The sequence below is a fragment of the Prosthecobacter sp. genome, from assembly GCF_044236155.1.
Lineage (GTDB): Bacteria > Verrucomicrobiota > Verrucomicrobiia > Verrucomicrobiales > Verrucomicrobiaceae > Prosthecobacter.
In genome coordinates this window covers 171,061-228,731 of sequence record NZ_JBIIHA010000006.1, presented here as the reverse complement: position 1 = coordinate 228,731, position 57,671 = coordinate 171,061, and the positions used below count along the sequence as shown (strand labels likewise).

Below are 57,671 nucleotides of genomic sequence, written 5' to 3'. Positions count from 1 at the left end.
GTGAGCGCGTTTTTCGGCTCCGTGAGCACCCGCATGAGTTCCTGCTCGGTCAGCGCCTCCAGCGGGCAGATGACCGGCAGGCGGCCGATGAACTCGGGGATCAATCCGAAGGAAAGCAGGTCTTCAGGCTCGACACTGGAGCGCACCCCGGAGGATTCCGCGGACTTTTGGTCGCTCACCGTGGCGAATCCCATCGTTTTCCTGCCGAGACGGCGCTCGATGATTTTTTCGAGGCCCACAAAAGCGCCGCCGCAGATGAAAAGGATGTTCTCCGTGTTCACCTGGATGTACTCCTGCTGCGGATGCTTGCGCCCGCCCTGCGGCGGCACGTTGCACACGGTGCCCTCAATGATTTTGAGCAGCGCCTGCTGCACGCCTTCACCGGACACATCCCGGGTGATGCTGACGTTCTCGGTCTTGCGGCCGATCTTGTCGATCTCATCGATGTAAACGATGCCCATCTCGGCACGAGCCACATCGTAATCTGCGGCCTGCAGGAGACGCAGGATGATGTTTTCCACATCCTCGCCGACGTATCCAGCCTCCGTGAGCGTGGTGGCGTCGGCGATGCTGAAGGGCACATTGAGGATCTTCGCAAGCGTCTTCGCCAGAAGCGTCTTGCCACAGCCGGTGGGACCGATGAGCAGGACGTTGCTCTTTTCGATCTCGACATCGTGCGGGTCCGGCAGCGCGGCGGTGATTTTTTTCTGCGGACCACCGTTGCGGGCGGCCTGCTGCTGGCTGTGCAGGATGCGTTTGTAATGATTGTGCACTGCGACGCTGAGCACCTTCTTCGCCTGCGGCTGGCCGATGACATGCTGGTCGAGCAATGCGGCGATGTCCGCAGGACGGGGCACAAGCAGCGAGGCGCCACCGCCGTCGGCCTCCTGAGCGGACTCCTTGTCGAGGATGTTTTTGCAGACGTGGATGCAGTTGTCGCAAATGTACACACCGGGCCCGGCGATGAGCTTTTTCACCTCCGCATGGCTTTTGCCGCAGAAGGAGCAGAGGGTGACGTTGGAGCCGCGAGCCATGGATTTTTGGAGGTGTTTGAATCTCGCACGGAGGCGTGCCGTGCGTCAAGATGCCGCTTCGAGGGAACGCAAAACAACTTTCCCTCTGTCATCACGACCATATTGGGCGACGATCCGCTCCCCTGAGGGCTGTTTCCGGCTCAAAACACCCTCCCCAGCCTCCCATTCGTCATGGTTCATCCGATCGAGGCGCTCAAAACCGGTGATGCCGAGACCGTGGATGACCGCTCCGGGCGGCACTTTGCCGTGATCCATGAACCACGCGGGCGGCACCACGCGCTTCAGCGCCTCAAAATGCTCCTGCCGCAGTTCATTCCGCCAAAAAGAACGCAGCGCAGGCAGATGCAGCAGTCCACGCTCCGGCGGAGCGGAAACAAGCTCGAAATCTCCGCCACAAAGCCAGGAATGCTCCGCTGCAAGATTGAAAACGAGCCTGAACGCATCCCTGCTGACGACCGGCGGCGAGATCGGCATCCAGCGCTGCAAAAATGCGCCCAAATCACCTGCTACGCGCCCCTTCGCGACGCGCGCGCTCAACACTTCACGCGCCGCGGCCCAGCGCACGACGCGATAACCCGCGGACTCGATCGCGGCGCGCAAGGAAGCTGGCAGGTGGTCAGGGTTCATTTCAGGAATGCCCTAGACGCGGAATACGCCGGATTCAAAACGAGAGATTGCACCGGCATCATGATGAAGGACATTTTCCGCCGATGTTCCGCTGTCCACAACGTTCCGGCCTGTCCGCCGCCTCAGCTCGGGGCGCGCGCGGTTTTTCGCTGCTGGAGATGCTGGTCGTAATCTCCGTCATTGCCATCATGTGCGGTTTGATCATCGCAAGTTATGGCGGCGGGCACCGCAAAGCCATGCGGCGCATGGTGGATCAACGCAACGCCCAGGAGATCGTCTCGCTCGGCGTCTACGCCACGGTGGCTGGCGCTGATTTCGTGGTGGTGAATGACAAGCATGCCACCGTGACCAACCTCATCAACGGCACGACAGGCCGTCATGGCATCTGGAAGGGCAAAATCTTCCGCCTGGGCGGCATTGACGCGCACCGCCTGCCGGACGCGCTTGCCTTTGTGAAGTTCGAGGCCGGACTGCTGCTCTACGATCCGGCCGGCGGCCAGCTTTGAGCCGCCTCAGTCCGCCTTCACCTCGAGATGCAGCGTGGCGGGCTGCTTTAGCGCCTCCGCCTCGTTCTTTGCTCCTGCTTCATCGGGAAAAACGACCACGATCTCCCGGATGCCGCCCTGCTCGAGGTCTTTCTGCTCCTTGAGCACCCACGCATGCACAAACTTCGCCACCGAGAGCCGAGCCGCCTCGCGCACGCTCCTGATTTTGCCCGGCGTCGCGGCGCGTTTTTCGAGCAGGGCCGTCAGCCCCTTCTCCAGCTCGGACAGGTTCTCCGCCGCGTTGAAACGCAGCCAGCCTGCCGCGGATTTTTTCTCCATCGTCTCGGTGCGGATCGCCGGCGGCAGCGAAGGCCGGATCGCCGGCGCGATCACCATGCAACGCCCGTCACGCACGCTCAGGCTCCAGTCGTCCGACAGCTTCAAATGATAACGATACACCACCATCGCCCGGATTTCCGACTCCGTGGTGCCGAGATACACCACGTCAAACAGCGTCTTCGAGTCAAACTTCGTCACCGTCTCCTCTGACTCCAGGGTCGCCAGTTCCAGCACGTCCCCGTTCGTCGAGACGATGCGCCGCACGTTCTCGCGGAACACCTCCGTGATGCTGCTCTTCTGAAAATGCTCCGCCAGCCACTTCAACCCGAAACCCGCGTCCACCACCTTCCACACCACGATCCCGCCGATGATCACCACGGCCAGCAGCGTCAACGCCAGCGTTCCAAAACACCCCGGTCTGGGACGCGGGGCGGGAGTGGGGGCGGTGTTCGATTCAGCCATGCGGAGGAAACAGTTGCGACCCGAGACTGCCATAGCACCCAGCTTTGCCAAGTCGGAAACCCGACCGCGTGCCGTCAAGCGCTCGGTTTGCCCAAGAATTCATGCCGGACATGAAATGGACACATCCATCCAACGGCAAGTCAGCACGGTCGAGGATCGTTAGTGGCACATGAACCGCCCCATCAGAATCCTTGGCCTCTCGCTCATTTGGCTTTGCAACACGGCCAGGGGGCAAGTTCTCCCCGGCAGCCAACCGTTGGAACCGAATCCCGATTTCTCCGCCACGATGGTCGCGGGCATCGACAAGATGGCGCTGCGGCTGATCGAGCAGTCGAAGACGGGCCGAAAACCGACGCGTGAGAAACTGAAGGCGGCCATCGGCATCGTGGATGAGCGCCTGCCCGTCAGTGCGCTCGAATTCATCGGTGACACGGCCTCCCCTGCCCTGCTGCTCGAAACGGAGCAGTGCCGTGTTTTTCGCGTGCGCTGGCCAGTCTTAGATGGCGTGCATGGAGAGGGCATTTATGTGCAGCCGAAGTCGAAGCCGCATGCCCGCGTGATCTACCTGCCGGATGCCGACGGCACGCCGGAGAAGCTGGTGGACGAGTGGCTGCTCACGACGGGCTGTGAGGTCGTCATCCCCGCGCTGATAAGCCGCGATTCGGAACACAGCACGAACGACAAGTTCAACGTGAAGACCAACATCCCGCACCGCGAGTGGGTATATCGCCAAAGCTACGAACTGGGCCGCCACATCATCGGTTACGAGGTGCAGAAGGCGCTCTCAATCGTCGATTGGTTCAAAGCGCAGCCGGAGCAGGTGCCGGTGCTCATCGCCGGAATCGGAGAGGGCGGCATGCAGGCCCTGCACGCCGCCGCCATCGACGAACGCATCGACTGCGTGTACTCGATGGGCTATTTCGCGCCGCGTGAAGGCGTGTGGCAGGAGCCGATCGAGCGGAATGTCTTCGGCCTGCTTCGTGATTTCGGCGACGCGGAGGTGGCCAGCCTCATCGCTCCGCGTCCACTGGCGCTGCAGCACCTCTTTTATCCGAACCATGTTGTTTCGATGGAGGCAGCGAAGGGCGTGCGCGCCATCGCCGCGCCTGGAAAACTCTCTGCGCCCGATTTGGAGGCGTGGAAGAGTGAGATCGCCCGCGCAAAGTCGATCTCGCCCGCCAGCCTCATCCTCGCGGCCACGCAGGAGACCAACAACGAGCAGATCATCCGCCACCTGCTGCCAAAGAAGACTGCCGATGCTGCCCTGAAGTCACTGAAGATCACCGGAGCCACCATCACGATCAAACCGGACCCCACGCGACAGAAGCGCCTCGTGCGTGAGCTGGAGGCCTTCACGCAACGTTTGCTCTTCAGCACCGAGATGGAGCGCAAGGCGCAGTTTTGGGACAAGCTGCCTCTCCAATCGCTGCCGGGATACGAGGCCCACACCGCGAAAGAGCGCGACCGCTTCTGGAACGAGGTCATCGGCCGCCTGCCAGACCCGAACCAGCCGATGAACGCCAGGAGCCGCTTCGTGCGCGAGACGGACACGGTGCGCATTTATGAAGTCACGCTCGATGTGTGGGAGGATGTCTTCGCCTGGGGCTGGCTGTGCCTGCCGAAGGATCTCAAAGAAGGAGAGAAACGTGCCGTGGTCGTCTGCCAGCATGGTTTGGAGGGCATTCCTGAAGACACGATCACCACAGATGCCACGCAGCGAGCCTTTGGTGCCTACCAGGCCTTCACACTGCGGCTCGCGGAGCAGGGATTCATCACCTTCGCGCCGCACAATCCGTATCGCGGCATGCACGCCTTCCGCACGCTCCAGCGAAAGCTCAATCCGCTCGGCCTCACGCTTTACAGCGTCATCAACGGGCAGCACCAGCGCATTCTCGAATGGCTGAAGGCGCAGCCCTTCACGCAGCCAGACAAGATCGCCTTCTACGGCCTCAGCTACGGCGGCAAGTCAGCCATGCGCACACCAGCCGTGCTCAAGGACTACTGCCTGAGCATCTGCAGTGGGGATTTCAATGAATGGGTGCGCAAATGCGTGAGCACCGACATGCCGATGAACTACACCCACACCCACGAGTACGAGATCTGGGAGTGGAACATGGGCCGCACCTTCAACTACGCCGAGATGGCCGCGCTGATCGCGCCGCGCCCCTTCATGGTCGAGCGCGGCCACAACGACGGCGTGGGCCTCGACGAATGGGTGAACTACGAGTTCGCCAAGGTCCGCCGCCTCTACAACAAGCTGGGCATCGGCGAACGCACTACCATCGAGCATTTCGACGCCGGGCACATGATCCACGGCGTGGGGACGTATGAGTTTCTGAAGACGAAGCTCGGAATCACCAAGTAACGTCCTGTCGGAAGGTCACGCGGACAGAACGCTGACGTCATCTGCCGCCGGCACATCCTCGTCCGCAAAAGAGCCTTGCTGATTCTGCTCGATGATCACCGGCGTGTGAGGCTCGCCCCCTTTTTCCTTCTTTTTCAGGCGCTTGGCTTCTTTGGCGGCTTTTTTGGCCAGATCGCGTTTCCGTTTCTCGAATGAATAATTGGGAGTTGCCATGGAATGGGGGTTCGTTGAAGGGCTGCGGCCAGCAGCAACACGTGGGATGATGACATGTCCGCCCTGGCGAACGGGCAGTCACGGAGAACGTAATCCATGGCCTCTCCAAGGAGGCGGCGAACACAGAAAATGACCTGTGTGGCGACCATAGCGCGAGACTCCCCCTTTGCCTCATTTTTATCTCTCCGCCGACCCTGGCCTGACCGCCGGAGGCGCAAAGCCCGCGGAAACAGCCGCGGAGTTGCATTCACCGCGTCGTCCGCTAGTCTCGCGACGTAACCCCACCGCGCCATGCAAACACCCAAAATCACCGCCTACCTGAAAACCTACTGTGGCTGGAGCGAAGGCGTCCGCGCCATCTTCCGCAAATACGGACTCGATTACGAGGAGAAGGACATCATCAAGAACCCCGCCTTCCGCTGGGAGATGGAGCAGAAGAGCGGCCAGCCGCTGTCCCCCTGCGTCGAAATCAATGGCACCATGCTCGCCGACATCAGCGGTGACGAAGTGGAGGCCTGGATGACCCAGAACGGCCTGCTCGAAAAGAGCGATGCCGCTGCCGACGCGCCGACAAACTCCGCCTGCACCGACGCCCAGCACGCCGCCATGGCCGCCGGCCAGATCGGCAGTCTGAAGTTCGTGGGCTGATCCCTTCGATCATGAATTCCCGCCTCATCCTCGCCGCGCTGGCCTTTACGCTGGCCTCGTGCAACTCGATCTACTACGCAGCCTGGGAGAAACTGGGCTACGAGAAGCGAGACCTGCTGAAGAGCGCCGTCAAAGCCGCGCGTGGCGAGCAGAAGGAAGCGGGAGAGGAATTCAAGGACGCGCTGACGCAGCTTCAAAAACTCACCGGTTATCGCGGCGGCAACCTCGAGAGCGCCTACAACCGCTTCAAAGGCGAATACGAGGACTGCGAGGCCCAGGCGACGGCGGTGCGTGATCAAATCCGCGAGGTGGACACCGTGGCTCGCGATCTTTTCCGCGAGTGGGAAAAGGAAATCCGCCAGTATGAGAACGCCTCCCTAGCCGCCGACAGCCGCCGCAAGCTGGCGGACACCCGCAGCCGTTTCGAGCAGCTCTCGAGCTCTCTGCATGCCGCCGAGGCCACCATGGACCCGGTGCTGCGCCAGTTCCGCGACCAAGTGCTGTATTTGAAGCATAATCTCAACGCCGCGGCCATCGGCTCGCTGCGTGGGAAGGCGGACAACATCCAAGGCGACATCCAGCGCCTGCTGGAGCAGATGAACCGCTCCATCGCCGAGGCGGACCGATTCATCCAGACGCTTTAACCGTACGACGGACACTCTTGTCCGTCGGGTGTGGCGGCAGCTTTCCGAATCGACGGATGAGAGCGCCCGTCGTCCTCCAAACCTTTGCTTCATAGACGGTGATTTCATGCTTGCCGTATGAAAGACGGTTTCATAGCCTCAGCGTTCTTTCCCACCCAAACCATGAAATTGAAAAACACCCTCACGTTCGCACTCGGCCTGCTGGCCGTGCCTGCGCTCTCCGCCGATCCGACCACCATCCAGCCCGGCGGCAAGCTGCCCGGCAATCCTGCCGTCGCTCTTGTGAAAGTGGCGGGCGACCTGGTCGATCCCGTCGCCGTCGCCGGAGCGCCGGATGGCAGCGGCCGCTTGTTCGTCTGCGAGCGCCCCGGCGTCATCCAGATCATCAAGGACGGTAAAAAGAACAGGAAGCCCTTCCTCGACATCAAGGACAAGACCATCAGTTCCTTCCTCGAGCTCGGCCTCTACAGCGTGGCCTTCCACCCGAAGTTCAAAGAGAACGGCCGCATCTTCTTCTGCTACGCCGACATGTGGTTCAACGGCGCCTCCATGATCTGCGAGGTCAAGGCGAAGAAGAACAAGCCCGACGAGGCCGACATGGACACCATCAAGGTGCTCATGCAGCTCGACTTCCCCTACTGCAACCATCACGGCGGCCAGATCGCCTTTGGCCCTGACGGTTATCTTTACATCGGCAGCGGCGACGGCGGCTGGGAAGGCGATGTGATCAGCACCGGCCAGGACCTGCACACGCACATGGGCAAGATGCTCCGCATCGACGTGGACAACACCACCCCCGACCGCAACTACAGCATCCCGAAGGACAACCCCTTCATCACCCTGCCGCAGCAAATGACCCTCTTCGGCGTCACGGAACTGGCCTTCTCCAAGATTCATCCGAAGGCCCGGCCGGAAATCTGGGCCTACGGTCTGCGCAATCCGTGGACCTTCAGCTTTGACGCGAAGACCGGCGACCTCTGGATCGCCGACATCGGCCAGAACCACTGGGAAGAGATCAACATGCAGCCCGCCGGCAGCAAAGGCGGCGAGAACTACGGCTGGAAATTCATGTGCGGCAGTCATGTCTTCCCTCAGGTTGAGAAAAAGAATCCTGACGGCACCTCCACCACCGTGGACGGCGACGGCACCGCCCGCGTGGGCATTCTGCCCGTGGCCGAATACAGCCACGTCGATCAGGGCAACTGCGTGATCAACATCGGTGTCAGCCGCAGCAAGGCCAATGCAAGCCTCGAAGGCATCTACTTCTGCGCCGACTGGGGCAGCGGCAAGGTCTGGGGTATCGCCAAGGACGGCGGCAAATGGCAGATGCAGGAACTGCTCGACCTCGACACCCCGCTGCGCCCCACCGGCAGCGGCTTTGATGCCGAGGGCAATCTCTACCTCACCCACGCCACCGCGAACTACGGCGGCCCCGTCGATCCCTACACCAGCGAGCGCGGCGCGCTCTGGAAGCTGGTGCCCGCCGACAAAGTGCCCGCCGGCGCTGAAACGGCCCCGCTTCAGAAGAAGTAATCACGCTTTCATCAGCGCGTGACCCGATGAGCAGCCATGAACTGGCTGCTCATTTGTTTTTACGCCGTGTCAGAAACACCACCAGCCTCCTTTCGCATTTGGCATTGCCATTCGACTCCCGAACTCCCAAAATCCACTCGCATGAAAATCACATCGCTCGCCCTCTCGACTCTACTTCTCATCACCGCCACCGTTCAGGCGCAGACAGCGGCTCCGGCGAAACCCGCCGCTCCTGCGGTGAAACTGCCCCCTCAGCCACCGGACGTGCCGGCGCAGAAATTTGGCCCCGATGGCAAAGTGAACCCAGGGTTTGCCGCCTCGCATGAAAAATTCGTCGCCATCGCGAAGGAGGGGAAGGCGCAGCTTGTCTTCCTCGGCGACTCGATCACCGCAGGCTGGGCCGGGGCTGGCAAGGAGGTGTGGGCGAAGGCCTTCAGCGCCTACTCACCCGCGAACTTCGGCATCGGCGGCGACCGCACGCAACATGTGCTCTGGCGCATCCAGAACGGCGAGCTCGACGGCAGCATCAAGCCCAAGGCATGCGTCCTGATGATCGGCACGAATAATTCAGCCACAGATACGGCCGAGGGCATCGCCAAAGGTGTCACCGCCATCGTCGAAACCATCCGCGCCAAGCAGCCGCAGGCGAAAATCCTGCTCCTGGCCGTCTTCCCGCGTGGCAGCAAGCCGGACGGCCAGCTCAATCCACAGAATGACAAGCTCAAGCAGGTCAACGCGATCATCTCAAAGCTCGATGACGGCAAAAACATCTTCTACCTCGACATCGGCCCCAAATTCCCGCTCATCGACGGCAAGCTGGACAAGGCCGTGATGCCCGACTTCCTGCACCTCTCCCCCGCCGGTTACCAAATCTGGGCCGACGCGATCTCGCCGAAAGTGGCGGAGTTGATGAAGTAAAGCGGCATGCACTCACCGCGTCCTCCAGCCCGTGCCGTGCTCAGCGCAGTCATGGCTTTCGGGTTGTGGGGCGTCCTGCCGGTGTATTGGAAGCAGATCGGCCATCTCGGCAGCGATGTGGCGCTGGCGCAGCGCGTGGTGTGGACGATGGCAACGGTCCTGCCGCTGCTCATGCTGCGCGGCGAGTGGGCGGGCTTTCTGAAATCGCTGCGAGACTTCACGCTGGTCAAAGCGCATGCGTGGTCGGCATTTCTGCTCGCCATCAACTGGGGTGTGTTTGTGTGGGCCGCGCAGCACGGGCGTATCATTGATTGCAGCCTTGGTTACTTCATCAATCCGCTGCTGAACGTGCTCATCGGCAGCCGCCTGCTGGGCGAGCGGCTTTCCACGCTGCAAAAGCTCAGCATCGCCTCCGCCGCGTGCGGTGTGGCGACGCAGATCGTGTTGGTGGGCCGTTTTCCATGGATTGGCTTGTTGCTGGCGGGCAGTTTCGCGCTCTACGGCCTCGCACGACGTCAATCGCCGCTCGGATCGCTGCCGGGACTCGGGATGGAAACGATGGTCGGCATTCCAGTGGCGGCCGTGTTTTTACTCTGGTGCCAGCAAGGCGGCGTTTCCATCTGGGGAACGGCCTCTTCACGAGATTTGGCGCTGATCATCGGTCTCGGCGTCATCACGACCATTCCGCTGCTCGGCTTCGCGCACGGCGCGCGGCAGCTTCCCTTCGCGTTGCTGGGCGTTTTGCAGTTCCTCGCGCCCACAGGACAGTTCCTCGTCGGCGCGCTGATGTATCATGAACCGGTCAGCACCGCGGCCCTGGCCTCCTTTGCCCTGATCTGGGCTGGCGTGGCGCTTTTCTGCGGTGATTTGTGGCTCAAACGATGACTTGGCAGCAGGCTTGATCGCTTTTATCTCGCCCACATGCCCCAGCCTGTTCTGCTTTCCGACGTTGGCAAAGTTCTCATCGATTTCGACTTCAGCATCGCCGCCCGACGGCTGGCGGAGAAGTGCGAACATCCGGCAGAGACGGTGATGACGCTGTTCGACGACATCAAGCTGCCGTATGAGGACGGACGCATGGATGACGCGACGTTTGTGCGCGAGGCGATCGCGGCGACGGGCTTTCGCGGCACGGCGGCGGAGTTTGAGGCGATCTGGTGCGAGATTTTCACGCAGAACGAGCCGATGCACACCACGCTGGACGCGCTGTCAGGAAAGCTGCCGATGTTCCTGCTCTCAAACACGAGCGGCATTCACAAGGACTACTTTTTGCGGACTTTCCCCATCTTCCGCCACTTTTCTGGCGGCGTTTACTCGTATTCGGCGGGCTGCTCGAAACCGGGCGAGGAAATCTTCCAAAAAACCATCGCGCAGCTCGACCTGGACCCGACGCGCACGTTTTACATCGACGATCTTGCAGCAAACATCGCCACAGCGACGCGGCTGGGTTTTCGGACGTTTCACTACAGCTTTGCGAAGCACCCGCAGATGCAGGCGGAACTGGACGAGTGGCTGGCCGCTCAGGGCATTGGTTGACGGGGGCGTTTCTCTGTCATAACCAGTACGTGTCGGCAATCGTATCACCTCAAGTGGCATGAAAGCCGCGCTTGTTTGAACCCATGAAATGCGACGTATGCGAGAAGGAGGCCACGGTCTTCCTCACCCAGATCATCAACGGTCAGATGACCACGGTGAATCTGTGCGAGGAGTGCTCGAAGGCCAAGGGCGTGACCGAGGAGACCGGCTTCGGTCTCGCGGAGGCGTTTCTCACGCCGTCGCACCGCTCCGAGGAGTCGATGGAAGTCGTGTGCAACGCATGCGGCTTCACCGCGTCGCAGCTTAAAAAAATCGGCCGCATGGGCTGCCCGGAATGCTACACGGCCTTCCGTGAAGGATTGGACGGCCTTCTGCGCAACATGCACAAGGGCACGCGCCATGTGGGCAAGAGACCGGGCAAGAGCGCGGCCGCGCCACAGTTGCTCCCGCGCCAGCGCGCCTCCGTCGTTCGCGAGGAGCCGCCGCCCGTGCCGGCGGCACCGCCCGCCACGCCGCCAGTGGATATGAACAAACTGCGCGCCGCCCTCGACCTGGCGGTGAAGGAGGAGCGTTACGAGGACGCCGCGAAGTTGAAGGCGGAAATCGAGCGCCTCCAGCCCAAGACCCCGAGCAAATGAGGAGAGGTTTTGAGCAGGAGCCGTCCTTGCATGGCATTCAACGCGTATCCATGTTGTCACGTCGAACTTTCGCACCCGCATGATGCGCTTTGCCACATTGATCAAAAATCCCGCCGACTGGATGAAGGGCGCCGGCCCGCACTCCGAGATCGTCATGACCTCGCGGGTACGTCTGGCGCGCAATCTGCGTGGATTCCCCTTCCCCGGCTTCAGCCAGGAGCGCCAGCGCATTGATTTGCTCGAACAAGTGCGTCCGGCCGTCGAAAACCTGCCCGAGATGCGAGACGGCTACAGCGAGGACTACACCGACCTGAGCAAAATCAGAAAGCAGGTGCTCGTGGAGCGCCATCTCGTCAGCCGCGAGCACGCGGCGCGCTCCTCTGGCTGCGCTGTGGTGGTGGATCGGAAGCAGAGCATCTCCATCATGATCAATGAGGAGGACCACTTCCGCATCCAGGGCATCCGCCCCGGCCTGAATCTGCAAAGCGCGTATGATCTCGTGGACCGGGTGGACACGGAACTGTCAGACTCGCTGCCCTTCGCCTTCGACACAAAACTCGGTTACCTCACCGCCTGCCCGACGAATCTCGGCACCGGCATGCGCGCCTCGGTGATGCTGCATCTGCCGGCGCTCGTGCTCACGGAGCAGATCAACCCGGTCATCAAGGCCGTCGGCAAGATCGGCCTCGCCGTGCGCGGACTTTACGGCGAGGGCACCGAGGCGCTCGGCAATCTCTTCCAGATTTCGAATCAGCACACGCTGGGCGAGGCAGAGCCCGAGATCATCGCGCAGATCGAAAAAGTCATCGAGGGCGTCGTGCGCAGCGAGCAAAACGCCCGCGCCAAGCTCAAGGAGGACCACCAGACAATGCTGCATGACCAGGTGGGCCGTGCCTTCGCCATCCTGCGCTACGCGCACATCCTGTCCTCGAAAGAGGCTTTGAACCTGCTTTCCATGCTCCGCCTCGGCGCGGATCTCGATCTCGTCGGCAACTGCGACCGCAGCCTGCTCGACATGCTTCTTTTGGAAATCCAGCCCGCGCATTTGCAGCTCGCCGCGGCCCGCGAACTCGCCCCCGACGAGCGCGACAGCATGCGGGCTGAAATCACCCGCGCCCGGTTGCAATCCATCGACGGCCCGGGTAATTCTCCCTCATCTCAAACCACCACCGGAGGCCCGCCCTCCACACCTGAATCATGAATAATTTCACCCCACGCGCCCAGCAGGTCCTGGCACTCGCCCGCAAGGAGGCGGACCGTTTCAACCACAACTACGTCGGCACCGAGCATCTGCTCCTCGGGCTCATCAAGCTCGGCCAGGGAGTCGCCGTGAATGTTTTGACCAAGCTCGGACTCGATCTCGAGACCGTGCGCATGCAGGTGGAGCAGCAGGTCGGCTCCGGCCCGGAGACGAAGATGGTCGGCAACATCCCATACACGCCGCGTGTGAAGAAGGTGCTCGCGCTGGCCTCCAAAGAAGCGAAAGCGCTCAACCATAGCTACGTCGGCACCGAGCACATCCTGCTCGGCCTGCTGCGCGAGGGAGAAGGCGTCGCCGCGCAGGTGCTGCGCAACCTTGACGTGAACCTCGACAAGGCACGCAGCGAGATTTTGAAGGAACTCGACCCCAACTTCACCTCGCAAAACGAGGAGGAAGAAGAGGAAAGCGAGCCCGTGAGCCCGAGCGGCAACACACCGGCAGGCGGCGACAAGAAAAAGAACGAAAAGACACCCGCGCTGAAGGCCTTTGGCCGCGATCTTACCGAACTCGCGCAAAAAGGAGAGATGGACCCGGTCATCGGTCGTGCGGACGAGATCGCCCGCGTGATCCAGATTCTCTGCCGCCGCACGAAGAACAACCCGGTTCTCATCGGCGAGGCCGGTGTCGGCAAGACCGCCATCGTCGAAGGACTGGCGCAGGAAATCGCCGCCGGAAACGTTCCCGAAATCCTGCGGGACAAGCGTGTCATCACCCTTGACCTCGCCCTGATGGTCGCGGGCACAAAATATCGCGGCCAGTTTGAGGAGCGCATCAAGGCGGTCATGGATGAGATCCGCCGCACGAAGAACGTCATCCTCTTCATCGACGAGCTGCACACCATCGTCGGAGCCGGCGGCGCCGAGGGCGCGATGGACGCGAGCAACATCATCAAGCCCGCGCTCAGCCGTGGCGAGCTGCAATGCGTCGGCGCGACCACGCTCAACGAATATCGCAAGTACATCGAGAAGGACGCCGCGCTGGAGCGCCGCTTCCAGAGCGTGAAGGTCGAGGAGCCCTCCGTGGAGGACGCGATCAAGATTCTCTTTGGCCTGCGTGGCAAATACGAGCTGCATCACAAGGCGAAGTATGCCGACGACGCCCTGCGCTCCGCTGTGAACCTCAGCTCGCGCTACCTGCCCTCCCGCTTCCTGCCGGACAAGGCCATCGACATCATGGACGAGGCCGGATCGAAGGCCCGCATCGCCGCGATGACACGTCCGGCCGAGCTCAAGGCCATCGAGGCAGAGATCGAGGAGATCCGCCTTGAGAAAGAAGGCTCCATCAAGGAGCAGGACTTCGAAAAAGCCGCGAACCTCCGCGACCGTGAGAAAAACGCGAAAAAACGCTACGATGACGTGCTGGAGCACTGGCGCTCCACCAGCCACGAGCGCATCGTCGATGTCACCGAGGAGGACATCATGTCCGTCGTTTCCAAATGGACCGGCGTGCCGCTCCAGCGCATGGAGCAGGCCGAGGCCGAGAAGTTGCTGAAGATGGAAGCCGAGCTGAAGGGCAAGGTTATCGGCCAGGACGAGGCCGTGATCGCGATCTCGAAGGCGCTGCGCCGCTCCCGCGCCGACTTGAAGGATCCGCGTCGTCCGATCGGCTCATTCCTTTTCCTCGGTCCCACCGGCGTCGGCAAGACCTTCCTCGCGAAGAACCTCGCCGAGTTCATGTTCGGCACCGCCGAGGCGCTGATCCAGATCGACATGTCCGAATACATGGAGAAGCACACGGCCAGCCGCCTGATCGGCGCGCCTCCGGGATATGTCGGTTACGAGGAAGGCGGCCAGCTTTCCGAGGCCGTGCGCCGTCGTCCGTATTCCGTCATCCTTTTCGACGAAGTCGAGAAGGCGCACCCTGATGTGATGCACCTGCTGCTGCAGATTCTTGAGGAAGGCCAGGTCACCGACAACTTCGGCCGCAAGATCGACTTCCGGAACACCATCGTCATCCTCACCTCGAACGTCGGCGCCGAGCAGATCAAACGCCAGACCAGCCTTGGCTTCATGGCCATGCAGCAGGACACCGCCGACAACGAAGGCATCAAGGGCAAGATTCACGAGGCCGCGAAGAAGTTCTTCAAACCGGAGTTCCTCAACCGTCTCGACGACATCGTCATCTTCCGCATGCTGGAGAAAACCCAGCTCAACACCATCGTCGATCTCGAGGTCTCCAAGGTCGTCACCCGCCTCAAGAAAAAGAACATCCACATCACGCTCGACGACAGCGCCCGCGAGTTCCTCATGAAAGAGGGCTACGATCCGCAGTATGGCGCGCGTCCGATGAGACGTGCCGTGGAAAAGCACATCGAGGACCCGCTGGCAGAGCACCTCCTGCGCGGAGACGTGCGCGAAGGCGACAACGTGAAGGTCTCCTTCGATGAGGAGCATAAGCGCCTCAAATTTGCCGCCGAGAAGGAGGAAGCAGCTCCGGTGTCCGCGGCCGCCGACTCATCCGCCGCCTGATCGGCGGCGGAGCAGTCCCCTCTCTCCCTGGCGGGAGAGGGCGGGGATGAGGAGCCTTTGAGAACATCGTCCGCACGAAATTCATGATCCGCGCCTTCCTCCTGCTCACACTCCTCGGCAGCCTCGGCTGGTGGCTTGATCGGGAGCATCACGCGGGACGATTTCAAAAGGTGGACGAGCTGTTTCTCGACTTTCTCGTCGCCAACTCGCGTGATCGTTTTGAACAGACCGCCGCGAAAGCCGCCGAAACGCCTGTCGTGCTGGTGAAGATGCGTGCCGCCGACCGGAAGGAATACGCCGGCTGGCCGCCGCGCCCGCTCGACTGGCAGATGGTTTTCAAAGGGCTGCATGCCTTCGAGCCATCCGTCATCGTCATACCCGAGGCGCTGAACTGGGGCAAACCACCGCCTGAATTCACCCGCGAGGCCGCCGAGGCGCTGCTGCCGTTTCCCAGCATCGTCATGGGCATTGAGGCGCAACTCGCACCGGACGCGGACTCGCCCGCCTTTTTGGGCGGATTCGATGAAGCGCTGCCACGCTTTCAAAAAGTCGCCGGTGAACTCAATAAAGTGCCCGCGCTCGGCGCTTTGATCGTCGCTCCTGATGAAATGCTGCGCCGCCAGGCCGAGGTTGGAGTCACCATCACACGGAAGGACAAGGATCACACGTTGCTGCCCTACGCCGTGCAGGAAGGCGGGCGCCTCCGCCCCACCGTCCTCGCGCAGACGCTCGCACGCGCTTCAGGCACTCCTTACCTCGCCCATCGCCTGCTTCTCGGCTCGGGAGCAGGCGCGTATCTCGCGAACGGCGGCTTCGTCCCCCTGCTTTCCGGTGGCGAGATGATCATCGACACGAAGCAAGCCGTTCCAGAGGTCGATGCGCTTAATCTGATGACCTCCGATCTCGCCGGAGCCGTCACAGACGCTGACAAACAAAACCTCGGTCGCGGCAAGGTCGTCATCATCGGCACGGACGACGACGCCGGCGGCGGAATCGCCCGTCTGCACGCGCAGGCGCTCGCCAGCGTGCTCGTGATGCCGCGCATCCAGATTCTCCCGGCCTATGCGCAGTGGATTGTGTGGACGCTGGCGGCAGGCGCGGGCTTCTGGCTCGTGTTTCGTGTTCCGAAGAAGAACGCGCTCACTCGCGGCCTCGGCCTCATCTTTGCCGCGCTCGTCATTGGCTTTCTTGCCTTCCAGTCCGCGCTCCTCTGGTGCCCGCCGACGCTTCCCGCGGCCCTGCTGGCGGCCTCGACTCTCTTCGCGCGCATCGCCGGGGCCGTGAGGGGTTAAACACTCCTTGCGCAAGGGCCTCAAGCCCCTAGTGTCGGCCTCCTTTTTCCAATTCGCATGCGTTTCCGCAATTTGACGCGCCGCCGTGAGATCGGCGCCAACTCCTACCTCCTCGAAACCGGGGACAATCGTGTCGTGATGGACTCCGGCATGCACCCGAAGGGAGTGGGCTTTGACGCGCTGCCGGACTTCGGTCCGCTGCCACATGATTCCGCCGACGCCATCCTCATCACGCATGCGCATCACGATCACATCGGCTCACTGCCCGTGCTGCAGCGCAAACAGCCGCACACCCCAGTACTGATGACCGAGGTCACCGGCGAGCTTTCCTCCGCCATGCTGCACAACTCGGTCAACGTCATGACCAAGCAGCGCGAGGAGGACAGCGTCACGGAGTATCCGCTCTTCACGCACCGCGAGCTCGACCAAATCCGCGCGAACTGGATCTACCGCGACATCGACCGCTCCTTCACCATCCCGGACACCGAGCTGGAGGCCACAATGTTCGACGCCGGCCACATCCTCGGCTCCACCGGCATCCTGATCCGTGAAGGCTCGAACACGCTCTTCTACACCGGCGATGTGAATTTTGAAAACCAGACCATTTGCCGCGCGGCCGACTTCCCCACCAGCGGCATCGACGTGCTCATCATCGAGACCACGCGTGGCGATCATGCCCGCCCTGAAGGTTATTCCCGCAAAGGCGAAAAGGAACGCCTCGCCGCATTGATCCGCGACACGCACGAGGCTGGTGGCGCGCTCCTCATCCCCGTCTTTGCCCTCGGCAAGACGCAGGAGGTCATGCTCATGCTGCACGAACTGCATCAGGAGGACCTCATTCCAGAGATGCCGCTCTACATTGGCGGCCTCAGCACCAAGATCACCGTGCTTTACGACCACTACGCCTCCCGCAGCCGCCGCAGCTATCCCGGCTTCCGTCTCTTGGAAGACGTGGACATGCTCGTGCCACGTAAAAACCCTCGCAAGCGGCAGGAGATCGTCTCCAGCCCGCGCACCCTCTACGCTCTCTCGAGCGGCATGATGACCGAGCACACGGCCAGCAACCAGTTCGCGTGGAAGTTCCTCGACAACCCGCGCAACGCCATCGCCTTCGTCGGCTACACCGATCCCGAGTCCCCCGGCTACAAGATCCGCAATGCGAAGGAAGGCGACATGATCAAACTCGCCCGCGACCTGCCCGCCGTGCCTCTCCGCGCCCGCGTGGAGAGCTTCGACCTCAGCGCCCACGCCACGCGTGAGCAGATCGCTGATTACGCCGAGAAGGTGAAGCCGAAGAAAATGCTGCTCGTCCACGGCGAGGAGTCCGCGCAGCAGTGGTTCATGCGCCGTTTCGCCGAGACCCTCCCAGAAACCGAGCTCATCCGCCCCGACGTCCATCAACCGATCGACCTCTGGTAACATTCGTCATTCCTCATTCGGATTTCGCCATTCCCACCCATGCGCCTCCTCGCCATCGTCGCCATGTCCGCGAACCGCGTCATCGGACGTGAAGGCAAACTTCCATGGCATTACCCTGAGGATTTGAAGTTCTTCAAGAGCACCACGCTCGGCCATCCCATCCTCATGGGCCGCGCCACCTTCGATTCCATCAGCAAACCGTTGCCCGGACGCCAGAACATCGTTCTCAGCCGCACCATGCAGCCCCGCGAGGGCGTCACCGTCATTCGCGACATCGCCGAGCTGCCCAAAGTCTGCGGCAATGCCGATACCGTCTTCGTTATCGGCGGCGCACGTGTTTTTGAAGACCTCCTCCCGCGCTGCGACGGCCTTTACCTGACTTATATCACCAAGGATTACGAAGGCGATGTCCTCCTGCCTCCTTTTGAGCACCTCTTTCATCTCGCTGAAGTGCTTGAAACCTCCGGCGACCTCGAATTCCGCCGCTACGAACGTGTCACGGCCTGATCCCGCCGCCTTACAAGCTGCTTACAACTCATTTACGCCCGTCTGACTCATGCTTTCCAGATTGTGGAAAGATATCATCAGACATCGAGCCGGTGACGGTTCAGTCGAAACTTTCAAAGAGGTGTTCCTTCTGGCTGTTGGACCTTCAAACTGCAAGCGGGGCGGACCGGGTGGTTCGCCCCGCTTCTTTTTGCCCGGCGTCGGCAGGTTTCCGATGCCGAAATGCTTGATTTCCCGGCACATGTCCCGAAGATGACCGGCCGACCAACCATCGACGATGAAGTTCGCCATTTTCGGAGACATCCACGCAAACCTGGAAGCCCTGCAGACCGTTCTGTGGGACGCTCAGGAGCAGGGGTGTGCCAATTACGTTTGTCTTGGTGATATCGTCGGTTACGCGGCCAATCCGGCTGAGTGCCTGCAAACCGTGCGTGACATGGGCTGCCCCGTCGTCCGAGGAAACCACGACGAGGGCGCCGCCAGCGAGAGCGGGCTGGAGGAGCTCAACCCGCTGGCCCAGAACGCCTTGCTTTGGACTCGCCAACAGCTCAGTGAGGAGCAGCGCCAATGGCTCCGCGATCTGAAGCTCGTCCGCCAGGTGCGCGACTTCACCATCGTCCATGCCACGCTCGATTCCCCCGGCAACTGGGGCTACGTGACCAACCGCTTTGATGCGATGGCCAGCTTCAGCTACCAGTTCACCCAGGTGTGCTTTTACGGCCACACCCATGTTCCCCGCATCTTTGAAAAAGACGACGCGGTCAGGGCCGCGAGGGGTACGGACATCACGCTCCAGCGTGGCGTGAAGTACTTCGTCAATGTTGGCAGCGTCGGCCAGCCGCGCGATGGCGACTGGCGCGCCGCATATGCCATTTACGACGTGCAGGCGCAGACCATCTCCATCCGCCGCCTGGAATACGACATCGAGACCGCCCAGCGGAAAATCCGCGAGGCCGGCCTGCCTTCGCTCCTCGCCGACCGACTCGCCTTGGGCAAATGAGCGCCGCTACGCGCCAGCTTCCAAGCCTGCGCGACTTCAAATCCGCGCTCATCGTCAAACCAAGCTCTTTGGGTGACATCGTGCACACCCTGCCCGCCGTGAAGGCGATTCACGACGCGCATCCGCATCTCAAAATACGCTGGCTCGCCAACACCGAATGGACACCGTTGCTGCAAGGCAGCCCGCTCATCGACGAGGTGATCCCTTTCCCGCGCAAAACGTTCCGCGGCCTCGCCGGACTGCTGCGTTTCTGGAACTGGCGGCGCGGCTGGATGCTATTGCCACGCGAGGAACCGGAGATCGTTCTCGATTTCCAAGGACTGCTTCGCAGCGGCCTCGTCAGCAGTTGGCGTGGCTCACAAACCATCATCGGACTGTCCGACGCCCGAGAAGGCGCGCACTGGTTTTACCAGCACACTGTGGCTGTCGATGCCGGAGCGCATGCGGTGGACCGCTATCTGGAGCTGCCCAGCGCCCTGGGCATCCAAATCGAGCCGGAAGACATCACATTTGAGCTTCCCGCAGGCAATCCGCCCGCCGGCTGGCCGGAATCGTTCACGAATTTCATCGCTGTACATCCTTGGTCGCGTGGTGAGGGGAAATCGCTCTCGAATGCCGCGCTGCAGGCGCTTTGCGATGCGCTCGCACCACATCCGGTCGTGCTCGTCGGCATGACCGAAGACAAAACCCGTCCCACCGGCGGCCACATTCATGACTGGAGCCACCAGACCTCGCTTCCCGAGCTCATTTGGATCATGCGCCGCGCGAAATACTGCATCAGCGTGGACAGCGGGCCCATGCACATCTCCGCCGCCGTCAATCCACACACCCTCGGCATCCACACCTGGAGTGATCCGCGCAAAGTTGGCCCTTATCCGCGTGAAGTTCACGTTTGGAAGGCCGGACGCATCGCGAGGCGAGGAGATTTTTCAGCCGACGAATGCCAGACGGAAGCCCTCATGTCCGATCAAGCCGCCAAGAGCATCGGTGAATGGGTTTGCGGCGTCATTTGAGCCGTAAAGGGCCGCCACTGCGCACCTCGGTGAGCTGGCCTTCGCGGATGACTGCGCCGCCGTTCACGATGACATCGGTGAATCCTTCGGCGTAGTGATGCGGATCATCGAAGGTGGACGGATCGTTCACCTTGGCAGGATCAAAGATCACGATGTCCGCAAAGGCACCGGCCTTGATCATGCCACGATCCTTGAGTTGGAACGTCTGCGCAGGCAGCGAGGTCATCCGCCGCACCGCTTCTTCGAGAGACAGCAGTTTCAATTCACGCACATAGCGCCCCAGCACGCGGGCGTTGTCTCCGTAGCTGCGGGGATGCGGCACATCTTCGCCAGGACGACGCGGCCCGCCGTCGCTGGCGATCATGGTGAGCGGGTGCTGCATGAAGGTCTGAACATCCTTCTCGTCCATGCCATGGAAGATCGCGCTGGCACCGCCGCGTGCCTCGATGTCGAGGACGAGTTCGATTTGTTCGTCGAGCGTGTCAGACCCGCGCACGATCTTCGCGGCCTCGGCCACGGATTTGCCGTTGAGCGCCGGATCGGCTTTGAATTTCGCGATCACGGCATAGCCATAGTCCTTGCGGCCCTGGCGTTCGCGGATTTCGGCCATTTTGGCCAGGATGTCGGCTTTTTGCTTCGGATCGGCCAGCTTCGCGAGGTAGTCCTCGCGTGTTCCTTCGAGGGCGCTGTCGGGAATCAACTGCCGCAGGCCCGTGCTGGAGGCGGTGTAGGCATATTGATCGTGCGTGATCTTCAAACCTTCCGCGCGCGCCTTGTCGAGCACGGCGAGCAGTTCACCCGCCTTGCCCCAGGCGGTGGGACCGGAGAGTTTGATATGGGAAACCTCGCCCCGGCAGCCGGACTCCCGCAGCACGCGCATGAATTCATCGAGCGCGTCGAAAATTTTCACGCTTTCGCTGCGCATGTGGCTGACATAGATGCCGTCATGCTTCGCCGCGACTTTCGCGAGCGCGATGATCTCCTCGGTTTTGGCAAAGGAACCCGGCACATAGATCAAACCGGTGCTCAAACCGACCGCGCCGTCCTGCATCGCCTGATCGACGAGCGCCTTCATTTTTTCGAGCTGCGCTTCATCCGGCGCGCGGATAAATATGCCTCCCATGCCTTCCTTGCGCACGGAATTGTGGCCGATGAGCGTGGCGACGTTCAGCGTGACCTTCGCCTCCCCGATCTCCTGGAAAAATTTTGCGACATCCGTCCGCGAGTTGCCGCAGTTGCCGGTGATGATGGTGGTCACTCCCATGCGCAGAAAATTCTCCGCCACCGGATTCTGGCAGATATCCTCGGAGTGCGTGTGAACGTCGATGAAACCCGGCGCGGCCACCTTTCCGCCCGCGTCGATGGTTTGATCCGCGGTGCCTTCGATTTCGCCGACAGCGACAATTTTCCTGCCCTTCACCGCGATGCTGCCACTGACAAGCCGTTTGCCGCTGCCGTCCGCGATCCGGGCATTCGTGATGAGCAGGTCGAAATCGGCCGCCGTAGCGGTTGCGGCGAGCAAAAAGGCGAAAAACAAGCGCAGCTTCATGGTTGCGGGGAAAGACGTGGCGCATGGCACGGACTTTGCCAATTCCTTTGCCAACCCGCCCCCCGCATTCCATAACTCCGCACCATGCTCGACCTCACGAACAAGAAAATCGCCCTGCTGATGGGTGGCCCCGGCTCTGAGCGCAAAGTCTCCCTGAAAACGGCCGAAAGCGTCGCCGAGGCTCTCCGCACCAAGGGAGCAAACGTGGTCGAGATCGACGTCACCGGTCCCGATTTTGAAGTGCCCGCCGACACGTTCATCGCGATGAACCTGATCCACGGCACTTTCGGTGAAGACGGCCAGATTCAGTCGATCCTGGAGCAGCGTGGCATCCGTTACACTGGCGCTGGCGTCGAAGGCAGCCGCATCGCGTTCGACAAGACGCTGAGCAAGCAACGCTTCATCGCCGCCGGAGCACCGACACCGCGCTCGCAGACCTATTTGCTCGATGGCAGCCAGCCACTGGAGATTTCACTGCCGCTCGTGGTGAAACCACCGCGTGAAGGCTCCAGCGTCGGCGTGCACATCTGCCATCATCAGGCCGAATTCGAAGCCGCCATCGAAGACGCGAAGAAGTTTGGTAAGGACACGCTCATCGAAGATTACGTGGCTGGCAAAGAACTGACCGTCGGCATCCTCGGCGACCAAGTTCTGCCGGTGATCCACATCGAGCCCGTCGAAGGCTTCTACGACATCAACAACAAGTATCCCTGGATGAGCGGCACGGGTAAAACGAACTATCACTGCCCAGCCAACCTCAGCCCTGAAGTAACCAAGGCCGTGCAGGATGCCGCGCTGAAGGCCTTCCGCTCCTGCGGCACCGAGGTCTATGGCCGTGTCGATGTAATGCTGCGCGACAGCGACCAGGCCCCCTTCGTGCTCGAGATCAATACGATCCCCGGCATGACCAGCAGCAGCCTGCTTCCCAAAGCCGCGAAGGCCGTGGGCATCGAGTTCCCAGATCTCTGCGTGAGGATCATCGAGCTCTCGCTCGCCGCACGGCCTTGAGCTTCTTCATTCTTGATACCGAGCTTTGCGGGTAGAGAGAATGAGTGCCGCAGCCACGATGCCGAGCGAGGCATTGATCGTCCACAGCAGTGTCGGATTGCGATCGTAGAGCATCATGCCCAGCGCGGAACTGGCCGTGTTGCCCGCACACCACGCGAAGCTGAGGAAGCCCACGTAGCGTCCGCGCATGTCATCGGGCGAGAGACTGGCTCCGTAGGCCTGCTGACGCGAAAAAGCCGCCATCTCGCCAATCGTGAAGATCACCATCATCACCACGAACGCGGTGAGCGTGGCGCTGATGTGGAAGACGAGGAAACTGGTGCTCATGAGCACATAGCCGAGCGCCAGCACGAGTTTCACCGGCCAGTTCCGCAGCGTGTTCGCGATCAACAGCTCGAACAGGCAGATCATCACACCATTGAGCGCCAGCACGAGGCCACAGTCGTGCATGGGCAGCCCATTGCGCTCAAAATGCAGCGGGAAGGTCGTGTTTGTCTGCCGAAACACCCACGCCAGGCACATGCACGCGCCAAACAGCGCGAGGAAGGCATGATTCTGCCGGATGGACTGCCACGCATGGCCCCAGCCTGCCTGGTCCTTCGGCGTCTGATGTCCACGTGGCAGAAACTTCCACGCGATGATGCCGAAAAACAGCGATGTGGCCGCATCGACGGCGAAGAGCCAGAAAAACGAGTATTCCGCCAAAAAGCCCGCCGTGGCCGGGCCGAGCGACCACGCGAGGTTCACGGCAAAACGCTGCACCGCGAAGGCGATGACGCGCTGCTCCGGCGGCACAATGTCCTGCACCAATGCTGCGCTGGCGGGAGGACCCGCCTCGGTGATCGCACCTGTGATGAAGGACAGCAGCGCCAGCATGCGCCAGTCGCTCGCCTGCGACATGGCGATCATGCAGCCGGCACCGGCGATGGATGCCACCGCCATGGTGACATTCCGCCCGAGCCGGTCGGCCATCCAGCCGCCGATCCACGCGGCGACGAATCCGCCAAGCGAGTACGCAGCGACGGCGAAACCGGCCTGCGTGGCCGAATTGCCGTTCTGCGTGATGAACAACGCCAGGAACGGCACGACGAACACGCCGAACCGGTTGACGAAGGTGGCTCCTACGAGAACCCAGAAGGGCCGCGGCAGGAACCGCAATTGAGAGGACAAAGACATGGTTGGGAAAAAGAAAAAGGGTTCATGGGGAGAGTAAATTGAGCAGGAACGCAAAACGGGCCGGCTCGCGTGAGCCGGCCCGTCGAAGGCTTTGAAGGTTGCTGTGTGTGTTTAAATCACAGGCCCTTGCTCACGATGTATTTCACGAGATCGACGACTCGGTTGGAGTAACCCCACTCGTTGTCATACCAGCTCACCAGCTTGAAGAACTTGTTGTTCAGCTCGATGCCGCTGCCTGCGTCGAAGACGGAGCTGCTCTGGTCGTGAATGAAGTCGGTGGAGACCACTTCGTCGCTCGTCCAGCCGAGGATGCCCTTGAGGTAGGTCTCGCTGGCCTTCTTCATCGCGGCGGAGATTTCCTTGTAGCTGGTTTCCTTCTCCGTCTTCACGGTGAGGTCCACCACGGACACGGTCGGCGTCGGCACGCGGAAGGACATGCCGGTGAGCTTGCCCTTCACTTCCGGGATCGCGAGGCCCACGGCCTTGGCGGCACCGGTGCTGCTCGGGATGATGTTGATCGCGGCGCTGCGGCCACCTTTCCAATCCTTGGCGCTCGGGCCGTCCACGGTCTTCTGCGTGGCGGTGTAGCTGTGGATGGTGGTCATGAGGCCTTCGGCGACGCCGAAACCTTCCTTCAGGAGAACGTGCACCACCGGGGCGAGGCAGTTCGTCGTGCAGGAGGCATTGGAGATGACGTGATGCTTGCTGGCATCATACTTCTCATGGTTCACGCCCATGACGATGGTGATGTCCTCTTCCTTGCCGGGGGCGGAGATGATGACCTTCTTCGCGCCAGCGTCGATGTGGCCCTGAGCCTTGCTGCGCTCGGTGAAAAGACCGGTGGACTCGATCACGATATCCACGCCGAGTTCCTTCCAAGGAAGAGCGGACGGACCCGCACGCACGGCGAGGCATTTGATCTCATGGCCATCGACCACCAGCACATCGTCTTCAGCGAGGTCCGGCTTGGACTTCTTCGAGGAGACGTTTTCGCGGGCTTTGCCCTGTGTGGAGTCGTATTTGACGAGGTAGGCGAGGTTGTCGGCCGACACGAGGTCGTTCACGGCGACGACGTCGATCTCCTTGCCCAGGAGGCCCTGATCGCAGATTGCACGAAAAACAAGGCGTCCGATGCGCCCGAAACCATTAATGCCGATTTTGACCATATTCTTGTGAGGTGTTTGGATTTTTTAAGGGCGGCAGTCCTACCGCCGGGGGGTGGGGGTGTCAACCCCGTTGCCAGCAGCTTTCGGGCCTTGATTTTTAGACGCCCGACCCAACTCACTACATTTGTAGTTGTAATTTCACGACAAATGTAGTGAAATGCATTTAATTCAGAAAATCATGCCTGCCGCACCTGACATCTCCGACTCCGAATGGGCCATCATGGAGGCTCTTTGGGAATCCTCGCCGCAAACTGCCTCCGAAGTCACCAAGACGCTCCGCGCCTCAATGAACTGGGCGGAAAACACCGTCCGCACGCTGCTCGCCCGCCTCGTCGAGAAAGGTGCGCTCAAAACCGCCGAGAACGCCAGCGGCACCCGCACCTTCATCCCCGCCGTGAAGCGCGAGGCCTGCGTGCGGGCCGAAAGCCAGTCCTTCCTCGACCGCGTCTTCGGCGGCGCAGCGAAGCCGCTGCTCGTCCACTTCGCGCAGAACAGCAAGCTCAGCCCCGACGAGATCAAGGAACTCAAAAAGCTCCTCGACCAGCAATTGAACTCCTAACTCACTCCTCATGAACTCACTGACTGCTCTCTTCGACTGGCTTCTCACCGCCAGCTTTCGCGCCTCGGTGCTCGTGCTGGTCGTTCTCGCGATCCAGTGGGCGTTTCGCCGGCAGTTAGCGGCGCGTGCTCGTTATGCCTTGTGGCTTCCCGTGCTCATCGTGCTGCTCACACCGGTGCTGCCGCAGAGCCGCTGGAGTGTCGAAACCGTCTTCGCCGCACCACCAGCAGTCGCACAAATCAGCCCGGTAGCCATTGATCATGACCCCGTCACCCTTCCACTCGATCTCAGCCCGCCGTCTCTCGCACCAACTCCCATCGACTGGCAGCGCATCCTTCTTCATCACCCTGAGTCGATTCAAGCGGTCTCGGCATCCTGTTAGTGATGAACTACGCACCACGCTCGCTCAAATCGCCCGCGAAGTCCGTCTGCAGCGCGTTCCGCGTATCTGGATCGCCTCCAGCATCAGCAGTCCTGCCGTTACCGGCCTGCTGCGGCCCACGCTGCTCCTTCCAGGCGAATTCGACCAGACCTTCACTCCAGCGGAGGCACGACTCGTCCTCAAGCACGAGCTCATGCACTTGAAACGCCACGACCTCCCGCTCAACGCGGTGCTCTGTGTTCTCATGGCCCTGCATTGGTTCAATCCTCTGCTCTGGCTCGCCTTCTTTAAGGTGCGCCTCGACCGCGAAGCCGCCTGCGATGCTCAGGTTCTGCAAAACGACAGCTCCGACCGCCGCCGCGAATACGGCCACGTTCTCCTCAAAGTCGAAACCGCCTTCTGCCCGCGCGGCCTCAGCCTCGGCTTCGTCGGCATCTTCCAGCGCGGCTCCGCCCTGCGCTCTCGCATTCACTCCATCGCCACTCAACCCAACCCGCATCCCATCATGAAAGCCACGCACAATGTCTGCATCGTGCTCCTCACCTTCCTCGGCATCACCAAAGCCGCGCCGCCGGACAAGAACGCTCCCCAGATGTTGATCGAAGCCAAGTTCATCGAGGTCAGTGATGGCGCGAAGGACTTGCTGGCACCCTTCGCTACCAGTGCTGCGTCACCGAGTGTCGGCGGAATGCTCAATGACGATCAGCTCAGCGCCTTATGGAAGAAGATCGAGCAAGCGAAAGGCGTGGACGTGGTCTCCATGCCGCGAGCGACCACCCGATCCGGCCAGAAGGCCAAGATCTTGATCAGTCGCGAGTTCAGATACAAGGACGCCGTCGGCAAGCTGGCCACGAAAGAACTGGGCACCACACTCACGGTGATTGCCACGAAGGGTGGAGAGAACGACATCGATCTTGAACTGACACCGCAAATCATAGAGCTGAAAAGCATGATCAAGGATCCAAAAAGCGGAGCGGAGCAGCCTGTCTTCAGCGAACGTAAAGCGTCGGCCAGCGTCACGATGATGTCCGGGCAGACCGTCGTCCTCGGATTGCCTTCCACCTCCACGGTACAAACCACAGAAGATCGCTCGGCAGGGAGCGTCACCACAAAGACGGAAAACGTCACCAGGAACACGATGGTTTTTGTCACGGCGCGTCTCGTCGATCCCGCCACCAGCAAACCAGATGATCCCAAAACTGCAGCCGGGATAAGCCCGCTTCAGGCCAAGCTCGACTCCATCATCCTGCCCAGCGTGGTTTTCGCTGATGCCGCGCTCACCGAGGCCGTGGAGTTTCTGCGACAAAAGAGCCTCGATCTCGACACTACCACGACGGACCCGAACCAGAAAGGGGTGAACATGATCGTCAAAGCGGGCGACAAATACCCAGATGCAAGGATCACCCTGAATCTAAAGAACATCCCCTTGGGTGAGGCACTGAAGCATGTGGCCCAACTCTCCAACCTGCGCCTCGTTGTCGAGCGGCACGCCGTAACTATGCTTTCGCAGGCCGACTTTGAGGCGCAGCAAAAGCAGGTGGAATCATCTGCTCCGAACAAAGCTGGTATGGTCATCACCGCGAAGTCGATCAGCATCGACAAAGGCACCGGAGTTGTTGATGCGAGCGGTGACGTCAAAATCAAGACTTCGCAGGCCACCATCTCAACGGAGCAAGCTAGGGTCGAAACGACGCCATCCGCCGGCAAGATCATCCTTCCCCTCGTGCAATTCCACGAGGCCACGCTCGCCGAAGCCATCGAATTCATCCGCATCAAGTCCCGCGATCTCGATCCCGGCAAAAAAGGCGTCAACATCCTCCTCAAAGGCGACGGCGGCACCGTCAAGATCACCCTCTCCCTCAAAGACGTTCCCGTCTCCGAAGCTCTCAGATATTGCGCCGAACTCGCAAGCCACAAGCTCAGCGATGACAACAATACGTTTGTATTGACCCCCCCTGGCTCGAAGTGATCCCCATTTGAAGTTCCTCCGGATATCCGCAGGGTGTTTTCCATGGCATCTCCCAAAGCCCCTGACCTCACCCTGCGCCTCCGCGAAAACGCCTGGATCGGCGACGCCGTGCTCGAACTCTACGTCCGTAGCCATATCCTGCGCCAGCAAGGCAAAGTCGATGCCGAGATGAAAACACGCTTCACCTGCAATCAATTCCTATCCTGTCACGGCAATCCCACCGCCGTCGAGGCCGACATCGGCGTCATCTACCAGCGCGAAGGCCTCGAAGCCGCTTTCGCATGGATTCGAGACACCTTGGAGCCGCTGTTCGTGAAGCAGGAGGCGAAACGCAAGCGCACCGGCAAATAGGAGTTCGGACCTCCAAGTCCGCAGCGCTCAGCAGAAGGAAAATCGCGCTTCATGATCGTTCGCCGACTGAACATGTTTGCGTAAATGCTGCGGGCTCGGAGTCCCGCGCTCCGTCACACTCTTTGCCCGAGCGCCTTCAGCTTCGCCTCACCTTCGCTCCATGGCACATCGTGTGGCAGACGCTTCGTCGTCGCAGCCAGCGCTGCGGTCACGCCGGCGGCTTCGCCCATGGCGACGGAATTGCCGGTAACGCGATAACTCGCATGCGCGATGAAATCGCCGCTGATGTTGCGCCCGGCCATCATCAGGCCGTCCACATCCTTCGCGATCAGCGCACGCAACGGAATGTCATACGGCTTCACTTTAACGCCTGCATTGTGATAGGCTGCAGTTTTGTTCGCCTCCTTGCTCAGCGCATGGATGTCCACCGGGAAAGTCGGGCGCACGACCGCATCGTCATAACGAGCACCTGCAATGAGATCGTCTTTGTTCACCGTGTAACGTCCTGCGATGCGACGGCCGTCACGCACGCCGATTTGCTCGGCGGTGGCGGCGATTTGCAGGCCTTCCCAAGGCCCGCCGAGCTTGCGCAGGCCGTTGACGATCTTGTGCATCTCCGCGCGGGCCTGCACGGTGGCTTCGGTGATCTTCGCAGCGTCAAAGCAGGGCACGCCGTATTGGTGATTCATCATCACGAGCAGCAAATCATCGCGCACCTGCCAAAGCGTCGGCTTTGAATATGAGGGGAAGTGCCCGGTGCGTTGGATCTCGGCCAGAAACGCATCCTTGGCGATGCCGTCGGCCTTGCTGGGATCGGACTTGTGGATGTAAGCAGCCAGCGCGGCCGCGTCTTTGCAAACGAGCAGCGCATTGAGCGACATTGGCTGGCAAGGGCACGAGTCGGACTCGCCATATTCAAAGCTGCATCCGGCGAGCGCGCCGAGATCACCATCGCCCGTCGTGTCGATAAAAATAGGTGCCCGCCAGGCCTGGCGGCCGCTTTTGGACTCGGTGACGATCGTGGTGAGGCGCTGGCCTTCGCGATACGCGGCGCTCACGCGGGTGTGGAGTTGAAATTTCACGCCAGCTTCCACAAACATCTCCTCCAGCAGCAGTTTCATGCCCTCAGGCTCGTAGCAGATGCTTTTCAGGCTCGTTCCGCGGCGCATGTCGCGCTCGTCGAGACGCTTGAGCAGCTCTTGGTTGAAGCCCGGCTTGTCGAAATCGAGCAAGTAGCCGAGCAAACCGGCCGTCCACACGCCGCCGAGGCATCCACGCCATTCAAACACCCGCACCTTCGCGCCTGCACGCGCGGCCGTAATCGCCGCCGCGATGCCCGCAGGTCCCGCGCCGCACACGATCACATCCACGTCCTCCACCAGCGGCAAATCGCGTGCCTCTTCATGAAATTGGCCCGCGATGGCCTTCTCCACCTGCTGGGCATTCATCACTCCCGGTGTGACGAGTGCACCGGAAAAGGCGGCGCGGAGAAAAGAGCGGCGTTTCAGGTCGTTGGTGGTCGGTGTGTCCATGGTTGTATCAGAAGACGACCTCAGACACCCTTGTCTGTCGATGCGTTTTTTTCTCTTCATCGCGCTCACCGCGCCTCTTTTCGCCAAACCACCTTCCATAGAGGAGGGTCGGTCGCATTGGGCATTTCAGCCGCTGAGCACGGCAAAGCCGCCCGCCGTGAAAAACACCGCCTGGCCGAAAAATGACCTCGACCGCTTTGTTTTGGCCGCGTTGGAGAAAAATGGCCGCGCTCCCGCTCCCGAGGCTGATCCCGCCACGCTCATCCGCCGCGTGACACTCGATTTGACCGGCCTGCTGCCGACGCCCGAAGAAGTCACCGCCTTTGTGTCAGACATGTCTGACTCGTCTGACCAGTTAGACGCATATGCCGCCCTCATCGACCGCCTCCTCCAAAGCCCCCGCTACGGCGAACGCTGGGGCCGCCACTGGCTCGATCTTGCCCGCTATGCCGATACCGGAGGCACGCACAACGACCTCGACCGTCCGCACGCCTGGAAATACCGTGACTACGTCATCCGCAGCTTCAACGACGACAAGCCTTATGCTCGCTTCGTGGCCGAGCAGCTCGCCGGAGATGAAATCGATGGTCCGAACGACGAAACACTCATCGCCACCGGCTTTGGCCGCAATGGCCCCAGTAACGACGACAACATGGGCAAGAACGACGACGCCCTCGCCCAATACCGCGCTGACCAGCTCGACGATGTCATCTCGACCACGAGCAGCGTCTTCCTCGGCCTCACGCTCGGCTGCGCTCGCTGCCACGATCACAAAACCGATCCGCTGCTGCAACGCGACTACTACAGCCTGCTCGCCATCTTCAACGGCACCGAAAAGTATGGCCTCGTGCCCGGCACACAGGACAAAAACGACAAGCGAGTGAAGATCGATGAGACCGCCAAGGTCCACGCCCTCATCGAAACAAGCCCTCAGGTGCCGCCCACCCGCATCATGCTCCGCGGCAGCGCCTTGAATCTCGGTGACGAAGTCCAGCCCGCCGTTCCGACGCTCTTCAAGCCCCTCTCCTTTCCATCACCCGCCGCCAAAACCTCCCTGCGCCGTCGAACACTCGCGGAATGGATCACTGCACCCGACAACGCCCTCGCGTGGCGTGTCATCGCGAATCGCCTCTGGCAGCATCACTTTGGCCAGGGCCTCGTCGCCAGCCCCAGCAACTTCGGTTTTACCGGCGCGAAACCATCAAATCCCGAGCTGCTCGACTACCTCGCGCGACAGCTCATCGCCAATGGCGGCCGCTTCAAAGCCCTCCACAAGCTCATCCTTCTATCGGCGACTTACCGGCAGAGCCGCAGCACACTTCAACGCATGGAAGCCGAAGTCCTGCGCGATTGCATCCTGCAAGCCAGCGGCAATCTGAACGAGAAACGCGGCGGACCCGGCATCAAACCTCGGCTCCGCGCCGATCTCCTCCCTACCAGCCAGCGCAACAAATGGCCGTTGCTCAAAACCGAAGGCCCCGATCAATGGCGGCGCAGCGTGTACATCTACCAGAAGCGCCAGCTCCTCATGCCGATGATGGAACTCTTAGATGCGCCCACCACCACGGACTCCTGCGCCGCACGCCTCGAAAGCACCGTGCCCACCCAAGCGCTCGTGCTCATGAACGACGAGTTCGTCGAAGAACAGGCCGCATTCCTCGCCCAACGCGCCTACTCCGGCACGCTCGAACAAACCATCCAGCGCATGTTCATGCTCACCCTGAGCCATGAAGCCGATGCCAAGCGACTCCAACAGTCGCTCGACTTCGTGAAAGCCCGCGAGGCCACCAGCACACGCGATCAAGCCCTCGCCGATCTCGCGCATGTACTGCTCAACAGCAGCGAGTTTATCTACATCAAATGAAGCGCTATCACGTCCGCTCAATCGCCAGTTCCATTCCCGATTGCTCCCAGGCCGAAGCTCTGACCGACTTCGCCTTTCCCTGGGAAAACCGTGCAGTGCCCAAAACCGCGTTCCGTGCGCTCTGGGATGAAACTCACCTTCATTTCCGCTTCGACTGCCAGGATGACGATCTCGTGCTCCCCGACGGCCCCACCGCCAAGGACCGCGTCCTCGGCTCCGACCGCGTGGAAATCTTCCTCGCCCCCGATCTGAGCCTCAAACCTTACTACTGCCTCGAAATTTCCCCACGTGGCGATGTGCTGGCTTATGAGGCGCGATTCTATCGAGAAATTAACTGGGACTGGCGGTGCGACGGCCTGCAAATCCACGCAAAGATCAACAACAACCACTACACCGTGAGCGGCAGCCTCCCGCTCGACACGCTTCGTTCCTTGCACGTCATCAAGCCGCAATCACGCGAATTCTTCGCCGGCATCTACCGCGCCGAGTTTTCCCACAAGCCCGACGGCACCATTCACTCCGGCTGGATGCCGTGGGTGAATCCAAACACCGACCGTCCCGACTTCCATGTGCCCGCATCCTTCGGTGTGCTGGAACTGGTGAAGTGAGGCTCACTCCGCCGCTTTCAACTCAGCCAGCATCTCCAGCAGGTTGTTGGTAAGAATGACCGAGGTGTCCTCCTGCACGGAATTCGTCCCGATCCAGGTCTCATAGCCACCGAGTTTGTGCTGCTCCAGTGTCGGCAGGTAGCCATGGCGGCCGTTCGCCAGGCCGATGACCATCGTCTGTGGAAACGGGCTGCGTTTTTTCAAATCGAGGCCGATCTCGACAAACGTCTCGAACGGAATGCCGCACACCGCCAGATCGCCGACACGGATGGCCTGCAACTTCACTGTGAGCGTCTCCTCCTTGCGCTCCGCGGCTGCGATGACACTGCCCGCGTAGTTCTGCGCGAGGCGAGGCAGCTTCTCGATGGCTTTCTTGTCCTTCACGGCCAGCACCGCTTTCGCTTCTGCGACATCTTGAGCGCTGGGACGACGATGCTTCAGTGTGATCTCTCGCTGCAGCATGCCAAGCCGCGCCGTCGCGTTATGCCTGCCGATTTTTTGATGCGCAAACCACGCTGCATCAGCAGCTTTGGCCGCGACGAGGCGAATCTGCTCAAACGGCTCACGCGGCGGCCGCGTGGTGCCAAACGGAATGTTGTTGATGTCGCCCGAGGTGCCATTGGACATCATCGCAACGAAGTTTTCATCGCCACGTACCCGCGAGGGCATCACGCGGGCAAACTCACCAAAGTAATCAGCTGACATCTGCCCGTCCGGTGCGCCGCCGACATAGTGCAGCGAATAATTCGCGAACAAGGCCAGCGGCTTGCGCTTCTCGTCCTGCACGGAGAGGATCGTGATGTCGGGATCGGTCGGACCTGCGGGACGGTCGAGCACATCCGGGCTGGTGCCGGGATTCATCTTCACCGTGTCCATGCGACCGAAAGGATTCAGCGGCATCTTCCCTGGTTTCAAATACCAACGACGGTTGAACACCTCGTCCGGCAACGGATGCGCCGCCGCGCCAACGGACGCAGGCTTCAAAGCCGCGTGCGCCTGGATGATCGCCCCGGCGGTGCCTTCGACGAACACCTTGTAGTAAGCCGCCGCAGCCTCGCTGCGTGTGTTCAGCGACGGACCGCTGTGCGTGTGCGTGGAACTGATCAGCATTTTGTCCACTGACATGCCCGTTTTCGCTGCGGCTAGCGCCTTCGCCTCGTTCAGCACGTCCGGGCCAGCGCCTAGATTATCGACCACCACCATCGCCAGCGATGTTTTGCCGTCATCGAGCACCAGTGCGCGCGCATGAAATGGATCATGCGCCTTCTCCGCCATGTTCGCGCTGAAACCTCCGGGCATGTTCATTGGGAACTGCGTCGGCGTGATGTCCGCGGCGGCGGCACCGGCTTTGAGCACAGGTCTGTCCACGGCGAACAGTGGTGTTGAAAAGAGAAAAGCAACGAGGGCGGAGAACTTCATGGTTGGGAAATGGATTCGAGTTGGGTGGCGACAGCCGCGTCATGCTTTGCCAAAATCTCGCGCAGTCTGGCCGGATCCTTGCCAAACCGGGAGATCAATTCCTGCGCGATGGCAAACGCGCACTCGAAACGCCCGTCGCCATCCGCGTCGAGCCAGACAGGATTCGTCGCGCCGATCAAGCGTGGGTTGAAGGCCTTGGTGCTTGGCTGGTATGGCCGCGGAATCTCCCAGAACGGCTCCGTGACTCCCGGACCTGTCGCAATGGCCACAAGATGCGCGTCGTGCGCCGGTCTGGGCAGTTTCCAGGTGATGCGGGCCTTCTCGCCGGCCTTGCCGGGGTCTTCGATGGCTTGCTCGCGGAGAAGAATGCCGTTGGCGAAGAGTTCGATGCGGTCCGCCTTCACCCATGCCGGGCCGCTGATGATGATTTCCACCTCGATCTCGTCCTTGAGACCGGTGGCGAGATCACCCATGCCAAACTGGCCGTTCACTTTCAGATTCGCCATCAGGCCGAGGCTCACAAGCAACCGCCCTTCACGATAGCTGCGCCAGACCTTGTCGAGATCGAGTTTCGCGGGATTCTCGTCATCCGCGGCCACATAGGTCCGTCCTTGGCCGAGAATGAAGCGGCTTACGTCATGTGTGTCGCTCGACGCCACCGCTGCGATGCGGTGCCCTCGGTTCAGCAGCGCGAACCAGTCGCGGAAGAGCAGGTGAATGTCCGACTGCATCGCACCCGAGGTGACGACCTCCATCGCGTCGATCTTGAGGGCGTCAGCGTGGCGGTGCTTGCCCGTCTTCGGATTGAACTGCACGCCACCGAGCGGAATGAAACCGCTATGAATATCCCGCGGATGATTCAGCGTGATCACCCGCACGCCGGGCGTCGCCCGGATCGCCGGAATCAGCTTTGCCCAGTCCAGTTCGTTGTGATCGACGACTTTGGCCCAGGAGGCGATGGGGAAGGCATTGAAATGACCCTGTTTGGTCGTCACCTCGTTGCCGACAACAGGCGTGAAATGCTCAGCCACACCCATGCTCGCCGCAATGGGCGCGTAATCGGTGTGATGATTGTGATCCGTGGCAATGGCGAGTTCGATCCCCTCCCCCGCGATGGTCAGCATGCGTTCCTCGATCTTTGCATCGCCATGCCCGCTGTGCGTCAGCGTGTGAATGTGGCTGTCCGCCGCAATCCAGCCATGTGTTTCCACCTCGCGCGTGATCTTCAAAGCCGCTTCTTTTGTTTCACCGGGACGCAACGACACCTCCGCCCTTGCCACTCCCCATTCAAAGCCGCGCCCGGCGTGCACCACGTAATCACCCGGCGGCACATGCAATGTTACGCGGCCTTGTTTCGCGTAAACAACACCGGTCCTCGTCGCGACCTCGCCGGCAGGTTCTGCCCGCAGCGGCTGCAAGGTGCCGTCTTTTCTCGTGAGCGTGATCCGGCAGGGAAGGTCGCCCGCGTTCACATGGATCTTCGCGCCACCGATGGCTTCATCCTGCGGCCTCGCATCGAGAATCACCGGCCCGATCTTAATGTCATCGAGCGATGAAGGGGCATCAATGATCAGGACGTTCTCCCCGTCTTTCAAGGCACCTGGTGGCACGGTGAGCACGCATTCCAGTGCCGCTTCCGTGTTTGTGAGCGTGCCGAGGCGGCGTCCGTTGAGCATCACCGGCCAGCCGAGTTTCACATCGCGCTGCCAGATGCGCAGCGTTTGCTCTGAAACGTTCGCCTTAGACTGAAAACGCATTTCCAGCCGCTCCGCGTCCACTTTTTGATCCTTGAAAACATCCCATTCAAACTGACCCGTCTTGCCAAGATGCAGCCGTTTTGATTCCAGAACGATTTCCTGCCCGGAAACGTCAAAAGCTGACGTGAGCGCCCACAGCACAATTAAGCGCCCCGAGATCATGCGATGATGTTTTGCACGACTTTGCCTCCTTGCAGACCAGTCAATCGGATGCGGCGGCCGCCGCTGACGATGGCGAGGTTTTCGTGATCGAGGCCGAGCAGATGCAGGATCGTAGCATGCAGATCGCGGAAATGCACCGCGCCATCGACGACGGTGCTACCATCGTGGCTCGTTTCGCCATGCGCGTAGCCGGCCTTCACACCACCGCCGGCCATCCAGAAGGTGAAGGCACGATGCTGGTGCCCGGTTTGATCCTTGTCCTTGCCGGGTTCGAGGCCTGGACGGCCAAATTCACCGCCCCAGACGACCAGCGTGTCCTCCAGCAGCCCGCGCTCGTCGAGATCATCTAACAGCGCGGCAATCGGAGCATCCGTGGTGGCGCAGTTCGCGGTCAAATCACGGCGATGGTCCGTGTGCTGGTCCCAACTGCCGTGCGTGATCTCGATGAAGCGCACGCCCGCCTCGCAAAACCGCCGCGCCAGAAGGCACTGGCGCCCAAAGTCGCTGTCTTTGCAGGTGCCGACTTTGTAATTCTTACCGACGGCATACCGCTGAAGCGTGGCTTTCGATTCCTGGCTCAAGTCGAGCAACTCCGGAGCCTGCGCCTGCATGCGGAAGCCGAGCTCCATCGTCTGGATGACGCCTTCGAGCTGCGCATCATCGCCACGCAGGCCTGCATGGTCACGATTCATCGCCTGGATGAGATCAAGCTGCCTGCGCTTCACATTCATGGGCAGATGATCGCCCGTGATGTTGCTGATCGTCGCCTTGGACATGTCCTCGCCATTCACGCCGATCGGCGTGCCGCCAAACACCGCCGGGAGCTGCATCGCAGCGTATTCGGAGGGCTTCGCGGTGTTGAAGCTGATGAAGCCCGGCAGATTTTGATTCTCCGTGCCCAGACCATACGCCACCCACGCGCCCATGCTCGGGCACGGCCGCAGACGGTCGCCCGTGTGCAACTGCAGCATCGACTGCGCATGGATGCTCGTGTCCGCGGTCATCGATTTGATGACGCAAAGCTTGTCCGCATGCCGTGCGAGGTTTGGCAGCAAATCCGACACCCACAGGCCGCTGCTGCCGCGCTGCTTGAAATTCGCAATTGAGCCTGCGTGCGGCTTTTGGCCGATCTGCGGCTTGTAATCAAAGGTGTCGAGCTGCGCCGGTCCTCCGGCCATGTTCAGAAAAATCACGCGCTGCGCCCTCGCGTGCAGTTTGGGCGGTCTCGCCGTCAAACTGGCCCCCGCCAGCCCGGACATCGCCAAATAGCCAAAACCACACGAGGCGGTGTGGAGCATCTGGCGGCGGGATAAAGGAGTCATCGGCGTGCTTATACGCTTTGTTGCTGAGTGTACTATCTCACGCCACCAGCCTCTTCACCACCTTCGCGGGATTCACGCCGGTGAGGCGGAAATCGAGGCCTTGGAAGCGGTAGCTCAACTTGTGGTGGTCGAGGCCGAAGAGGTGCAGGATCGTGGCGTGGAAGTCGTGGATGGACACGGGATCGCGGGCGACGTGCCACGCGAAGTCGTCGGTCTCGCCATAGACTTGGCCGCCTTTGATGCCGCCGCCAGCCATCCACAAGCTGAAGGCATAGGGATGATGATCGCGGCCGGTGACCTTCTTGAAGCCCTTGCGGTTCTCGCCGAGCGCGGTGCGGCCGAACTCGCTGCCCCACACGACGAGCGTGGTGTCGAGCAGGCCGCGTTGTTTGAGATCCTTCAGCAGCGCGGCGATGGGTTGATCGACCATCTGGCAATTGTGCGCGAGCTGCGGATCGAGCGCGCTGTGATGATCCCACGAGGCGTGGATGATGTTCACGAAGCGCACACCGCGCTCGACCATGCGCCGCGCCTGCAGGCAGTGACGCGAGAAGGTTTGGAAATTGCCGATGCCACCGAGGTTGCTCTTGATCGGCGGTTCGACGCGATTCACGCCGTAGGCATCGAGCGTGGCCTGCGATTCGCCCGCGAGATCGACGAGCTCCGGCGCAGAGCTTTGCATGCGGAAGGCAAGCTCGTAGCTGTTGATGCGCGCCGCGATCTCGGGATCGCCGATGTGCTTGTGCTGGAGTTTGTTCAGGTCGTTCAGCGCACGGATGCTAGCGGATTGCATTTCCGGCGTGATGCCATTCGGATTGTTCAGGTTCAAGACAGGCGCGGCTCCATTGCGAAACATCACGCCCGCATACGAGGACGGCAAAAAGCCGCTAGACCATGTGGAACTACCGCCGGGCAGGCCACGGCCTTTGCTGACCATCACGACATACGACGGCAGCTCCTGCGAGGCATTGCCGAGGCCATACGTGACCCACGAGCCGATGCTCGGACGCCCGAGCAGCGCCGCGCCGCAGTTCAGCATGAGCTGGCCGGGCAGGTGGTTGAACTGATTCGTGTGCATCGAGCGCACCAGCGCGATGTCGTCCGCGCAGCTGGCGATGTGCGGCAGCAGATCGCTGATGTCCATGCCGCACTGCCCGTGCTTTTTGAAGACGCGACTCGTGCCCATCACCGTGGCCGATTCCTTCTGCAAAAACGCAAACTTCGCATCGCCCACGATCGAGTCCGGCAGCGGCTGGCCGTCGTATTTGTTGAGCAGCGGCTTCGGATCAAAGAGGTCCATCTGCGACGGCCCGCCTTCGAGGAAGATGAAGATGCAGCGCTCCGCCTTCGGCGCGAAATGCGACACGCGAGTGGCGAGCGGATTCGCCGGGATACTCGCCTCTTCCGCCAGCAAGCCGTCCTGCTTCAACAACGACGCCAAAGCCAGCGTCCCCAACCCGCATGAACTCGTCGCGAGGAAATCGCGGCGGGTTTGGGTGATGTATTGCTCATAGGGGGACATGTGTGGAGGTTACGTCTGCTTGCTGGTCGCTTTTGCGGCTGTCGCGTTCTGAAGCACCCACTCCATCGCTTTCACCGTGTCGTCGTAGCTGGTTGAGTGACCGCCGCTCTCGCGGTGCAGGCTGAGGACCTGCTTCAGCTTCTTCGCGAGGCGCAAGGTGCTGTCGGGTGGCACGATGCTGTCTTTTCCGCCGGTGGTGAGGGCAATGGGCATGGTGAGGCGGTCGGCGTGGAGTTCTGGGCTGCGTTTGTGGCGTTCGTCGGCGCTTCCGTAGGAGGTGTCGATGGCGTCTTTGAAGCCGGCATATTCGACGAGATTGGCAGTGGGGTTCAGGGCGCAGACGCCGGCGATGAGTTCGGGATGCAAGGAGGCGAATATGAGTGCTGAGGTGCCGCCCATAGACCCTCCGGCGATGAAGACGCGATTCACGCGATGCCGCAGCTTTACCTCGGCGATGATTTGAAGCACATCCGCCTCCGCTTTCGGTCCCATCCACGAGGTTTTGGCGCGGTAATCGGGTGAGATGAAGATCAATCCGTGCCTGTCGGCGACATCGCGCAGGGCGCGGCATTCATCGCGAGCATCGCGGATGAATTGCCAGCGATCCGAACCGTGGCCGTGGAGCGCGATGAGCACGTCATGCGGCTTTTGTGGATGAAAACCAGTCGGAAGACGCTCGACGTAGCGTTGCTCGGTGTGGTCGATTTGAGCCTTGAAGACGATGTCTTGCGGATTCGCGGCTTGTTGAGTCCAAAGCCACTTTTCGAGCGAATCAGGCGGCGCGATGACGCTGAGGTCCTGCGCCTTCACGAGGCGGCTGGCGAGCTTGTCGGCATCGGGCGGCAAGGCCACGACGACATCCCACTCCTGCGGACCAAAGCTGAGGGACCAGTTCATGATCCACGCGTAGTGCTTGTGAAAGGTTTGCGGTGTCTTTTCGGTGAGTTGGCCGGGCACGGCGATGACGACGAGGTCCGGTTTCATCGAACGCACGGCCTTCGCGGCATTTTCGAGCTCGGCGAGCGTTTTGCCTTCGGTGGGCCAGGGCTTCACGGTGATCTGCGCCTCGGGATGCAGCTTCTTCAAAGCCGCGCCGATGTGCTGATCATACGGCGGCATGGCGAAGACGGTGACCGGTTTGCCTTCGCCGAGCAGCCTGAACGTTTGCGCAAGGGGATTCGGCGGCGGTGGCTCGTCACGCAGCGAAACTTCCTGACCGGTGATGGTCTTCGCGATGGTTTCGGCGAAGAGCTTGTGACCATCCATGTTCGGGTGGATGGCGTCGCTGAGTAGCAGGTTCCATTCGAGTGCGTCTTTGGCCCGCACGGCCTCGAAAGCCGCGAAGCAGTCCGCAACGCCGAGCGATTCGGCTTTCGCGAAATCACGAATGGCCTGCGAATACTCCGCGAGCTTCGCCACGGGCCGCTGAGGCGAATCAACGATGCTGTTTTGTGTGCAAAGCACGACTTCCGCACCCGCCGCACGGCAGCGCTGGATGATCTGCGTCATGTTCGCGATGAAATCGGCCACGGGCACGCGCACGAGGTCGTTCATGCCGAACATGATCGTCACCAGATGCGGCTTGTGGGCCAAAATATCGCGCTCCAGTCGCGCGAGACCGCCTTTGCTGGTGTCGCCACTGATGCCGGCGTTGCGAACGGTCACTTTGGCCTTCGGATGAAGCTTTTGCAGCGCGATTTGCAGCATCTCTGGATACGCCCGCACGCTGCCGCTGTGATAGTACACGCCCGTGATGCTGTCGCCGATGCAAACGATGCGCACGGGCTCTTTGGCTTCGTTGAGGAGTTGGCGAGTTTTGTCCGGCGTGGCCGCGAGACAGGCCGTCGCGAGCATCAGGAGGCAAAAGAGGCGCTGGAGCATGAGAGGTGGCTTTACTCGCGGTTGATGAACTCATCGAGATTCATGAGTACTCGCGCGACGGCGACGAGCGTGGCGGCTTCGGTAGCTTGAGCGGGTGAAATGGCTTTTTGATGGGCTCCGAGCACTTGGAGGGCTGTGGGGCCGCTTTTGATGACGCGGGCTTTTTGTTCGTCGTGGAAGGTTTGGAGGCGGAAGAGTTCTTCGGGGCGTGGTTCGCGGTTTAGTACGATGCGGAAGAGCTTTTCGAGGTGATTCGGGCCTTCACGAAGGGCACGAAGAGCGAGTGCCTGCGCAGCTTCGACGAAGACGCCGTCGTTCATCATGGTGAGGGCTTGCAGAGGCGTGTTGGAGCGTTCGCGGCGCACGCAGGCGTCGGCGGCATCGGGAGCATCGAAGGTGGTGAGCGTGGGATAGAGCACGCTGCGCAGCGTGATGATGTAAAGACTGCGGCGGTAGATTTCATCGCCAGGGCTAGCCTGCCAGTTTGACGAGCGGCCGACATCGAACACGTCCTCCGGCAAGGGCGGACGGAAGCTGGGGCCGCCGATGGTGGGCTTCAAAAGACCGCTGACGGACAGCGCGGAGTCGCGCAAGACTTCGGCGTCGAGGCGAACGCGGTTTTGGTGGGAGAGCAGGCGGTTGAGGGGATCGACGTAGAACGAGTTTTCCAACTCGTTGGTATTGGATGAACGAGTTGGAAAACTCGTTCTACGATACGTTTCGCTCATCACGAGGCGCTTGATGAGCTGTTTGCGGCTCCAGCCGGTGCGCATGAACTCGGTGGCGAGCCAGTCGAGGAGTTCGGGATGGCTGGGGGCTTCGCCGCTGGTGCCGAAGTCATCCGGCGTGCGCACGAGGCCGAAGCCGAAAAGCTTGCTCCAAAGATGATTCACGGCGACGCGGGCGGTGAGCGGATTTTGCGGTGAAACGATCCACTTGGCGAGGTCGAGGCGGGTGTGGCCTGCTTGAGCGGGCAAGGCGGAAAGCGTGGCGGGCATCACATCGGGTCCTCGGCGTGTGTAGTCGCCGGCGAGATGCACGTAGGTCTGGCGGCGATCTTTGGAGACTTCGGCGAGGAGTGGGGCTTTGGTTTTGGTGTCGTCGCGGTCCTCGGTGTTGTCGAAGAAGGCGTAGAAGCTGTAGTAATCGCGGATGGTGATGGGATCGTATTTGTGCGTGTGACACTGCGCACAGCCGATGGTGAGGCCCATCCACACGCGAGCGGTGGTGTTGACGCGATCGACGAGGTTTTGGTAGCGGGCTTCTTCTTTATCGACGCCGGCTTCGGTGTTTAAAGCGGCGTTGCGGTGGAAGCCGGTGCCTGCAGGCGCATCGGTGAGGTCTCCGGCGATTTGCTGAATCGTGAATTCGTCATACGGCATGTCGTTGTTGAAGGCCTGGATGACCCAATCGCGGTAGCGGTAGGCGTTGGGGCGAAGGCCGTCGCCGAGGAAGCCGTTGGAGTCGGCGTAGCGTGCCATGTCGAGCCAGTGGCGGCCCCAGCGTTCTCCGAAGCGTGGATCAGCGAGGAGTTGATCCACGAGGGCGGCATAAAATGAGTCTGATAGGACAGATGGGACGGATAGGTCCGATGGAGGAGGCAGACCGATGAGGTCGAGATAGAGGCGGCGGATGAGCGTGCTCGAATCCGCACGCGGTGCGGGCTGTAGGCCGTGTTTCTTCAATTCGATGCGGATGAAGCTGTCGATGTCGTGATGTGACGTCGATTGCTTGATCGGCTGAAAAGCCCAATGCGGCTCATACTTCGCCCCTGCGGCGATCCATTGACGCAAAATGTCTTTTTCGGCGGTGGTGAGTGGTTTGGGGGACTTCGGTGGTGGCATCACGTCGTCGGGATCTGAGGTCGTGATGCGGTCGAGGAAGGTTTTGGCATCGAAATGCTCGGCGGGCATGTCGAGGCGGAGATCGGCCTCGCGGCTTTCCTCGTCGGGGCCGTGGCAGGCGTAGCATTTCGACGCGAGGATCGGGCGCACATCACGCGTGAAGTCCACGGCGTGAGCGTGGCTCGCGAGAGCGACGAAGATGACGAGTCGCTCAATCCACATAGCGCAGTTCATTGCTGGCGAGCAGGGCCTGGCACAAGGCGGCCCAGGTGTCGAGTTCGCGGCGTGGGTGATCGGTTTGCGTCGAAACAAGCATCGAATCGGCCTCGCGGATGAAATCGAGGCCGCGTTGGAGTTCGGCGGCGGTGGCGTCGCGGCCCAAAGCAGCGCGATAGGCCGCTGCGATGCGTTTTTCAGACTCGGCGGGTGTTTGGAGCAGTCGCTTGGCGAAGCGGCGGGATTGCTCGATGATGAAGGTGTTGTTCAGCAGATACAGCGATTGCGTGGCGAGAGCGGAGCTGTCTCGCTTGTCGAGGACGGTGGTGGCATCGGGCAGGTTGAAGGGCGTGAGCTCCGGCGGCATCGAATTGCGCAGCATGAGCAGGTAGATGCTGCGCTGAGTGCTCGGCTGATGCAGCGAGGGCAGCTCATTGATGAGCACATCGCGATGCTGGATGAGTGAACCGCTCGCTGGCTGCGGATTCAGATCACCGGTGGCGGCGAGCATTGTGTCACGGATCGTTTCGGCATCGAGACGGCGACGGAGGTGATGCGAGAACCATGGTGCATCACCGCTGCGCGAGGCCATTTGATACGTGCGGCTGAGGACGATGGTGCGGATGAGTTTTTTGATGCTCCAGCCTTCGCGCATGAAGCGGGTGGCGAGATGGTCGAGGAGTTCGGGATGCGTGGGGTGCTCGCCGGAAAGGCCGAAGTCGTTCGGCGTGGTGACGAGACCTTCGCCGAAGAGCTGGAGCCACACGCGATTCACGAAAACGCGGGCGGTGAGCGGATTCCGGGGGCTACTAAGCCATTGCGCGAGCTCGAGTCGGCCGCTTTGCTTCAAATCGACGACGGTGCCGCCACCGCAGGCGCTGAGGAAGCCGCGAGGAATTGCCGCGCCGAGTTTTTTGGATTCGCCGTCGATGTTGAGCTTGCAGTCCTCGATCTTTTTCGCGTCGCGAACGCCCATGGCGAGTGGCGCATCGGCGGCGTATTTGAAGGAGGGCTTCGCGGGCGGACGATGCGGCGGGTTGGCTTTGATGATGGGTTCCAATTCGGCACGCGGCACCACGTTGGCCGTGGCTTGAAGCTCGTGCAGCGGTGTCTGCGGTGCGGTGAGGCCCTGATGCGCGGCGGCGCCCCACATCGTCTCAGTGCTGCGGAAGATGCCAGCGAGCGCGTAGTAGTCGCGCGTCGGGATGGGGTCCGTTTTGTGATCGTGGCAGCGGGCGCAGCCGACGCTGAGACCGAGGATGCCGCTGCCGATGACGTTGATTTGATCCGCGATGACATCCATCTCGAAGTTCTCATTCATGGCCTTAGCTGGCTTTGCGCCCAGCGCGAGCAAACCGGTGGCGATGAGCTGGCGGTCGCGCTGCGCGGGCGAATCGGCTGGAAGTAGATCTCCGGCGATCTGCTCGGCGATGAAACGGTCATACGGCAGGTCTTCATTGAAAGCGCGGATGACGTAGTCGCGGTAACGCCACGCATGCGGGAAGCTGGGATTGCGCGAGAGGCCGTCGTTGCCGTTCGATTCGGCGTAGCGGGCCACATCGAGCCAGTGGCGGCCCCATTTTTCGCCGAAGTGGGGTGAGTTCAGGAGGGCGTCCACGTAGTCGGACGGGGCGGACATGTCAGACGAGTCGGACGGCGGGAGACCGATGAGGTCGAAACTCAAGCGGCGCTTCAAAGTGGCCGTTTCGGCATCGGGGGCGGGTTGGAGGCCGTTTTGCTCGATTTTGGCTAGAATGAAGGCGTCGAGGCTTTGGCGTGGCCAGGCGGTGTTTTTTACTTTCGGCGGCTTGGAGTCGGAAATGGGCTGGAGGGACCAAAGCGGCTGCTGCGGGGCTTTTTTCGCGATCTTCGGTGGTTCGGTGCGCGGATCCGGTGCGCCCATTTTCACCCATTCGACGAAATCGTTCACGATGTGGTCGGGAAGACGTTTCTTCGGCGGCATTTCGAGGCCGTCGTAGCGGACGGCTTGCACGATGAGGCTTTCGTCCGGCTTGCCTGGAATGACGGCGGGGCCTGATTCGCCACCGGCGATCATTTCGGAAGGCGCGTCGAGCAGCAGCTTGCCGCCGAGCTTCTTCGAGGTCTGCGAGTGGCACTCGTAGCACTGCTTCACGAGCACGGGGCGAATCTTGGATTCAAAGAAGGCCCGCTGGTCCGGCGTCATGTCGGCAGCCGCCGCGGGAAGCGCGGAGAGGAGCAAGAGCTGGAGACGACGGAACCACATGGGCGGGCTGAATACGCGAGATGGGCTTCGCTTCGCTCACTTCTTCGGCTTCAAAAACAGGACCTCGGCTCGCTCGATCCAGCCTTTACGCAGGTCCATGCGGAACCAGCCGTTGGAGTTTTTGGCGTTGATGCGGCAGCCGCTGCGCGGGGCGAGCTCCTTGAGGTCGTATTGCGCCCAGGTTTTGCCGGAGTCGGAGGACCAGATGATGCCACAGCCGTAGGGCGAGGCGGGCGCGCAGTGCGTAGCGACGTAGATGCCATCCTCGTGTAGCATGTTTGCGGATTCATAGCCGGGATTGAAAAGCAGCGTGTGTTTGGTGGTGTCCGTGATGTCCTGTGGCCTACATTGGAAGACGCCGCGGTCGTAGCGGTTGGCGATGGCGAGGCCGTTGGCGTCGGCGATCCAACAAATCTGGCCGTCGATGAAATTGAGGCCGCCGCATTTGAAGCGGGAGTTGGAATTCACGCTGATGACGAGCTTCCAGTCCCATTGGTCCGCCGCGGCGTCGTAGGTGCCGCGCAGCCAGTGGACTTCGTTGCCGTGACCGCGGTCGATGTCGCCCGTGACGGCGTAGAAGGCGTTTTCAGCGGCGTGATAGGTGACGTTGTGAATGTGGCGGGCGATGAGCGGATTCGCAGGATCGCCGAGCATCGGATCCTCGGGCTTGGCGCCCTTTTGCTGGAACTTCGGATTCTGGCCAAAGGCGTAGGCGAGCTTCACGGTCTCGCCGCTGTCGGTGGAGTAGTAGATGTTCACCGGCACGGAGCCGCCGAGGACGTTGCAGTAGTTTCCCCACACGAGCATTTCCCTGCCGCCGACCTCGAAGCAGTGCTCGCCATCGAGCGAGTGAAAGTACCAGCCTGGATTCTTCGGATCGACCGGCGTGTGCGGCAGGTAGTCGGTGCCGTCGGGGCGCTTCACGATGATTTCGCGATGCGTTTTCAGGTTGTCGGTGCTGAGGAAAAGCCGCTGCCGTGTGGCGAAGAGGATGTTTCCATTCTTTAAGATGACGCTGAAGGTGATGTCTTGCGCCTCGGCGAAGTCCGCGGTGTGCGGCCACGTCTTGCCGCAATCCTCGGAGAGCATGATCTTCGTGCCGAGGAGGGCGAAGGCCTTGCTGCCGCGCTGCGTGTCGATGTAAGGCTCGTCTGCCGAAGGCACTCGATAGAGGAAATGTTCGGTCTCGCCTGTGATGTATGCGGCCGAAGCTTGCGCGGCAAAAAGGATGACGAAGCAGAATAGGTTAAGGCGCTGGATCATGACGTGAGAACCAACGCTGCTGACTGGTCGCATGCTTCAACAACACAGGATCAGTGGGTAAGGAAAGCCAACAAGTCACGCAGCTCGGCATCGGTGAGGGACATGATGAGGCCGGGGGGCATGAGGGAGGTCTTCAATTCGGTGCGGCTGACGACGTCGGCTTCGGGGAAGGATTTTTCTTTGCCGGTGAGATCTCGGAAGACTTCGGTGCTGGAGGAGCGGAGGAGGATGCCCATGAACTCGGTGCCGTCTTTGAGCTTCACGAGCGAGGGATAAAACTGCGGCGCGACCTCGCGATGTGGCTCAAGGATGGAGCGCAGGATGGCGGCACGGTCGCCCTGATGGGCGATGAGGGTGAGATCGGGGCCGACGACGTTCCCACGGCCGCTATGGCGATGGCAGGTGGCGCAGAGGGCGACCTTGGTGTTGAAGAAGAGGCGGCGGCCGTTTCCGGGGTCGGCCTTGCCGGGAAGCGCGTCGATGAGTTTGAGCCAGGCATCAGTTTGATCGAAAGGCGGGCGATTGGCGGCTGGGGTGAAGCCATCGGTGAAGCGGAGGGCGCGTTTGGCTTCGTCGCGGATCGTGGCGTTGTCGCTGGTGGCGAGTTTTTGGAGCAAAGCGGTGTCGTCAGTGCCGAGGATGGCCTCGGCGCGGAGTTGCGGGCTGCGTTTGTCATCGGCGGCGATCTCGGCGCTGGCTTTGCGGGCGGCGAGGGTGCGCACGGCTTCGAGTTGGAGGACTTCGTCATCGCTGTTGGCGAAGTCACGAAGGAGTTCAAGCGTGAGGGCTTTGTGCGTGGGTGGAGCGAGGCGCAGGGCGTAGCCCTTGATGCGTGCGGGTGCTTTCTGATCGGTGATGCGATCGACGAGCACGTCAGGGTTCGTGACGCCAGCGCCGGGATCGCCGCGCAGGGTGTTCCAGGTGGCGAGCACGGCTTCGAAGAGGCGGAAGTCGAGCTTTGAATCGCTGAGCATCGCCTCGACCTGCGGCTGGAAGTTTTTCAGCACGGCATCGGCGATCCAGCGCAGGCACTCGAAGCGCATCTCGGCATCGGAATCGTTGATGAAGGCACGCACCCATTGCTCATCGTTCAAATCGACTCGACGCATGGCGACGAAAGCCCAGACTCTATCTTGAGGCACGATTGCTTTCACGGCTTCGACGGTTAAACCGGAACGCGAGAGCGCGGTGAGCGCGGCATCGGAGAGGTATTTGTCCGCGCCACGGGCGAGTTCGAGAAGCTTGGCGGTATCAAGCTTCGCTTTGCCTTCACGGAGATTTTTGGCGAGCACGGCGTCGGCTGTGACGGGATGCTTTTTCGCGATCCAGGGCGCTTCGGGGACTTCGAGTTTCCAAAGGCGTCCGCGACTGTGGATCGGGTAGGAGTTGAAGACCCAGTCGTTGAAATAAAACACGCCGTTGCCTGCGGCGACCATGCAGGTCGGGCGGAAGAAGTCGCTGCCCTTCACGAGCGGGATGCGCTCGGAGGTGTAGCCCGCGCCTTTTCGCGTGAGCGGGAAGTAGTCGATGCTGTGATCGCTCCAACTCGGGATGATGACTCCGCCTCCGAGTTCGACGACTGCGCAGGGGCCTTCGCCACTCGAATGTACCATGCCGAGCGTGCCGCGCAGCTCGCCATTCCACGCGACGAAGGGATGCACCGGAGCGCTGCCATAGACCCACTGGAAGCCGTAGTCCGCGCCTTCGACGATGTTCAGCAGACGACACGGCGGACGGCTGCCGGGATCGTTTTCTGCGGCGAAGATTTCGCCATCCTCACGCACCATGAGTCCAAACGGATTCCAGAAGCCGCGGGCGATGCGGCGCAAGCCTTTGCCATCGGCGGTGCAGCGGAAGACGCCGCCTTCGCCGCGCCCGCTGACTTTGGAGCCGTCCTTCGCGGTGAGCGTCCAGTCCTTGCCGAAGTTTTCGCCGAGCGAGAAGACGAGGCCGCCATCGGGATGCCAGGCCATGCCGCTGAGGCCGTTGTGCGGGTAATCGGCCACGGTGTCGAGCGTGGCGAGGTTTTCCTCGGTGTCGCCAGTGCCGTCGCCATCGCTGTCCTTCACGCGCAGCACGCGGTCGCGCTCGGCGAGGTAGATCCAGCCATCGGGGCCGACTTCGACGTGCATGGTGGCATCGGTTTTGTTGTAGAAGACGCGGCGGTTTTTGCCATCGGCATCAAAGACGAGCACCTCGTCATGCTCGGGGCCTTGATAGCCTTCCGGCCGGAAATGCGTGTGGCAGGAGACCGTCCAGATGCGGCCTTTGTCATCGACATCAATGCCCGTCGGCGTGACGAGCGCGGGATGCTCGGCGAGGAGCGTGATCTTCACGCCCGGTTGCAGCGTCTCGATCTGCGGCGGCAGTTCGGCAGGAACAACGGGTGCCTTTGGCGGCGGTCCGGATTGAGCGATAGCGGGAAGGAGCAGAAGAACGAGGCGTAAAGTCATGAGCACGATAATACGTGCTTTCACACATGATGTTCGCGAACGAACAAGGAGAGGCGCTTTTCAAGCGCCTGGGCGGTTACAAACCGCCCCTCCTTGAGTCTGCCCGCTCCAAAGCCGCGGCAATCTCCTTTTCGATCACAGGCAGCGGATTGAGCAGCTCCAGCGGGTTTTCGACCGGCGTGACCTCATTCGTGCGCGGGTCCCAGTTCACGGGGCCGAAGCGGCAGGGCGCTGGATTGCCGGTGAGGATGTGCATGCCGGCATCGTCCTTGTCGAAGTGCCAAAACTCGAAGGGAAAGTGGATGAAGCCGTGCTTCTCCATCATCGCGCAGATGTCCAGCCGCGTGGCGATGTGCTCCGGGGCGACAAAGGGCGAGCGCATGGGCGTGTGCTCGCTCATTTCGAGGTAGGGAAAGCCGCGCCAGACCTCCGTGCCGTCGTCTCGACGGAACACGGAGATGTCGATGGCGGAGCCAGACATGTGCGCGCCGATCTTTGGCATGTTCGCGGTGAGCACGATGGCGCGGCGAAACATCATCTCCGGCGTCGGGATCTGCCCGCCGAGCTCCCACATGGTCTTCTTGAGCACGTTGTCGAACACCGACGGCTTCCGCACGAGCTGCCGCTGCATGTCGAGCGAGCGAAACGCGTCCTCAATCTTCAAGATCCACCCACGCTCGTTCATCTCGCGGCCGATGGTGATGACATCACGCACCAAACTCTCCCGCAGAAAGTAAACGCGGTCGAGATCGCCCGCGATCTTCGTCGTGGAGAACAGCATCTCCACACCTGCATCGGCTGCGGCATCGGGGATCGAGGCAAAGCGCTCGCCACATTCCTTCACCGGAAACTCGATGAGCTTCTGCACGATGGCATAGCCTGCCTCCATCTGTTCCGCCCAGTAGGCACGGCGGGATTGGTCGTCGGTGGTGGTCATGGTTTGGTTGGGGATGGTTGAAGTCGGGCCTTCTCCGCCGCCTCGCGCTTCTGCATGTCTTTGGGATGCTTCGAGAATGACGCGAAGACATCACCAACGACACGGTCGGCGAGTTCGCCGAGTTTTTTAAGGATCACGGGCTCGGCTTCGGGCTTGAGTTTGGAGAGGTTGGGCTCGTAGCCGCCGACCTTGTGGGCCTCGGCGGTGGCGATGTAGCCGATGTTGCCGTTGGCGTAGCCGATGATGAGCGGCTTGGCACGATCCGCGATGGCTTGCTCGAGTTTGAAGCCGTATTCGACCATCGGCTCGCCGGGCATGGTGAGGAGCAGGTAGGGACCGATTTTCATCGCCATGAGCTCGGCGCGAATGGGCTGCTCTTTGCCGGGAAGCTCGATGACCTCGCTCGCGACGCGGATCGGATAGTAGGTGGCGCGTTTGGCGAGTTGCTCGCGGGTGAGACTGTAGGCAGCGGCACGCACGACCGCGCCACCGAGGTCGCGACCGGCCCACTGGATGTCCGCTTCATCCGCGCAGCGATAGGGATAGCCGGGCAGATTCGGCCGGATGTCGCCGGCGCAGCCTTGGATGAACATGGCGGCCGTTTTGCCGCTGTAGATGGACTCGACGAAGGTCTGCGCCTCGCCGGGGAAGTCGGCGGTCATCATGGGAAAGCCCTTGGGATGCGGCTGCGAGCCTTTGTCGCCCCAGGTGAAGAAGCAGGGATGGCAGACGGCGTGCATGACGATGGCCAAAGGCGTGAGCGACTGGCCGTCGTCGAAGCGCAGCACCTTCACACGCGGATCGTTCGGGCCTTCGGGGTTCAAACTCACCACCGCACGACCATCGTAGATTTTGCGACGGTTGATGCTGAAGCTGATGCGGTCCTCGGCGAGGCCGATGCTGGCCGGACGCATGTTTGAAGCGGCGTCCCTGGCCGCAGCGGCGAGCTTTTTGATCACGTCGGAGGCCCAGCGCATGTTTTCCACCCAACCGGGGCCGGAGTGATTGTGCGAGGCACAGATCATGATGTTCGCGGCGGGCACGCCGGTCTCCTTTTCAATCGCTGGACGTGCCAGCGCCACCATGTCCTCCCACGCGCCGATCACATCCATCGTCACGATGGCCGCCTTTGTCTCGCCATCGTCCAAAACGAGCACACCGGCCCGCAAGGGATCGCGCACGCCATTCACCACCCGCGTGTGACCGGCCACGGTGATGTCCTTCACCTCCGCCGGCGTGATGTTCACCTTCGCCGCGCCGGCTTTGAGGTTCGAAACGACGGGAAATTTGCCGTCGATGATCTGCGCGTGTGCAGCGACGGCGAAAAGGAGGATGAGTAGTGATTTCATGGAAGAGCGATGGCGTGTCACGTTGAGGATCGGCGCAAGGCGACGGCCTCGACCTCGTATTTAAGCGAGGGTGGCAGGCAGTTCGTGATGGTGGTGCGGGCTGGCGACGGCTGCGGGAAATACTCGCGGTAGAGCTTGTTGTAGAGCGGCACATCCTCCGCATCGCGGACGTAGTTTCGCGTCTGCACCACATGCGCGAGATCGCTGCCTGCGGCTTCGAGCACCTTGCGCACGTTTTCGATGCTGCGGCGGAACTCGCCTTCAAACGTGTCGCTGACAATGTTGCCCTGCTGATCGACGGATGCCTGACCAGAGACGAAAATCAGATCGCCCACCACAACACAAGGACTGAAGGGCAGATGTGACGTGGGCGTGTCGGGGAGTTGTGGATAAGAGACGAGCGGATGGTTCATTGGATGAAGAGAAACTGGATTCAGCCGTGGCGCAGTTTGCCGAACACCTCGGTCATGATGTCCTTCAACAAACTGCTGTCGTTTGAGTGGCAGATGAAGCGGGCACCCTGCTTGATGGCACGGAGCTGCTGCTCGGTTTTGCCAAACCATGAGCCGGCCGGGATGTGCCGCTTGTCGGCGGCGTCGATGACTTTCTGCACGACGGCGATGAAGTCAGGATGGTCGTATTCGTTCGGAATGCCCATGTTTGTGGTCATGTCGTTCGGGCCGATGAAAAGAGCGCTGACGCCCCGAATGGAGCAGATGGCGTCCAGGTTCTCCACGGCCTTCACCGACTCGATCATCGGCACGAAGAGCGTGTTGGCGCATTTTTCAGCGATGTAGTCGCGGGTCTTGTCGCTGGGCCATTTGCCCTCCTTGATCGCGCGTTCGAGCGCCACGCCTTTGAGCGGACGATAAACGGCCGCGGCGGCGAGGCGTTTGATCATTTCCACATCCTCGGCATACGGAATGACCACGCCGTCGAAGGAGTCGCACACCTTCGCCACGTCATCTGCATCGCGGCTGTGCGTGCGCGCGAGCGTGGCGATGCCTTTGGCCGCTAAAGCGTAGCGCAGCGGCATGAAGTCGGCGATATCGAGCGCGTTGTGTTCCGCGGTGACGATGACGAAGTCGATGCTGCCGTCCGGGATGAAATCGACGATGGCAGGCACCACGGAATGCTGAACGAGCATGCCGAAGACGGCGTGCCCCTTCATCATCTTGTCCTTGAGGATGGCGGCTGGCTTTGAGGCGGTGGCGGCGTAGGGCGTGGTGCTCATGACGCGGGATCATACGAGCACGCCACGCGACATTCATCCGCGAGAGCCATTTTCAGCTCACATCCGGCAGATCAGGAGCTCGCGCTCATAGATGAGTTCCTTCGGCAGGTGTGTCTTCAAGTCGAGGAACAACTCCTCGTGCGAGAGGATTTCCTGACGCCATGCGTCGCGGTCGAACTTCTGCAGCTCCTCAAACCTCTCCTTCGAAAAGTCGAGCCCTTTCCAGTCGATGTCCTCGTAGCGCGGGACCCAGCCGATGGGCGTCTCCTTCGACATGCCGTGGCCGTTGGCGCGATCCACGATCCATTTAAGGACGCGCATGTTCTCACTGAAACCGGGCCAGAGAAACTTGCCGTCCGCGCCTTTGCGGAACCAATTCACATGGAAGATGCGCGGTGTCTCGGTGATGCGGCGCTGCATGCTGATCCAGTGGCGGAAATAGTCGCCCATGTTGTAGCCGGTGAAAGGAAGCATGGCCATGGGATCGTGGCGCACCTTGCCGACCGTTCCAGCGGCTGCGGCGGTCATCTCGCTGCCCATGGTGGCCCCCGCATAGACGCCGCTGACCCAGTTGAAGGCCTGGTAGATGAGCGGCATCGTGGTGGCGCGACGTCCGCCGAAAATGATGGCCGAAATCGGCACGCCTTCCGGCTTTTCCCAGTCGGGATCAATCGTCGGGCACTGCGAGGCCGGCGCGGTGAAACGCGAGTTCGGATGCGCGGCCTTCACGCCTTTTTCCTTCGCGATTTCAGGTGTCCACTGGTTGCCCTGCCAGTCCGTGCATTTCGCCGGCGGCTCATCGGTCATGCCTTCCCACCAAACTCCGCCGTCCGGTGTGAGCGCGACATTGGTGAAGATGGTGTTCTTCCGCAGCGAGGCCATGGCGTTGGGATTCGTCTTGTCACTCGTGCCCGGTGCGACACCGAAGAAGCCCGCCTCCGGATTGATGGCGTAGAGGCGGCCATCCGCGCCAGGTTTGATCCACGCGATGTCATCACCCACGGTCCACACCTTCCAGCCTTTGCCGGCGAAGTGATCCGGCGGAATGAGCATGGCAAAATTCGTCTTGCCGCAGGCGCTGGGGAACGCGGCGGCAACGTAGGTCTTACGCCCTTTCGGGTCCTCCACACCGAGAATGAGCATGTGCTCGGCCATCCAGCCTTCATCGCGGGCCATGGCGGAGGCGATGCGCAGCGCGAAGCATTTTTTGCCGAGCAGCGCATTGCCGCCGTAGCCGCTGCCGTAGCTCCAGATCTCACGCGTCTCGGGAAAGTGTACGATGTATTTCTCCTTGTTGCACGGCCAGGGCACATCCTTCTGTCCTTTCTTGAGCGGAGCGCCGACGGTGTGCATGCAGGGCACCACGCGCACTTTGCTCTTGTCGATCAGTTCGAAGACCTTTTTGCCGATGCGCGCCATGATGCGCATGTTCACGACGACATAGGGGGAATCGGTGAGCTGCACGCCGATCTGCGACATCGGCGAACCCACCGGCCCCATGCTGAACGGGAGCACATACATCGTGCGCCCCTTCATGCAGCCATTGAAGAGCTTGCGCAGCTTCTCCTTCATCTCGAAGGGGTTCATCCAGTTGTTCGTCGGTCCGGCGCCGTCCTTCGAATGGCTGCAAATGAAGGTGCGCTCCTCCACGCGGGCGACATCGCTGGGATCAGACTTCGCGTAAAAGCAGCCGGGCCAGTTCTTCTGGTTCAGCCGGGTGAACGTGCCCGCTTCGATCATTTCATTGCAAAGACGGTCGTATTCGGACTTCGAGCCGTCCACCCAGTGAATTTTGTCAGGCTTGCAGAGGGCTGCCATTTTCTGGACCCAGCGTTTGAGGTGGATGTTTTTGCTGAGCGGCTTCGATGATGTGGTCGTTGGCATAGTGGTGAGGGTTAGATGACGTGATTATGCTGAAGGCATGCCTGTTGTCGCTGCGCATCACTTAGCCATTTTTGGTGATCAGGCGTCATATGCGAGGTGCTGATTTCATCCGAACTGAACCAGGATCTGAGCGGTGATGATGCGCAACAACATCGTCAGCGGATACACGGCGGCGTAGGCGATGGCGGGCGAATCGCAACGCGCCATGGTGGTGGCGAAGGCGAGCGCGGGAGGATCAGTCATGCCGCCGGAAAGCAGGCCGCTCAGCGTCATGAAGTTCACCCGGTGAAACTTGCGGGCGATGAAGCCGATGACGAGCAGCGGCAGCATGGTGACGAAGATGCCGAGCAGCACCCACTGCAAGCCCTGTGCGGAGAAGACGGTGGCGGCGAATTTTTCACCCGAGAGCAGGCCCACGTTTGCCAGGAAGAGAATGATTCCGAGCTCGCGCAAGGCACGGTTGGCGTTGAGCGGCATGTGCATGACCATGGGGCCAAGCCGGCCGAGATGACTGAGCAGGATCGCCATCACCAGCGGTCCACCAGCCAGGCCGAGACGCACCGGGGCGGGCAGGCCCGCGATTTGAAAGGGGTAAAGCCCCAGCAGCACACCAAGGAGGATGCCTGTGAAGATGGCGGCGAACTTCGTCTCTTGAAGCAACTGCACCGCATTTCCCAGGTGCCTCGTGGCGTTGTTGAGCGAATCTTCATCGCCGACGAGCTGCAGCATGTCGCCAAATTGCAGCTTCAGATCCGGCAGCGCTGTGAAAATGAGATCCCCACGGCTAAGTCGGGTCACGGTGACATTGTGGAGGTGCTCCAACCCAAGTTCGCGCACCGTTTTGCCGAGCAGGCGCTTGTTGGTGATGACCACGCGCCGGTAGGTGATGCTGCCGGGAGCCTTCATGAGGTTCTCCGTGCTCACGCTGCCGATGACGAGTCGAAACTGATCCAGATGCGCCTGTGTTCCGACGGCCATGATGAGATCGCCGACATGCAGCCGCGTGTCGGGCGTGGCGGCGGTCACCTCGTCAGCCCCGACGGCCCGATGGCGCGAGATGACGACACCTGTTTCGTGAATGCCTGGCACATTGGCGATGGCAACGCCCTGCAGGTTCGCATTCTCGACACGAAGGTTCATGCGCAGCAAAGGCTCGACTCCCGCGCCCTGCTCCTGACGAAAGAGATCGGCCTCCTGTGCCACATCGACCTTGAAGAAGGTTCGCAGCAGAATCAGTGACAGGATGATGCCCACAATCGCCAACGGATAGGTGGCCGCGTAGGACAAGGCGGGCAACGTGACAAGAGCGGCATCCACATGAGCCGCGGTGAGCGCCTGCTGTGCCGCGCCGAGCGCAGGCGTGTTCGTGGTGGCTCCGGCGAACAAGCAGGCGATAGCAGGCAGCGGCATGTCGAGCATCCAGCCGCCGAGCAAGGCCACAAGCGCTCCACCGGCCACCAGTGCGAAAGCGTAGCCATTCAGCAGGCGGCCCTGACGCCGCAACGAGGCGAAAAAACCCGGCCCCATCTGCATCCCGAGAGCGAAAACGAACAGCACAAGGCCGAAATCCTTCAGGAAATGAGCAGTCCCAGGCTCCGGCCGCAGCCCGAAATGCGAGGCGGCGAGACCGGCAAATAAAACACCCGCCACACCAAGCCTGATGCCCGCGACACGAATGTTCCCAAGCCCGATGCCTGCAAGCACGACGATACTGAAGATGAGCAGGTCACACGCCACGGGAGCCTCAAGGCGCAACTGCTGAAGAAATGACATGCTTCCTTCTTCGCATGTTTGATGCCAGCGGGCCGCGGCATTTATGTGCCATTCTTGTGCACCGGTGACCCGCCGGCTGGCATTCACCACGCGGCAATTGGCCTTCAGCCAATTGCATCGCGAAACCGGCCCTTTTCGTGCTTCGAGTCAGACGCCATGCAAGACACACCTTCTCTTTATGAACGACTCGGCGGCGAGGAGATGATCGCCGCGCTCATTCCCGCATTTTACGCCCGCGTCCTGGCGGATCCCGAACTGGGTCCGTTTTTCAAGCATGCTTCGATCGACAAGCTGCATGCCATGCAGCGCGAGTTCTTCGTCATGGCCACCGGCGGACCGATCGAATACACCGGCCGGCCGCTGGCGCATGTGCATCACGGGCGCGGCATCACCAGGCACCACTTCGCCCGATTCACCGGTCATCTGGTGGAGACGCTGCTCGATATGGAAGTGACCCAAGCGGAGGCGGACGAGGTCATCGACCGAATCAACGCCTCCACCAACGACATCGTGGGAGCCTCGTACTGAGCCGCCGTGCGCCCGTTTCTCTGGCTCGTCGCCCTCATGTCCGCGGCACCTCTCCATGCGGATGAATGGTGGGCGTGGAGCATGCTCGAGTTCTACCGTGCTCCGCCGTGGACCGCCGGTGTGTTCCTGGGCAACCGCGCGGACATGGAGGACGGCTCCTACGTGCAGATTGTCAGCCCGCGCTTGAAGTATGCGGCATCACCGTGGCTCGATCTTGGCATTGGCCTTTCTGGATTAAGCATCGAGAATCCGAAAAACCATGCACGCTATGAGCAGTTCCGTCCTGAGCTGGAGATCAACCCCAGGCACGATCTCACGAAAAATCTCCGCCTCGAATGGCGCAACCGCATGGAGTGGCGTTGGAATGAGCATGCCGCCTTCACCACCCATCGCACGCGCCACCGGCTGCAGGCCGCCTGGACCCTGCCTCGGCCGCTCGGCCCGCTGACTCGCCTTTTCGCCAGCAATGAATGGCTCGTGGACCTGCACCGCAGCCAGTGGACGGAAAACCGTCTCGTGCCGCTGGGGATCACGTTCAAGCTAAGCAACACCGCCGACCTCGACTGCTTCCACATGATCGTCTCCCTGCGAAGCGCAACGATGTGGAAGCACGAATCCGTGCTGGGCACCTACCTGCGGCTGCGGTTTTGACTCCGGGAACAGCTCCACGGGGGGATGCATGCGACTTGCGCTGGGCTTTTAGCGACGCCGGTGCATGACCAGGCAGACACCGCCGACAATAGCGAAAAGCCCGCGGGATGGCTCGGGCACCAGCACAACGCTCAAGGTGCCATTTGTGGTGAACTGCGAGGTGTCCCACATCCAGGATGAATCGAAGCCTTCGGTGCTGAGGTTCAGCAGGCTGGTAGTGATCCCGCTCACGCCGCTCCAGTCGAGCAAATCAAAGCTGTGTCCCAGCAACGGCGTGTAACCGCCTGCAAAAGTCACGCCGATGCTGCCAGCGGCCATCGAACTGACATCGAGAAGGCCCGCGCCAGTGGCTGCGAAGACGAGCTTGTCGTTGTTGCCGTTGCCAAAGAGTTCAAAAGCGATGCTGCTCGTATTTTGGAAGGTCGCGTTGCCATCAGCAGGCGTGAAGGTGAGCGTGCCCGCAGAGCCGGTGGTCCCCGGCGTGACGCTGCCGCCGAGGATGACGCTGTTGCTCCCATTCGGCGCGATGGTGCCGGTGCCGCCAAGCGTGGTTCCGGACGCGGTGGAGACATTTCCCGTGCCGGTGGCGGAGCCGGTCGTGTTGGTGACGAGCAAGGTGCCAGCCGTGAGGGTAGTGCCACCGGAGTAGGTGTTGGCTCCGCCGA

49 protein-coding genes (2 of these 49 only partly in view) are annotated in these 57,671 nt (G+C 61.2%); 25 read left to right on the top strand and 24 right to left on the bottom strand.

The annotated features are described in order from the left end of the window. Together clpX and ACILSE_RS07920 are read right to left on the bottom strand one after the other, a co-directional pair. Positions 1-1,034, bottom strand: the 5' portion of a protein-coding gene (gene clpX, locus ACILSE_RS07925; RefSeq protein ID WP_395716835.1) for an ATP-dependent Clp protease ATP-binding subunit ClpX. Its footprint begins 262 nt before the window's first position; the window shows 1,034 of its 1,296 coding nt (coding positions 1-1,034); it begins with the start codon at positions 1,032-1,034; its stop codon lies off the left edge, out of view. Positions 1,035-1,079: 45 nt separating this feature from the next. After that, entirely contained in the window at positions 1,080-1,661 is a 582-nt protein-coding gene (locus ACILSE_RS07920) for a hypothetical protein (protein WP_395716834.1), read from the bottom strand. A gap of 83 nt (positions 1,662-1,744) precedes the next feature. Here ACILSE_RS07920 and ACILSE_RS07915 point away from each other — a divergent pair, with 83 nt between their 5' ends. After that, complete coding sequence (locus tag ACILSE_RS07915) at positions 1,745-2,167, top strand: type II secretion system protein (protein ID WP_395716833.1); 423 nt, start codon at positions 1,745-1,747, stop codon at positions 2,165-2,167. A 6-nt stretch (positions 2,168-2,173) separates the two neighbouring features. Here the strand turns inward: ACILSE_RS07915 and ACILSE_RS07910 are convergent, their stop codons facing one another. Further along, on the bottom strand, positions 2,174-2,947 hold the full coding sequence (locus tag ACILSE_RS07910) for a hypothetical protein (protein ID WP_395716832.1): 774 nt from the start codon (positions 2,945-2,947) through the stop codon (positions 2,174-2,176). A 169-nt stretch (positions 2,948-3,116) separates the two neighbouring features. On the opposite strand from ACILSE_RS07910, the gene ACILSE_RS07905 reads away from it, so the two are divergent. Continuing rightward, positions 3,117-5,312, top strand: a complete 2,196-nt coding sequence (locus ACILSE_RS07905; protein ID WP_395716831.1) for an alpha/beta hydrolase family protein — start codon at positions 3,117-3,119, stop codon at positions 5,310-5,312. Positions 5,313-5,327: 15 nt separating this feature from the next. Here ACILSE_RS07905 and ACILSE_RS07900 read toward each other — a convergent pair whose 3' ends face one another. Further along, on the bottom strand, positions 5,328-5,525 hold the full coding sequence (locus ACILSE_RS07900; protein ID WP_395716830.1) for a hypothetical protein: 198 nt from the start codon (positions 5,523-5,525) through the stop codon (positions 5,328-5,330). 291 nt (positions 5,526-5,816) lie between these two features. On the opposite strand from ACILSE_RS07900, the gene ACILSE_RS07895 reads away from it, so the two are divergent. From ACILSE_RS07895 to ACILSE_RS07830, 14 genes are all read left to right on the top strand, one after another. After that, positions 5,817-6,173 (top strand): glutaredoxin family protein, encoded by a 357-nt coding sequence (locus ACILSE_RS07895; protein ID WP_395716829.1) that lies wholly within the window; start codon positions 5,817-5,819, stop codon positions 6,171-6,173. An 11-nt stretch (positions 6,174-6,184) separates the two neighbouring features. Continuing rightward, a complete protein-coding gene (locus ACILSE_RS07890; RefSeq protein WP_395716828.1) occupies positions 6,185-6,817 on the top strand; it encodes a DUF2959 domain-containing protein in 633 nt (210 codons plus the stop codon). A 162-nt stretch (positions 6,818-6,979) separates the two neighbouring features. Beyond that, positions 6,980-8,350, top strand: a complete 1,371-nt coding sequence (locus tag ACILSE_RS07885) for a PQQ-dependent sugar dehydrogenase (RefSeq protein ID WP_395716827.1) — start codon at positions 6,980-6,982, stop codon at positions 8,348-8,350. Between the two features lie 141 nt (positions 8,351-8,491). Continuing rightward, the gene (locus ACILSE_RS07880) at positions 8,492-9,268 is read left to right on the top strand and encodes a platelet-activating factor acetylhydrolase IB subunit (RefSeq protein WP_395716826.1); all 777 of its coding nucleotides are present in this window, start codon (positions 8,492-8,494) and stop codon (positions 9,266-9,268) included. Positions 9,269-9,274: 6 nt separating this feature from the next. Then, the gene (gene rarD / locus ACILSE_RS07875; protein ID WP_395716825.1) at positions 9,275-10,153 is read left to right on the top strand and encodes an EamA family transporter RarD; all 879 of its coding nucleotides are present in this window, start codon (positions 9,275-9,277) and stop codon (positions 10,151-10,153) included. Between the two features lie 36 nt (positions 10,154-10,189). Continuing rightward, complete coding sequence (locus tag ACILSE_RS07870) at positions 10,190-10,804, top strand: HAD-IA family hydrolase (RefSeq protein ID WP_395716824.1); 615 nt, start codon at positions 10,190-10,192, stop codon at positions 10,802-10,804. Between the two features lie 83 nt (positions 10,805-10,887). Then, positions 10,888-11,442, top strand: a complete 555-nt coding sequence (locus ACILSE_RS07865) for a UvrB/UvrC motif-containing protein (RefSeq protein WP_395716823.1) — start codon at positions 10,888-10,890, stop codon at positions 11,440-11,442. Between the two features lie 79 nt (positions 11,443-11,521). After that, positions 11,522-12,643, top strand: coding sequence for a protein arginine kinase (locus ACILSE_RS07860; RefSeq protein WP_395716822.1), 1,122 nt, complete (start codon positions 11,522-11,524; stop codon positions 12,641-12,643). Next, on the top strand, positions 12,640-15,171 hold the full coding sequence (locus tag ACILSE_RS07855) for an ATP-dependent Clp protease ATP-binding subunit (protein ID WP_395716821.1): 2,532 nt from the start codon (positions 12,640-12,642) through the stop codon (positions 15,169-15,171). Before ACILSE_RS07860 ends, ACILSE_RS07855 begins: the two co-directional genes overlap by 4 nt. Before the next feature lie 83 nt (positions 15,172-15,254). Beyond that, a complete protein-coding gene (locus ACILSE_RS07850) occupies positions 15,255-16,463 on the top strand; it encodes a hypothetical protein (RefSeq protein ID WP_395716820.1) in 1,209 nt (402 codons plus the stop codon). 57 nt (positions 16,464-16,520) lie between these two features. After that, entirely contained in the window at positions 16,521-17,882 is a 1,362-nt protein-coding gene (locus ACILSE_RS07845) for an MBL fold metallo-hydrolase (RefSeq protein ID WP_395716819.1), read from the top strand. Positions 17,883-17,921: 39 nt separating this feature from the next. After that, entirely contained in the window at positions 17,922-18,389 is a 468-nt protein-coding gene (locus ACILSE_RS07840; RefSeq protein WP_395716818.1) for a dihydrofolate reductase, read from the top strand. A 277-nt stretch (positions 18,390-18,666) separates the two neighbouring features. Beyond that, a complete protein-coding gene (locus tag ACILSE_RS07835; protein WP_395716817.1) occupies positions 18,667-19,389 on the top strand; it encodes a metallophosphoesterase family protein in 723 nt (240 codons plus the stop codon). Continuing rightward, on the top strand, positions 19,386-20,402 hold the full coding sequence (locus ACILSE_RS07830; protein ID WP_395716816.1) for a glycosyltransferase family 9 protein: 1,017 nt from the start codon (positions 19,386-19,388) through the stop codon (positions 20,400-20,402). The genes ACILSE_RS07835 and ACILSE_RS07830 overlap by 4 nt, the downstream gene beginning before the upstream one ends. Here ACILSE_RS07830 and ACILSE_RS07825 read toward each other — a convergent pair. Beyond that, entirely contained in the window at positions 20,395-21,951 is a 1,557-nt protein-coding gene (locus ACILSE_RS07825) for an amidohydrolase family protein (protein WP_395716815.1), read from the bottom strand. The two genes, ACILSE_RS07830 and ACILSE_RS07825, sit on opposite strands and share 8 nt — an antisense overlap. Positions 21,952-22,035: 84 nt before the next feature. Here ACILSE_RS07825 and ACILSE_RS07820 point away from each other — a divergent pair, with 84 nt between their 5' ends. Next, positions 22,036-22,959 carry a D-alanine--D-alanine ligase gene (locus tag ACILSE_RS07820; RefSeq protein ID WP_395716814.1) on the top strand — a complete coding sequence of 308 codons (924 nt, stop codon included), beginning with the start codon at positions 22,036-22,038 and terminating at the stop codon, positions 22,957-22,959. 6 nt (positions 22,960-22,965) lie between these two features. Here ACILSE_RS07820 and ACILSE_RS07815 read toward each other — a convergent pair whose 3' ends face one another. After that, the gene (locus ACILSE_RS07815; RefSeq protein WP_395716813.1) at positions 22,966-24,135 is read right to left on the bottom strand and encodes an MDR family MFS transporter; all 1,170 of its coding nucleotides are present in this window, start codon (positions 24,133-24,135) and stop codon (positions 22,966-22,968) included. A gap of 116 nt (positions 24,136-24,251) precedes the next feature. Further along, positions 24,252-25,301: a type I glyceraldehyde-3-phosphate dehydrogenase gene (gap, locus tag ACILSE_RS07810; RefSeq protein ID WP_395716812.1), complete on the bottom strand. Its 1,050-nt coding sequence runs from the start codon at positions 25,299-25,301 to the stop codon at positions 24,252-24,254. Positions 25,302-25,479: 178 nt separating this feature from the next. On the opposite strand from gap, the gene ACILSE_RS07805 reads away from it, so the two are divergent. The 4 genes from ACILSE_RS07805 to ACILSE_RS07790 are packed head-to-tail and all read left to right on the top strand — an operon-like array spanning position 25,480 to position 28,562. Beyond that, a complete protein-coding gene (locus ACILSE_RS07805) occupies positions 25,480-25,860 on the top strand; it encodes a BlaI/MecI/CopY family transcriptional regulator (protein WP_395716811.1) in 381 nt (126 codons plus the stop codon). Positions 25,861-25,870: 10 nt separating this feature from the next. Continuing rightward, positions 25,871-26,242 (top strand): M56 family metallopeptidase, encoded by a 372-nt coding sequence (locus ACILSE_RS07800; protein WP_395716810.1) that lies wholly within the window; start codon positions 25,871-25,873, stop codon positions 26,240-26,242. After that, positions 26,145-28,211, top strand: coding sequence for a M56 family metallopeptidase (locus ACILSE_RS07795; protein ID WP_395716836.1), 2,067 nt, complete (start codon positions 26,145-26,147; stop codon positions 28,209-28,211). The genes ACILSE_RS07800 and ACILSE_RS07795 overlap by 98 nt, the downstream gene beginning before the upstream one ends. Before the next feature lie 42 nt (positions 28,212-28,253). Then, entirely contained in the window at positions 28,254-28,562 is a 309-nt protein-coding gene (locus ACILSE_RS07790) for a hypothetical protein (protein ID WP_395716809.1), read from the top strand. Positions 28,563-28,675: 113 nt separating this feature from the next. On the opposite strand, the gene ACILSE_RS07785 is transcribed toward ACILSE_RS07790, so the two are convergent. Beyond that, positions 28,676-30,094: an FAD-dependent oxidoreductase gene (locus ACILSE_RS07785; protein WP_395716808.1), complete on the bottom strand. Its 1,419-nt coding sequence runs from the start codon at positions 30,092-30,094 to the stop codon at positions 28,676-28,678. Positions 30,095-30,134: 40 nt separating this feature from the next. On the opposite strand from ACILSE_RS07785, the gene ACILSE_RS07780 reads away from it, so the two are divergent. After that, a complete protein-coding gene (locus ACILSE_RS07780) occupies positions 30,135-31,958 on the top strand; it encodes a DUF1549 and DUF1553 domain-containing protein (protein WP_395716807.1) in 1,824 nt (607 codons plus the stop codon). Further along, positions 31,955-32,566: a carbohydrate-binding family 9-like protein gene (locus ACILSE_RS07775; protein WP_395716806.1), complete on the top strand. Its 612-nt coding sequence runs from the start codon at positions 31,955-31,957 to the stop codon at positions 32,564-32,566. The genes ACILSE_RS07780 and ACILSE_RS07775 overlap by 4 nt, the downstream gene beginning before the upstream one ends. 3 nt (positions 32,567-32,569) lie before the next feature. Here the strand turns inward: ACILSE_RS07775 and ACILSE_RS07770 are convergent, their stop codons facing one another. The 15 genes from ACILSE_RS07770 to ACILSE_RS07700 all read right to left on the bottom strand — a co-directional run bounded on the left by ACILSE_RS07770 (position 32,570) and on the right by ACILSE_RS07700 (position 55,827). Beyond that, complete coding sequence (locus tag ACILSE_RS07770) at positions 32,570-33,985, bottom strand: neutral/alkaline non-lysosomal ceramidase N-terminal domain-containing protein (protein ID WP_395716805.1); 1,416 nt, start codon at positions 33,983-33,985, stop codon at positions 32,570-32,572. After that, positions 33,982-35,904, bottom strand: a complete 1,923-nt coding sequence (locus tag ACILSE_RS07765; RefSeq protein WP_395716804.1) for a CehA/McbA family metallohydrolase — start codon at positions 35,902-35,904, stop codon at positions 33,982-33,984. The genes ACILSE_RS07770 and ACILSE_RS07765 overlap by 4 nt, the downstream gene beginning before the upstream one ends. Beyond that, positions 35,901-37,226, bottom strand: coding sequence for a DUF1501 domain-containing protein (locus ACILSE_RS07760; RefSeq protein ID WP_395716803.1), 1,326 nt, complete (start codon positions 37,224-37,226; stop codon positions 35,901-35,903). Before ACILSE_RS07760 ends, ACILSE_RS07765 begins: the two co-directional genes overlap by 4 nt. A 37-nt stretch (positions 37,227-37,263) precedes the next feature. Then, the gene (locus tag ACILSE_RS07755) at positions 37,264-38,748 is read right to left on the bottom strand and encodes a DUF1501 domain-containing protein (RefSeq protein WP_395716802.1); all 1,485 of its coding nucleotides are present in this window, start codon (positions 38,746-38,748) and stop codon (positions 37,264-37,266) included. A gap of 9 nt (positions 38,749-38,757) precedes the next feature. After that, positions 38,758-40,629 (bottom strand): GDSL-type esterase/lipase family protein, encoded by a 1,872-nt coding sequence (locus ACILSE_RS07750; protein ID WP_395716801.1) that lies wholly within the window; start codon positions 40,627-40,629, stop codon positions 38,758-38,760. An 11-nt stretch (positions 40,630-40,640) separates the two neighbouring features. Then, positions 40,641-42,707: a PSD1 and planctomycete cytochrome C domain-containing protein gene (locus tag ACILSE_RS07745; RefSeq protein ID WP_395716800.1), complete on the bottom strand. Its 2,067-nt coding sequence runs from the start codon at positions 42,705-42,707 to the stop codon at positions 40,641-40,643. Next, complete coding sequence (locus tag ACILSE_RS07740; protein ID WP_395716799.1) at positions 42,685-44,934, bottom strand: PSD1 and planctomycete cytochrome C domain-containing protein; 2,250 nt, start codon at positions 44,932-44,934, stop codon at positions 42,685-42,687. The genes ACILSE_RS07745 and ACILSE_RS07740 overlap by 23 nt, the downstream gene beginning before the upstream one ends. A gap of 36 nt (positions 44,935-44,970) precedes the next feature. Next, positions 44,971-46,197 carry a hypothetical protein gene (locus ACILSE_RS07735; RefSeq protein WP_395716798.1) on the bottom strand — a complete coding sequence of 409 codons (1,227 nt, stop codon included), beginning with the start codon at positions 46,195-46,197 and terminating at the stop codon, positions 44,971-44,973. 50 nt (positions 46,198-46,247) lie between these two features. Next, positions 46,248-48,650 (bottom strand): PVC-type heme-binding CxxCH protein, encoded by a 2,403-nt coding sequence (locus ACILSE_RS07730; protein WP_395716797.1) that lies wholly within the window; start codon positions 48,648-48,650, stop codon positions 46,248-46,250. Between the two features lie 76 nt (positions 48,651-48,726). Next, on the bottom strand, positions 48,727-49,587 hold the full coding sequence (locus ACILSE_RS07725; protein ID WP_395716796.1) for a M15 family metallopeptidase: 861 nt from the start codon (positions 49,585-49,587) through the stop codon (positions 48,727-48,729). After that, on the bottom strand, positions 49,584-50,936 hold the full coding sequence (locus ACILSE_RS07720; RefSeq protein ID WP_395716795.1) for a hypothetical protein: 1,353 nt from the start codon (positions 50,934-50,936) through the stop codon (positions 49,584-49,586). The genes ACILSE_RS07725 and ACILSE_RS07720 overlap by 4 nt, the downstream gene beginning before the upstream one ends. Before the next feature lie 17 nt (positions 50,937-50,953). Further along, positions 50,954-51,349 carry a RidA family protein gene (locus ACILSE_RS07715; RefSeq protein WP_395716794.1) on the bottom strand — a complete coding sequence of 132 codons (396 nt, stop codon included), beginning with the start codon at positions 51,347-51,349 and terminating at the stop codon, positions 50,954-50,956. A 20-nt stretch (positions 51,350-51,369) separates the two neighbouring features. After that, on the bottom strand, positions 51,370-52,170 hold the full coding sequence (locus ACILSE_RS07710; protein WP_395716793.1) for an HpcH/HpaI aldolase/citrate lyase family protein: 801 nt from the start codon (positions 52,168-52,170) through the stop codon (positions 51,370-51,372). A gap of 57 nt (positions 52,171-52,227) precedes the next feature. Next, positions 52,228-54,054: a phosphoenolpyruvate carboxykinase (GTP) gene (locus tag ACILSE_RS07705; RefSeq protein WP_395716792.1), complete on the bottom strand. Its 1,827-nt coding sequence runs from the start codon at positions 54,052-54,054 to the stop codon at positions 52,228-52,230. 105 nt (positions 54,055-54,159) lie between these two features. Further along, a complete protein-coding gene (locus tag ACILSE_RS07700; protein ID WP_395716791.1) occupies positions 54,160-55,827 on the bottom strand; it encodes a putative transporter in 1,668 nt (555 codons plus the stop codon). Positions 55,828-55,983: 156 nt separating this feature from the next. Here ACILSE_RS07700 and ACILSE_RS07695 point away from each other — a divergent pair, with 156 nt between their 5' ends. Next, positions 55,984-56,355, top strand: a complete 372-nt coding sequence (locus ACILSE_RS07695) for a group 1 truncated hemoglobin (RefSeq protein ID WP_395716790.1) — start codon at positions 55,984-55,986, stop codon at positions 56,353-56,355. 6 nt (positions 56,356-56,361) lie between these two features. After that, positions 56,362-57,006, top strand: a complete 645-nt coding sequence (locus ACILSE_RS07690) for a DUF2490 domain-containing protein (protein WP_395716789.1) — start codon at positions 56,362-56,364, stop codon at positions 57,004-57,006. Between the two features lie 48 nt (positions 57,007-57,054). On the opposite strand, the gene ACILSE_RS07685 is transcribed toward ACILSE_RS07690, so the two are convergent. Next, a protein-coding gene (locus tag ACILSE_RS07685; RefSeq protein ID WP_395716788.1) for a beta strand repeat-containing protein crosses the window boundary here: on the bottom strand, positions 57,055-57,671 show its 3' portion. Its footprint extends 2,377 nt past the window's final position; the window shows 617 of its 2,994 coding nt (coding positions 2,378-2,994); the start codon falls outside the window, past its right edge — the gene reads right to left on this strand; the stop codon is at positions 57,055-57,057.

Excerpts from the sequence above, each read along its gene's own strand:
- ACILSE_RS07800 (WP_395716810.1), top strand. The coding sequence starts at position 25,871 with ATGAACTCACTGACTGCTCTCTTCGACTGGCTTCTCACCGCCAGCTTT.
- ACILSE_RS07745 (WP_395716800.1), bottom strand. The coding sequence starts at position 42,707 with ATGAACTGCGCTATGTGGATTGAGCGACTCGTCATCTTCGTCGCTCTC.
- ACILSE_RS07830 (WP_395716816.1), top strand. The coding sequence starts at position 19,386 with ATGAGCGCCGCTACGCGCCAGCTTCCAAGCCTGCGCGACTTCAAATCC.
- ACILSE_RS07845 (WP_395716819.1), top strand. The coding sequence starts at position 16,521 with ATGCGTTTCCGCAATTTGACGCGCCGCCGTGAGATCGGCGCCAACTCC.
- ACILSE_RS07715 (WP_395716794.1), bottom strand. The coding sequence starts at position 51,349 with ATGAACCATCCGCTCGTCTCTTATCCACAACTCCCCGACACGCCCACG.
- ACILSE_RS07860 (WP_395716822.1), top strand. The coding sequence starts at position 11,522 with ATGATGCGCTTTGCCACATTGATCAAAAATCCCGCCGACTGGATGAAG.
- ACILSE_RS07730 (WP_395716797.1), bottom strand. The coding sequence starts at position 48,650 with ATGACTTTACGCCTCGTTCTTCTGCTCCTTCCCGCTATCGCTCAATCC.
- ACILSE_RS07920 (WP_395716834.1), bottom strand. The coding sequence starts at position 1,661 with ATGAACCCTGACCACCTGCCAGCTTCCTTGCGCGCCGCGATCGAGTCC.
- ACILSE_RS07865 (WP_395716823.1), top strand. The coding sequence starts at position 10,888 with ATGAAATGCGACGTATGCGAGAAGGAGGCCACGGTCTTCCTCACCCAG.
- ACILSE_RS07910 (WP_395716832.1), bottom strand. The coding sequence starts at position 2,947 with ATGGCTGAATCGAACACCGCCCCCACTCCCGCCCCGCGTCCCAGACCG.
- ACILSE_RS07695 (WP_395716790.1), top strand. The coding sequence starts at position 55,984 with ATGCAAGACACACCTTCTCTTTATGAACGACTCGGCGGCGAGGAGATG.
- ACILSE_RS07880 (WP_395716826.1), top strand. The coding sequence starts at position 8,492 with ATGAAAATCACATCGCTCGCCCTCTCGACTCTACTTCTCATCACCGCC.
- ACILSE_RS07740 (WP_395716799.1), bottom strand. The coding sequence starts at position 44,934 with ATGTGGTTCCGTCGTCTCCAGCTCTTGCTCCTCTCCGCGCTTCCCGCG.
- ACILSE_RS07825 (WP_395716815.1), bottom strand. The coding sequence starts at position 21,951 with ATGAAGCTGCGCTTGTTTTTCGCCTTTTTGCTCGCCGCAACCGCTACG.
- ACILSE_RS07725 (WP_395716796.1), bottom strand. The coding sequence starts at position 49,587 with ATGACCACCACCGACGACCAATCCCGCCGTGCCTACTGGGCGGAACAG.
- ACILSE_RS07700 (WP_395716791.1), bottom strand. The coding sequence starts at position 55,827 with ATGTCATTTCTTCAGCAGTTGCGCCTTGAGGCTCCCGTGGCGTGTGAC.
- ACILSE_RS07870 (WP_395716824.1), top strand. The coding sequence starts at position 10,190 with ATGCCCCAGCCTGTTCTGCTTTCCGACGTTGGCAAAGTTCTCATCGAT.
- ACILSE_RS07770 (WP_395716805.1), bottom strand. The coding sequence starts at position 33,985 with ATGAAGTTCTCCGCCCTCGTTGCTTTTCTCTTTTCAACACCACTGTTC.
- ACILSE_RS07755 (WP_395716802.1), bottom strand. The coding sequence starts at position 38,748 with ATGTCCCCCTATGAGCAATACATCACCCAAACCCGCCGCGATTTCCTC.
- ACILSE_RS07735 (WP_395716798.1), bottom strand. The coding sequence starts at position 46,197 with ATGATCCAGCGCCTTAACCTATTCTGCTTCGTCATCCTTTTTGCCGCG.
- ACILSE_RS07760 (WP_395716803.1), bottom strand. The coding sequence starts at position 37,226 with ATGACTCCTTTATCCCGCCGCCAGATGCTCCACACCGCCTCGTGTGGT.
- ACILSE_RS07780 (WP_395716807.1), top strand. The coding sequence starts at position 30,135 with ATGCGTTTTTTTCTCTTCATCGCGCTCACCGCGCCTCTTTTCGCCAAA.
- ACILSE_RS07895 (WP_395716829.1), top strand. The coding sequence starts at position 5,817 with ATGCAAACACCCAAAATCACCGCCTACCTGAAAACCTACTGTGGCTGG.
- ACILSE_RS07850 (WP_395716820.1), top strand. The coding sequence starts at position 15,255 with ATGATCCGCGCCTTCCTCCTGCTCACACTCCTCGGCAGCCTCGGCTGG.
- ACILSE_RS07785 (WP_395716808.1), bottom strand. The coding sequence starts at position 30,094 with ATGGACACACCGACCACCAACGACCTGAAACGCCGCTCTTTTCTCCGC.
- ACILSE_RS07855 (WP_395716821.1), top strand. The coding sequence starts at position 12,640 with ATGAATAATTTCACCCCACGCGCCCAGCAGGTCCTGGCACTCGCCCGC.
- ACILSE_RS07900 (WP_395716830.1), bottom strand. The coding sequence starts at position 5,525 with ATGGCAACTCCCAATTATTCATTCGAGAAACGGAAACGCGATCTGGCC.
- ACILSE_RS07835 (WP_395716817.1), top strand. The coding sequence starts at position 18,667 with ATGAAGTTCGCCATTTTCGGAGACATCCACGCAAACCTGGAAGCCCTG.
- ACILSE_RS07775 (WP_395716806.1), top strand. The coding sequence starts at position 31,955 with ATGAAGCGCTATCACGTCCGCTCAATCGCCAGTTCCATTCCCGATTGC.
- ACILSE_RS07890 (WP_395716828.1), top strand. The coding sequence starts at position 6,185 with ATGAATTCCCGCCTCATCCTCGCCGCGCTGGCCTTTACGCTGGCCTCG.
- ACILSE_RS07710 (WP_395716793.1), bottom strand. The coding sequence starts at position 52,170 with ATGAGCACCACGCCCTACGCCGCCACCGCCTCAAAGCCAGCCGCCATC.
- ACILSE_RS07765 (WP_395716804.1), bottom strand. The coding sequence starts at position 35,904 with ATGATCTCGGGGCGCTTAATTGTGCTGTGGGCGCTCACGTCAGCTTTT.
- gap (WP_395716812.1), bottom strand. The coding sequence starts at position 25,301 with ATGGTCAAAATCGGCATTAATGGTTTCGGGCGCATCGGACGCCTTGTT.
- ACILSE_RS07840 (WP_395716818.1), top strand. The coding sequence starts at position 17,922 with ATGCGCCTCCTCGCCATCGTCGCCATGTCCGCGAACCGCGTCATCGGA.
- ACILSE_RS07790 (WP_395716809.1), top strand. The coding sequence starts at position 28,254 with ATGGCATCTCCCAAAGCCCCTGACCTCACCCTGCGCCTCCGCGAAAAC.
- ACILSE_RS07750 (WP_395716801.1), bottom strand. The coding sequence starts at position 40,629 with ATGCTCCAGCGCCTCTTTTGCCTCCTGATGCTCGCGACGGCCTGTCTC.
- rarD (WP_395716825.1), top strand. The coding sequence starts at position 9,275 with ATGCACTCACCGCGTCCTCCAGCCCGTGCCGTGCTCAGCGCAGTCATG.
- ACILSE_RS07885 (WP_395716827.1), top strand. The coding sequence starts at position 6,980 with ATGAAATTGAAAAACACCCTCACGTTCGCACTCGGCCTGCTGGCCGTG.
- ACILSE_RS07915 (WP_395716833.1), top strand. The coding sequence starts at position 1,745 with ATGTTCCGCTGTCCACAACGTTCCGGCCTGTCCGCCGCCTCAGCTCGG.
- ACILSE_RS07720 (WP_395716795.1), bottom strand. The coding sequence starts at position 50,936 with ATGAAATCACTACTCATCCTCCTTTTCGCCGTCGCTGCACACGCGCAG.
- ACILSE_RS07805 (WP_395716811.1), top strand. The coding sequence starts at position 25,480 with ATGCCTGCCGCACCTGACATCTCCGACTCCGAATGGGCCATCATGGAG.
- ACILSE_RS07905 (WP_395716831.1), top strand. The coding sequence starts at position 3,117 with ATGAACCGCCCCATCAGAATCCTTGGCCTCTCGCTCATTTGGCTTTGC.
- ACILSE_RS07820 (WP_395716814.1), top strand. The coding sequence starts at position 22,036 with ATGCTCGACCTCACGAACAAGAAAATCGCCCTGCTGATGGGTGGCCCC.
- ACILSE_RS07705 (WP_395716792.1), bottom strand. The coding sequence starts at position 54,054 with ATGCCAACGACCACATCATCGAAGCCGCTCAGCAAAAACATCCACCTC.
- ACILSE_RS07815 (WP_395716813.1), bottom strand. The coding sequence starts at position 24,135 with ATGTCTTTGTCCTCTCAATTGCGGTTCCTGCCGCGGCCCTTCTGGGTT.